The following is a 48964-nucleotide window of genomic DNA, read 5'->3' on the forward strand; positions in this document are numbered from 1 at the left end:
TGCAAAAATATCAACCATAAAATATTGTAATTTAATGTTTAAGTTTCCGTTTCGGACGCGCAAAAGTACAAAAAAACCTTTTAGCCATCAAAATTAGCCGTTTTTTATTCGGCAAGGGTACGCATTTATACTTATTTCCGGATATTTAATATGGAAAAAGGCCGCTTTCGGCGGCCCGGAGAAGAGTTTTGTTTATTTTTTATTTTTTCGAACGGCGGTCTATCGCATCGACGATCACCGCGACGGCACCGTCGCCCGTCACGTTGGTCGCCGTGCCGAAGCTGTCCATGGCGATGTAGGTGGCGATCATCAGCCCCGCAAGCGTCTCGTCGAACCCGAGCATCGACTCGAGCAATCCCAGCGCCGCCATGATCGCACCGCCCGGCACCCCCGGTGCGGCGATCATCGTCACCCCCAGCAGCAGAATGAACCCCGCGAAAGTCCCTGCCGGAATATCCAGCCCGCCCAGCATCGAAACGGCCAATGCACAGGCCACGATCTTCATCATCGACCCCGAAAGGTGGATCGTGGCACAGAGCGGTACGACGAACGACGCCAGCTGGGGGCGCACGCCGAGCCGGAGGGTCTGCGCCAGGGTCACGGGGATGGTGGCGGCCGACGATTGCGTGCCGAGCGCCGTGACATAGGCCGTAAGCATCGTACGGAGCATCCGCAGCGGGTTTTTGCGGGCAACGAGCCCGGCAATGGAGAACTGTGCGAGCAGCAGCACGACGGTCATGAAGAAGATCACCACGATCAGCTTCACGAAGACGCCCAGCACCCCGGCCACCTGCCCGGACTGGGTCATCGAAAGGAAGATTCCGAAGATATAGAAGGGCAGCAGCGGGATGATGACGCCCGCGATCACGCGGTCGATGATCGACTTGAAATCGTCCATCACCCCTTTGAGTTTCACGCTGTGCGTATAGGCCATCCCCAGCCCGAGTACGAAGGCCAGTACCAGCGCCGACATGACACCGAACAGGGGTGGCATCCCAACCGTGAAATAGGGTGCGGGGGCCGTTGCGGCCGCGTCGGGCAGCACGGCTGCGGCGCCTTCGAGCAATGCGGGGAACAGCGCCCGCCCCGTGAGGTAGGTGCCGAAGCCCGAGAAAAGGGTGAAGGCATAGGCCAGCGCCGCCGTGAGGGCCAGCAGGCGCCCGGCGTTGCGTCCCAGGTCGGCGATGCCCGGCGCCACCAGCCCGAGGATGAGCAACGGGATGACGAACGAAAGGAACTGGCCGAAAATATCATTGAACGTAAGGGCGATACGCGTCGCCCACACAGGGAAGAAAAAGCCGCAGCCGACCCCGAGGCCGATGGCCAGCACGACGCGCGGCAGCAATCCGAACCTGAATTTCATAAGGAATGGTTTTTGTAAAGGTAGAAAAATATTTCCGTTTTAGCTATCTTCGGCTTTGCCTCAGACAGGCGGCGCCCCGGCAAAATGCAAGTAAACTTGCTTTTGCCCCCGGCATATACTATCTTTGTGGTATGACTTCATTATTCCATGACATCATCTTCGGCCCGGTACATTCGCGGCGGCTGGGACTCTCGCTGGGGGTCAACCTCCTGCCCACCGAGTCGAAACTCTGCTCGTTCGACTGCATCTACTGCGAATGCGGCTGGAATGCCGAGCATCCCGGCGCGCGGCGCTTCAACACCCGCGAAGACGTCCGCACACAGCTCGCAGCGACGCTGCGGCGCATGGTGGCCGACGGCACCCCGCCCGACGTCATCACCTTCGCCGGCAACGGCGAGCCGACGATGCACCCCGAATTCGAAGCCGTGATCGGCGACACGATCGCCCTGCGCGACGAGCTGTGCCCCTCGGCCAGGGTTTCCGTGCTTTCGAACGCCACGCAGCTCCACCGCGAGGGCGTGCGCCGTGCCCTTCGCAGCGTGGACAACAACATCCTCAAGCTCGATTCGGCCTTCGACGCCACGGCACGCCTGATAAACAATCCCCAGAGCCCGGCCTATTCCGTACGGAGGGTCGTCGATCAGATGAAAGGCTTCGACGGGCACCTGACCGTGCAGACGATGTTCCTGCGCGGGGAGTTCGACGGGCAGCGGGTCGACAACACCACCGAAGAGGAGGTCGCGGCATGGCTGCGCCTGATCGGCGAAATCCGCCCGCGGCAGGTCATGGTCTACTCGCTCGACCGCGACACCCCGTGCCGGACGCTCGAAAAGGTGCCGCGCGAGGAGTTGCGGGCCATCGCCACCCGCGTCGAGGCGCTCGGCATCCCCTGTTCCGTAGCATAAACCGCACCGCACCATGAAACACCTCCTGCTGCTCCTGTCGCTTGCGGCCGGCTGTACGGCCGCCGCACAGAAGCGCCCCGCAACGGGCGGACTGTCCGCTTTACAGGACAGCATCTGGCAGTGGGCGGCAGACAACAAGGCTACCGATCCGGTCGCAAACGCCATCTACGCATCGGCGGTCAACGAACCGGACGGGGTCATAGACGTACACATGATCCGTGCCGACACGGCGATGAAAGCCCGCTTCCGCCGCCGCGTGCACGACAGCCCCCTGATCCGGCTCCACGGGTTCGACCCCGACACGACACCCTATCCGCCCGCACCCGAAGGGGCTGCCCCGCCGGATGGGCTCACGATGGAGGCCGAATACGCATTTTATCCCGCCTGCACCGAACATATCCGGCTCACAATCCGCCACAAAGGCGATTCGACGGTATATTTCGGGAGCGACTACACCGTCTGCCGCTTCCAGCACGGACGGTGGGAAACGCTGCCCGTCGTCAATGCGTGGAACTCACTGCTGACCGGCATCGGGCCAAACAACCTGTCCCGCACCGAAGTACCGCATCCGGCACCGACCGCCGAATACACCTACGGGTTCACAGCCCGGCTCGCACCCCGCATCTACCCGGCCCGGTATGCGCGTTACCGTATCTGCAAACAGGTGTACAAGACCTGTCCATACCGTTCCTACCTGCTCACGACCGAGTTCACGGTGACGCCGTTCGTCCCGTTCACCCGCTTTGCGGAACCGGCGCAGGGGCAGGACATCCAATTTTGATCCACAGCCATGCAAATACTCCTTTCCTGCGCCAAAACGATGGCCGAAAACAAGCCGGCCGAAATCCCCCGAACGACCCTGCCGCGTTACGCCCGCGAGGCCGCGGAGCTGGCACTGCAGCTGGCGACGCTCACCACCGAAGAGCTGGAACGCATGCTGCGCACCAACCGGCAGATCGCCGCGACCAACCGCCGGCGTTACCGGCAGTTCCACGGCGAAGAGGCCCTCCCCGCGCTGCTGGCCTACACGGGCGTCGTATTCAGGCATATCGCCCCGGAGCGATTCACCCCCGGGGATTTCGAATACGCACAGCAGCACCTCAACATCACGTCGTTCCTCTACGGGCTGCTCCGGCCGCTGGACGCAATCCGCCGCTACCGGCTGGAAGGGGACGCCGTATTGCCGGGGCACGACGACCAAACGATGTTCGGGTACTGGCAGGGACGGCTGACGGAGGCCTTCCTCGAAAAAATCCATGCCGACGACGGCATCCTGGTCAACCTCGCCAGCAGCGAGATGAAGCGCCTGTTCGACTGGAAACGCATCCGCCGCGAAGCGCGTATCATCACGCCCGAATTCCGCATCCGTGAAGGCGACCGTCTGAAAACCATCGTGGTCTACACGAAAATGTGCCGCGGAGAGATGACGCGCCACCTCATCAGAAACCGGATTACGGATCCGGAAATGCTCAAAGAATTCGAATGGGAAGGGTTCCGCTTCGACGCCGCGCTCAGCCGGGGCGACGACTGGACGTTCACGATGTAACACGGCCGCAGGAAACCGAAGAAGAACCCTCCGGCTCAGTTTCATTGCCCCTGGTCGACGAACAGGAGCCTGTCCGTCCGGTAACCGCGTCGTTCGGCCAGCCCCCGTTCGAACGGATGGTCGTAGCGGGCGATCTCATACCAGGTGCCCATGTAGCGCGCCAGGTCGAACGACGGCACCGGAGTGCGGTCGGTACGGTCGGCGGCACGGCCGTATACCACGCCGATGACAAGCAGCGCAGCGGCCAATAATACGATCGCGATTTTCACTCCCCAAACGGTTTTTAGGGAGCACGTAACAGATTTTATGCCGCAGCACGGCAAACAGGAGCGGAAACGGCGGTTTTATTCCCCCGCAGCGAGCAGCGCCCGCAGGATACCTTCCTCGTCGTAACCGCAGAGGGCGTAGAGCTGAGCCGGGGTTCCGTGCTCGACCCACTCGTCGCCGATGCCCAGCGAGTGCACGGCCACCTCGCAGCCGCGGGCATTGAAAAATGCCGTGACGGCCTCGCCGACGCCCCCGCGCAGGGAACCGTCCTCGACCGTGACCACATGGCGGAACTTGGCACCGACCTCGGCCAGCAGGGCTTCGTCGAGCGGTTTGACGAAGCGCAGGTCGTAATGCGCCACGCTCACGCCCTTCTCCGCGGCGCGTTCCGCGGCACGGTCGGCAGCGTTGCCGACCGTCCCGACCGTCACCAGCGCCACGTCCGTACCTTCGCGGAGCCTCCGGCCCCGGCCGACGGGCAGCGCTTCGAAGGGAACGCCCCGCCACAGACGTCCCGCACCGTTGCCGCGCGGGTAGCGGATCATGAAGGGATGACCGTATTGCAGACCGGTATACATCATGTTGCGGAGTTCCAGTTCATCCATCGGCGCAGCGATCGTAAGTCCCGGCACGGCACCGAATGCAGCCATGTCGAAGACCCCGTGGTGGGTCACGCCGTCCTCGCCCACGATGCCGCCCCGGTCGAGGCACATCACCACGGGCAGATCCTGAATCGCGACGTCGTGGATCACATTGTCGTAAGCCCGCTGCATGAAAGACGAATAGATGTTGCAGAAAGGCACCATGCCCGCAGCGGCCATCCCCGCCGAGAAGGTCACGGCATGGCCCTCGGCGATACCCACGTCGAAGCAACGCGACGGCATGGCGTGCATGAGCATGTTCATCGAACAACCCGACGGCATGGCAGGCGTGACGCCCACGACCCGCGGGTCGAGCCCGGCCAGTTCGACGAGCGTCTCGCCGAAGACATCCTGGTAACGCGCCGCGGCGCCTGGCGAGGCGATCCGCTCGCCCGTATCGGGATTGAAACGTCCGGGGGCATGCCACGTGGACTGGTCGTGCTCGGCAGGCAGGTAGCCCTTGCCCTTCACGGTCATGACATGCAGCAACTTGGGCCCTTCGATGTCGCGCAATGCCCGAAGCGTGCGCACCAACTCCTTGAGGTTGTGGCCGTCGACGGGGCCGAAATAACGGAAATTGAAGCTCTCGAAGAGGTTGCTCTTGTTCAGCACCCCCTGTTTCACGGCGTTGCCCGCCTTTTGGCAGAGGCGCAGCAGGCGCGGCGTATGCGAAAGGATGCCCCACAACCGCTGCTTGAAACGGTTGTAATGCACCGACGTGGAGATTTTGAGCAGGTAGTTCTTCAATGCGCCGGTGGCCTGGTCGATGGCCATGTTGTTGTCATTGAGGATCACCAGGATATTGGTGCGTTTGCTGGCCCCGGCGTTGTTGAGCCCTTCGAACGCGAGGCCGCCGGTCATCGAACCGTCGCCGATGACGGCCACGACCTGGTGCCTCTCGCCCCGCATCTCGGCAGCCTTGGCCATGCCGAACGCCGCCGAAATCGACACCGAGGCATGCCCGCCCCCGAAAGCGTCGTAGGGGCTCTCGGACATGCGCGGAAAACCGCTGATGCCGCCCAGCAGGCGTTTGGTCTTGAACGCCTCGCGGCGCCCGGTGATAATCTTGTGGGCATAGGTCTGGTGCCCCACGTCCCAGACGATCTTGTCCGCGGGCGTATCGAAAACGTAGTGGAGTGCGGCGGCGAGTTCCACGCAGCCGAGGCTCGACGCCAGGTGCCCGGGATTTACCGAGCACTCGTCGATAATATAGCTGCGCAGCTCGTCGCAGTAGGTACGCAGTTCCTCCGCCGAGAGTTGCTTGAGGTCGCGGGGGGAATTTATTTTTCGGAGTAATTTGTATTCATCCAACGTCATGGCAGCACAAAGATAGCGCAAGGAGCGCGACAAACCAAACTTGTTTGAGTTTGTCCGAACCGCAGCCTATCTGAAACGAGGTTAAAGATAGCACAAGCCGAGCACAATGCCAAATTTATTCGGACATTGCCAAGGCGAAGCCTGTGTTCCGTAAAACAGCTCAGACCGGACATGGCGCCGTTTTTTTCCGGCATAGCCGCCATACCGCCTATTTTCTGTAAAGATAGTCATTCTTGCGTTTTTTTCAATAAAAATTTTTATCTTCGCGTTACGGTAAACCCCATCGTACAATGAAATACAAGCGAATACTACTGAAACTGAGCGGCGAATCGCTGCAAGGTTCGCAGAAATACGGGCTCTCCCCCGAAGTACTCCAGTCCTACGCCGAACAAATCAGGGCGGCTGCGGCCACAGGCGTCCAGATCGGCATCGTCATCGGCGGCGGCAACATTTTCCGCGGCCTCACGGGCGCAAAGAAAGGCTTCGACCGCGTGAAAGGCGACCAGATGGGCATGCTCGCCACGATCATTAACTCGCTGGCCCTGCAATCGGCCCTGGAGGACAACGGCGTGAAGGCCAAAGTCCTGACCTCGATCCGCATGGAGCCCATCGGCGAATACTACTCCAAGGCGCGTGCCATCGAATACCTCGAGGCGGGGTATGTGGTCATCATCGGCGGAGGCACGTCGAACCCCTATTTCACGACCGACTCGGCTTCGGCGCTGCGCGGCATCGAAATCGAGGCGGACGTGATGCTGAAGGGCACCCGCGTGGACGGCGTATACACGGCCGACCCCGAAAAAGACCCTGCGGCCGTCAAATTCGACGAAATAAGCTTCGAAGAGGTGCTCGACCGCCGGCTGAAAGTCATGGATCTCACGGCATTCACGCTCTGCCGCGAGAACGGACTGCAGATCATTGTCTTCGACATGGACACGCCGGGCAACCTCGGCAAGGTGCTTGCCGGGGAGAGGATCGGGACACTTGTAAAAAAATAAGATTATGGCCACAAAAAAGAGCAACAAGCAGCTATGGATCATGCTGGCGCTGATCGCAGTGATCATCGCCGCAATCCTGTTACTGCCCTCGTGCGGCAGCCGCGGCGGCAAAGCCGAGGCGGATACCGAATCGACCACGCTGGTCAAGGCGGGCGACAAAGCCCCCGACTTCACCGTGGAGATGTTCGACGGCACAAAAACCTCCCTCGCAGAACTCAAAGGCAAAGTCGTGTTACTGAACTTTTGGGCCACCTGGTGCCCGCCCTGCCGGCAGGAACTGACCCGCGTGCAGAAGGACATCATCGACCGTTTCGCCGGCCGCAACTTCGTATTCCTGCCCATATCGCGCGGCGAAAAGCGGGAAGACGTGGCGGCGTTCCGCGAAAAGACGGGCTATACGTTCCCGATGGGCCTCGACCCCTCGCAGGCCATTTACGACCGTTATGCCTCGAATTACATCCCGCGGAATTTCCTGATCAGCCCCGATGGTAAAGTCGTGCTGGCAACCGTGGGTTACGACGCCGAAGAGTTCGACGAAATGATCAAAACCATCGAAAAAACACTCGAATAATATGGATACCAAGACGATTCTCAACGATGCCTCCGGCCGTATGCAGAAGGCCATCGACCACCTCGAAGAGGAACTTTTGAACGTGCGCGCGGGAAAAGCGTCGCCCAATGCCCTGAACGGCGTAATGGTCGATTATTTCGGCTCGCAGGTGCCCATATCGGGCGCCGCCAGCGTCACCGTACCCGACGCCAAGACGATCCTGATCCAGCCGTGGGACAAGAACATGCTGCGTGCGATCGAAAAGGCCATCATCGACTCGAACATCGGGCTGACGCCCTCGAACAACGGCGAGCAGATCCGCCTGTCGATCCCGCCCCTGACCGAGGAGCGCCGCAAGGAGTTGGTGAAACAAATCCGCAACGAGGCCGAAACCGCCCGCATCAGCCTGCGCAATGCCCGCCGCGACGCGGTCGAGGCATTCAAGAAAGCCCAGAAAGAAGGTATGCCCGAGGATGAGTCGAAGGACGGCGAAGCACAGGCCCAGAAATTGCTGGAGAAATTCACCAAGACCCTCGACGAGGCGCTCCAGAAAAAGGAGAAGGAGATCATGACGGTATAAATCCGTCCAGCACATAGTTAAAATCCGGCCAGCACAGTATGTTGGCCGGATTTTTTCATATCTTTGTCCGTTGTAACGATCCGCCTATGAAAAACATCCGCTTCGGGCTCTGCATCCCGGCATTCCTGTTCGCGCTGTTTTGCACGCAGCAGGCATCCCCGCAGGGATATGTCAAGCTCAATGTCCCCTATGCCCTGGTGGGCGTGGTGAATCCCGCCGTGGAGTTCGCCATCTCGCCCAAATCGACCTTACAGACCGACATCGTCATCTCGCCGTGGAAGTCGATCAACGAAAAGCACATGCTCTTCGCCATCTTCATGGGCGAATACCGCCGCTATTTCAAGGAGCATAACCGGGGCTGGTACCTGGGGGCAAATATCGGCATGATGGCCTTCGACATGTCGAAACCTTACATCGAAGGGTGGAAACTGAAATTCGAAGACCGTTACTGCAAAGGATACGGCATGATGATCGGCCTGTGCGTGGGTTATGAATACCAGTTCGGGAAACGCTGGCTGCTCGACGCTTTCCTGGGTTGGGCATGGATGGACAGCCATTACAACGGGTACAGTTTCGACGGCCAGGTCGACATGTACCCCCACCGCCCCGTACAACCCGAACACCCCGACCCGTTCAACGGCTCTTCGGAGTGGTATCCCAACAAGATCGGCGTCTCGATCGGGTATCGCATCTTCACGCCCCGCAACAAACAGCGGACAGCGGACGTGCGCTAAACAGCAGTTGCGGACTGCGGCAGGCAGCCATGCACGGAAAGTCCGCAGCTCTGGAACCAAAGGGAGCAGTACTCCCGGAATGCGGGCAACCGGAAACAGCGGCCGGCCCGGGAACCTAAACCCGGGGTAAATTGCAGCGAGCCCTTCCGAGGCACACCCGCAACAAGCCCGCCCGACCAGGCCGCAACCCGGAATCGCGGCAGGCGGCGACCGGAAATCACCGTAAGCAGCCCCGAGCCGCACCGCGGCATACGGAAGCCCCCTCCTATCGCAGCATACGCAATGCCGCAAAATAAAGAACCCCGCACCTTCCGGCGCGGGGTTCTACCATTCAAAACTTTATTCAGAGATTATTTCACTTTCGGGCCGGCGGCTACGAGCTTCTTACCCTCTTCGTTACCCGTGAACTTCACGAAATTCTTCACGAAGCGGTTGGCGAGGTCTTCGGCCTTGACGTCCCAATCCTTGGCGTTCTTGTAGGTATCGCGCGGGTCGAGGATCTTGGGATCTACGCCCGGCAGCTCCGTCGGGATCGTGAAGTCGAAGATAGGCAGCGTCTTGGTCGGAGCCTTGTCGATCGAACCGTCGAGGATGGCGTCGATAATACCGCGCGTATCCTTGATCGAGATACGTTTGCCGGTACCGTTCCAGCCCGTGTTCACCAGGTATGCCTTGGCCCCGGCCTTCTTCATCTTCTTCACCAGCTCCTCACCGTACTTGGTGGGGTGCAGCGAAAGGAATGCCGCGCCGAAGCAAGCCGAGAAAGTCGGAGTCGGCTCGGTGATACCGCGCTCGGTACCCGCCAGCTTGGCGGTGAAGCCCGACAGGAAGTAGTACTTGGTCTGCTCGGAGTTGAGAATCGAAACCGGGGGCAGCACGCCGAATGCGTCGGCCGAAAGGAAGATCACCTTCTTGGCAGCCGGGGCTTTCGATACGGGTTTCACGATATTCTCGATGTGGAAGATCGGGTACGAAACGCGGGTGTTCTCGGTTACCGACTTGTCGGCATAGTCGATCTTGCCCTTCTTGTCTACCGTCACGTTCTCCAGCAGCGCGTTGCGGCGGATGGCGTTCCAGATGTCGGGCTCGTTCTCCTGCGAGAGGTTGATGACCTTGGCGTAGCAGCCACCCTCGAAGTTGAATACGCCGTCGTCGTCCCAGCCGTGCTCGTCGTCGCCGATCAGCTCACGCTTCGGGTCGGTCGAAAGCGTGGTCTTGCCGGTGCCCGACAGGCCGAAGAAGATAGCGGTCTCGCCCTTGGCATTGGTGTTGGCCGAGCAGTGCATCGAAGCCATGCCCTTGAGCGGAAGCAGGTAGTTCATGTAGGAGAACATACCCTTCTTCATCTCGCCGCCGTACCAGGTGTTGAGGATAACCTGCATTTTCTCGGTGAGGTTGAAAACGACGGCCGTCTCGGAGTTCAGGCCGAGTTTCTTATAGTTCTTGACCTTGGCCTTCGAAGCGTTGAGCACCACGAAATCGGGCTCGCCGTATTTCTCCAGTTCGGCGTCGGTCGGACGGATGAACATGTTCTTTACGAAATGGGCCTGCCATGCGACCTCCATGATGAAACGGATCTTGAGGCGCGAATTCTCGTTGGCGCCGCAGAAAGTGTCCACGACATAGAGTTTCTTGCCCGACAACTCCTGGGTAGCGAGTTTCTTCAGCTCCTTCCAGGCAGCCTTCGTAACAGGCTTGTTGTCGTTCTTATATTCATCGGAAGTCCACCAGATCGTATCCTTGGTGGTCTCGTCCATTACGAAGAACTTGTCCTTGGGCGAACGGCCGGTATAAACGCCGGTCATCACGTTCACGGCACCGGTCTCGGTCAGCTGGCCTTTTTCGAAACCGCGGAGCCCCTTCTTGGTCTCCTCGCGGAAAAGTTCGTCGTACGACGGATTGTACACGATCTCGGTCACACCCGTGATCCCATACTTTTTCAAATCCATTTTGTCCATAATAATTGTTATTTTAATAAAACATCAAATCCTTGATTAACCTAACGTCGAAAATCCGCAAGACCGGACTTTAACCGCACAAAGGTAGAAAAACTTTTACACTTGTGAAAAAACTAACAGTGAAAAAAGCAAAAAATATCCATTATTTTTCCCGATGCCTGTATATGATTCATTTATAAGCAGCTATCGTATCCCCCAAAGCCGCAGGAAAACCCGGCTCCATATCCTGCTGCAAACATACGGCCGCAATCCGCACCGGGGCTCCGCAGGATGGAATTCGAGGCGGACGCACAGGCCGCACTTCGGTCGAAATGCCCATCGACGGCGCACGGCACTCCCGCCCGACGGAACGCCGCCCGGACAAAAACAATGACGGGAGAGGGCGCTTCCGGAGCAACCGCATCGAAATCAGGAAACCGGAGGTATTTTCCGTAAATCCGATCCGGCAGCCAGACCCGACGCACGGGCACCGAAAAAAACCGGGGCGGAAAGGGACGACATCCGGGAATTTTTCCTATCTTTGATTAATCAGCCCTTATACAAAACATCGTTATCATTATAATGCGCCCGATAAAAATACGCCACGACAGGATCTGCCTGAAACCGTTTTCGATCGAATGGGTAAACTACCATTGTTTCTCCATCCTGTTAATTATTTCCGGGATATTCTTTTCCTGTTATTTTATCCGCGACCTCATTCAGGGATTTCGGGATCGGTATTGGCTGGCCGCGCTCCTGCTGTTCGGCGCGGGCTTTGCTCTCCATGTGTTACAACGCAGGAAACTGAAGTTCAAGAGTATCCCGCTCTCCGGGCAACCCGACGGACTGAAAGATCAGATCCGGAAACTGCTGTCCGACGAGGGATGGAGGATCGAATACGACAATCAGCGTTATTTGCAGGCCACAAACCGAAAGGGCATCCCCTATCTGGACTGCGACTTGCTGATCTTGAGCTGGAGAAACGATGAAATCCGGTGGGCTCTGGTCTACGATCCGTGGTATAACATCGCAGGGGGAATATTTACGTTCAACAGATACGGACGGAAAACCGTAAAGGCGATAAAGGCGCTCGCCGCCGAACCGGCGGAAACTCCTGCTCCCCGAAAACTCGGATAGGCCATGGCCGGACTCTATTTCCACATACCGTTCTGCAAACGCATCTGCGCCTACTGCGACTTCTACAAGAGCGCCCGGCTGGAGCAGATGGACGGCGTGACAGCCGCCATGCACCGCGAACTGGACGAACGGCAGGATTACCTGCGCGGCGAAGCGGTCACGACCCGCTATTTCGGCGGCGGCACGCCTTCGCTCTACGCACCCGCCGCGCTGAAAGGACTGCTGGATCATGCCGCGCTGCTGTTCGACTGCTCCGGCACCACGGAAACCACCCTCGAGGCCAACCCCGACGACCTGACGGAAAATTACCTCGACGGGCTGCGCGAAGCGGGCATAGACCGGCTGTCGATCGGCATCCAGTCGTTCGACGACGGGTGCCTGAAGCTGATGAACCGCCGCCATACGGCGGCACAGGCCATCGGTGCGGTGCGGGCGGCACAACGCGCCGGGTTCGGGAACATCACCGCCGACCTGATCTTCGGCATTCCCGGCTTCGGCGGGGATTCGCTGAAAAGATCGCTCGACGGAATGCTGTCGCTCGGCGTACAGCACATTTCGGCATACCATTTGACCATCGAACCCGATACGGCCTTCGGCCGCCGTGCGGCACGGGGCGAGTTCCGCGCCGTGGACGAAGAGGTCAGCGAGGAGGAGTTCCTCACGGTGCACGATACGCTTACGGCCGCCGGATTCGAGCATTACGAGGTTTCGAACTATGCCCTGCCGGGATTTCGAGCCCGTCACAACGCCTCCTACTGGCATGGGACGAAATACCTCGGCATCGGGCCCGCAGCCCACTCGTTCGACGGCGAAGAAAGGCACTGGAACGCCAGTTCAGTGGAAAAATACATAGCAGGCGCTCCCGCCGGGAAGGAAGTGCTGACCCGACGCGACCGGTTCAACGAATATGTCATGACGGCGCTCCGGACGGTCGAGGGGATCGATCTGGAAGAGGCCGCGGCACGTTTCGGAGCAAAACGGCTGGCGCGGATGCAGGAAGAGGCAGCACCGTTCCTCCGTTCGGGTACGCTCCGCATAGCCCGGGGGCGGATGGCCCTCCCGCCGGAAAAATTCCTGATTTCGGATGCCGTGATCGGGGCACTTTTCGAAACATAACACGACATGCAACGATGTGAAACAGAAATGTTAAGTTATTATTAAATATTTTTACTAATTAATCGAACAAGGTTGTTTTATATAAATATAAGTATTACCTTTGCAGCGGTTTTCAACCGATTCATCGAGTAAATTACAAACAAGCACGACAAATATGAGTAATGCAAAACTGACTCCCGACTACCTTTTCGAGGTGAGCTGGGAGGTCTGCAATAAGGTCGGCGGCATCCATACCGTCATCTCGACCAAAGCACAGACCGTAACCCGTAAATTCGCCGACCGCTATATCCTCATCGGGCCCGACCTCCAGCACGAGGGGGCGAACCCCGAATTCGAGGAAGACCCCGACATGCTGAAGGCATGGCGCCAGAGCGTATACAGCGACGGCCTCCGGATCCGCGTGGGACACTGGAAGATCAAGGGCAAGCCGACGGTGATCCTGGTGGACTTTACTTCGCTGATCCCCCGCAAAGACGAAATACTCAAGAAACTCTGGGAGACGTACCACGTGGATTCGCTCTCGGGACAGTGGGACTACATCGAGCCCGTGCTCTTCGGCTATGCCGCGGGCATGGTCATCGCCTCGTATGTCGACAACTTCTGTAACGCGACGGACAAGATCGCCGCGCATTTCCACGAGTGGATGACCGCCGCAGGCGGACTCCACCTGCGCAAACACGCCCCCTATGTGGCCACGCTCTTCACGACGCACGCCACGGTCATGGGGCGCTGCATCGCCGGCAACGGCCTGCCGCTCTACAACGACCTGGCGAAATTCAATGCCGACGAACTGGCCCGGCAGTTCAACGTCGTGGCCAAACACTCGATCGAGAAGATGGCCGCCACGTACCACGACGCCTTCCTCACGGTCAGCGACATCACGGCCAACGAATGCAAATACCTGCTGGGGCGTGAACCGGACGGCATCACCCCCAACGGGTTCGAAAACGACTTCGTATGGACGGGCGAGGAGTACGACGCCAAACGTGCCGAAGCCCGCACGGCGATGATCTCGGTAGCCGAAGCCTGCCTCGGGCACAAGTTCCGGAAGGAACCGCTGATCGTCGGCACCAGCGGCCGCTACGAATTCCGCAACAAGGGGCTCGACGTATTCATCGAGTCGCTCAAAAAGCTGGCCGCCTCCGACCGTCTCAAACGCGAAGTCCTGGCCTATGTCACCGTTCCGGCCGCCAACCGCGGCCCGCGTGCGGACTTGCAGGCACACCTGGCCGACCCGGCCAGCCCGATCGACGGCGGACAATACAAGTATTCGACCCATTACCTCGAATACCAGAACAGCGACCCGATCGTGAACGCCCTGAACGGCAGCATCCTCACGACCGACGATTCGAAGGTGAAGGTGATCTTCGTGCCGACCTACCTGAACAAGGCCGACGGCATCTTCAACAAGGATTACTACGAACTGCTCGTCGGTATGGACATCACGGTATTCCCCTCCTACTACGAACCGTGGGGCTATACGCCGCTCGAATCGGTGGCATTCTCGGTGCCGACCATCACCACGACCCTCGCAGGGTTCGGGCTGTGGGTCGACAAGCAGCGCGAGCACCTGGGCGTGGAGGTCATCCGCCGCGACGACTACAACGACAAGGAGGTCGAGGAGAAGATCGCCGACTCGCTGCTGCGCTTCAGCGCGCTGGACGAGAAACATGTCTCCGAGATGCGCGTTTCGGCCTACGAGATATCGGAAACTGCGCTCTGGGAGCACCTTTTCGCCGCCTACGAACAGGCCTACTCCGAGGCTGTCGAAAGTTCGGTGATCCGTACCAACCGCGCCGTGCTCGACGAGAGCAACGCCCGCAACGAACAGATCAATTTCGTACGCCAGCAGCTCTTCGCCGAGAAGCCCAACTGGAACCGCATGATGGTCGACAAGACCCTGCCCAAGCGCCTGCATGCCCTGGAAGAACTTTCGCGCAACCTCTGGTGGTGCTGGAACCCCGGGCCCCGCGACCTGTTCGAAGGCATCGACCCGGCACTCTGGGCCGAATGCGAGCGCAACCCGATCGCTTTCCTCGACAAACTGAGCGTGGAACGCATGAAGGGGCTCGAACGCGACGAGGCCTTCCTCGGGCAGCTCGACGCCGTATATGCGCAGTTCCGCGACTATATGAACGAAAAACCCGACCCGAAGACCCCCACGATTTCGTATTTTTCGATGGAATACGGCCTGCACTCGTCGCTCAAGATCTACTCGGGCGGCCTGGGCATACTCGCGGGAGACTACCTCAAGGAGGCCTCGGACAAGAACGTCCCGATGGCAGCCGTGGGCCTGCTTTACCGGTACGGCTACTTCACGCAGCGCCTTTCGGCACAGGGGGCGCAGGAGGCGACCTACGAGGCACAGAATTTCTATAAACTCCCGATCTCGCCCGTGCGCGACGAAGCCGGCAACTGGCTGACGGTCACCATCGCCTTCCCGGGGCGTACGCTTTCGGCGCGCGTCTGGAAATGCCAGGTCGGCCGCACGGATCTCTACCTGCTCGACACGGATTTCGAGGCCAACCTCGAGGAAGACCGCCAGATCACCCACTACCTCTACGGCGGCGACTGGGAGAACCGCCTCAAGCAGGAAATCCTGCTCGGGATCGGCGGTATCCGCGCACTGCGCGCACTGGGCATCAAGCACGACGTGTTCCACTGCAACGAGGGACATGCCGCGTTCATCGGCATCGAGCGCATCCGCGACCTGGTGAACCACAAGAAGCTCTCCTTCTCGGAGGCGCTGGAGGTGATCCGTTCCTCGTCGCTCTTCACGACGCACACCCCCGTGCCCGCCGGTCACGACGCATTCCCCGAGTCGATGATCCGCCAGTACATGTCGCACTACCCCGACGTGCTGGGCATCACCTGGGAGCAGTACATCAACCTGGGCAAGACCAACCCCAACGACCCCAACGAGAAGTTCTCGATGTCGGTGCTGGCCTGCAACCTCTCGCAGGAGGTCAACGGCGTATCGTGGCTCCACGGCGAAGTGTCGAAGGAGATCCTGGGCAACATGTGGCCGGGTTATTTCAAGAACGAACTCCACATCGGCTATGTCACGAACGGCGTACACTTCCCGACATGGATCGCGACGAACCTGCGCCGCCTCTACGCCCGCTATTTCGCCGACGGCTTCGAGGGGCACGCCTACGACATCCCGGCATGGCAGAAAGTCCACAACATCCCCGACGGGGAGCTGTGGGCCGGGCGCATGCACCTCAAGAACAAGCTCATCAAGCATATCCGCAAGCGTTACAGCGACCCCAGCCAGGTGCGGCTCGACTCGCCGCGCCAGATGTTGCAGGTCATCGAGGGCATCAAGTCCGACGTGCTGACCATCGGTTTCGCACGCCGCTTCGCAACCTATAAGCGCGCCTACCTGCTCTTCACGAACCTCGACCGGCTCTCGGCCATCGTGAACAACAAGGAGCGCCCCGTGCAGTTCATCTTCGCCGGCAAGGCCCACCCCAACGACAAGCCGGGGCAAGACCTCATCAAACGCATCGTCGAAGTGGCCGCCATGCCGCAGTTCGTGGGCAAGATCCTCTTCCTGCAGAACTACGACATGGAGCTGGCACGCCGCATGGTGCAGGGCGTCGACGTATGGCTCAACACCCCGACCCGTCCGCTCGAAGCTTCGGGTACGTCGGGCGAAAAGTGCGTCATGAACGGCGTGCTGCAATTCTCGGTGCTCGACGGATGGTGGGTCGAAGGCTACAAGGAGGGCGCCGGGTGGATGCTGCCCATGGAGCGTACCTTCGCCGACCAGCACTACCAGGACGAACTCGACGCCGAGATGATCTACAACACCATCGAGGAGCAGATCGTCCCGAAATATTACGACCGCGACAGGGACGGCGTACCCCACGCATGGGTGGAGTCGGTCAAGAAATGCGTTGCCGACATCGCATCGAATTTCACGACCAACCGCATGCTAAACGACTACGAGGAACGGTTCTACAACAAGCTCGCGGCACGCAAGCACCGGATCGTCGAGGGCGGCTACAAGCTGGCCCGCGAGATCGCGGCCTGGAAACGCAAGGTCTCGTCGGTATGGGATCAGATCCGCGTGATCGACGTACAGCGCGTAAAAATCGACAACAAGGCGATCTTCGTAGGCGAAAAGTACCATTTCGAAGTGACCGTGGACATCGCCAGCCTGCGTCCCGAGGACATCGGCGTGGAGATGGTCATTGCACAGCAGATCGTTGGCGGGCAGAATGCCAACGTGATGCACACGATCGGGCTCAAGCACACCAAGACCGAAGGCAGCCGCGTTACCTACGCACTGGATTATACGCCCGACGAAGCCGGCACGTTCGACGTGGCGCTGCGTATTTTCCCGGTGAACCCGCACCTGCCCCATCGCATGGATTTTGCATTGGTAAAATGGGCTTAGCCAATTTGGCCCTAATAATGTAAAAAAGATATGAATTTTCGGAAATGCGATTGCCTTTTCGCAAAAATTCAGCTATCTTTATAGAACGAACCGTATTTTTAGAAGGACATGTCAGCACTTACTTTCGACAAAAGCGAATTGGGCAACCTGGAGTATTCGCTCCAGCGCGAGATGCTCTCCACAGACCGTATCGGCGGATATATGAGCACGACTATCGTCTGCTGCAACACCCGCCGCTACCACGGCCTGATGGTAGCGCCCATAGACGACAGCGACAGGACGTATGTCCTGCTCTCGTCGCTCGACGAAACCATCGTCCAGCACGACCAGACATTCAACCTGGCCCTGCACCGCTTCAAGGGGGTATACGAGCCGCGCGGACACAAGTATATCACCGACTTCAAATATACGCCGACCCCCACGATCACCTACCGCGTGGGCGGCGTGATCCTGCGGAAGGAGATGCTGTGGATACACAAGCGCACGCAGCTGATGATCCGCTACACGCTCGTCGAAGCGAATTCGGAAACGCACCTGCGGCTGCGGCCTTTCCTCGCCTTTCGCGACAAACACGCGCTGACGCATGCCAACATGGAGGCCGACGGGCACTCCTACCCGGCAGTCAACGGCGTGAAATGCCGCCTCTACGGGTCGTTCCCGTGGCTCTACCTGCAGACCAGCAAGCCCGGTGCGGAATTCGTGCCCGCGCCCGACTGGTACTACGGATTCGAATACCAGCAGGATCTGGCCCGCGGTTATGACGGTTACGAAGACCTGCTCACGACGGGCTATTTCGAAACGGAACTCAAGAAGGGCGAAAGCATCATCTTCTCGGCCTCGCTCGACGAAATGGGATCGGTCAAGACCATCGAAGAGGTATTCGCCGCATCCATCGCCCGGCGCACGCACAAGATCGACTTCATCAGCTGCCTGGAGCACTCGGCGCGGCAATTCGTCATCCGGCGTCCCGGCGACCGCACCGAAGTGGTGTCGGGATACCCGTGGCACGGGGTTTCGGGCCGCCAGACCTTCGTTTCGCTCCCGGGCATCACGCTCGAACAGGGGCATAAGGAGGATTGTATCGACGCCCTCGACACGCTGGTGCGCGAAATGCGCGACGGCATGTTCACGGGCAACGCCTCGGCGGCCGTCGCAGCAGATGCCCCGCTGTGGTTCTTCTGGACGCTCCAGCAACTCGAACGGGAGGTGGGCGGCAAGCAGATATGGAAAGCCTACGGCCCGGCCATGAAAGATATTCTGGAAAGCTACCGCCGGGGAGTCGGCGGTCGCGTCGCGCTGCATGACAACGGGCTGGTGTGGGCCGCTGCGGACGACGTCCCGATGACATGGATGAACGCCCTGATCGACGGCCGCCCCGTCACTCCGCGCAACGGTTATCAGGTAGAGGTGAACGCATTGTGGTACAACGCCGTATGCTACACGCTCGAGCTGGCCGGCAAACACGGCGACAAAGCCTTCGTCAAGGCCTGGGAGTCGCTCCCGGCACGCACGCAGGCGTCGTTCGTCGAACTGTTCCGCCTGCCGGAAGGTTATCTGGCCGATTTCGTAGGGACGGACGGGCCCGACAAATCGACGCGCCCCAACATGATCGTCGCCTGCGGGCTGGATTACAAGATGCTCGACGAAGAGCTGCAACTGGAGGTGATCCGCACCGTACGCCAGCACCTGCTCATCCCCAAGGGGCTGCGGACACTCTCGCCCCGCAACCTGCTCTACAAAGGTTCGCAGGAAGGAGGTTCGCCCGCAGAGCGCGATTTCGCGGGCAAGAACGGTTCGGCATGGCCGTGGCTGCTGCAATTCTACGTCAAGGCATGTTTCGATATCGACGGGGACGCATTCCTGCCGCAGGCCCGGGAGATACTCGCCAATTTCGACGAAGACATCCAGAGCTACGGTATCGGGTCTATTTGCGAGCTCTACGATGCCGACCCGCCCTATGCATCGCGCGGGGCTATCTCACAGGCGTGGAGCGTCGGGGCCGTGCTCAATATCCACAGCATGATCCGCGAGCGCACGCAGGAGGAGGCCCGGGAAAGCAAAACCGCGAAGGCGGCGAAAAGCACCGCAAGGAAAACCGCGGCAAAGACGGCCGTCGCAAAAGAGGCCGCAGAAAAGAAACCCGCAGCGAAAAAGAGTGCGGAGAAGAAACCGACAGGAAAAAAGCCGGCTGCGACAAAGGCCGCGACAAAAAAGATAAAGGCTGGGAAATAACAAGTTGTGAGGGGAGGAAAATCCTGCCAAGGCGGGATTCCGGGGCGTCCGGACTTGCAACCGCGGCTTGTGGCCGTGAGCCGGGACGTTCCTGTGAGAGGAAAGGTAAAAATTGCAAAACAAGGATATAGTTATGAGAGTTTTAATGTTCGGTTGGGAGTTCCCGCCCCACATCGCGGGTGGTTTGGGAACGGCATGTTACGGGATGACCCGCGGGCTGGCACGCAACGATGTCGACGTAACATTCGTAGTACCCCATGCCTACGGCGACGAGGATCAGCGATTCACGCACGTCCTGAATGCCAGTGACGTGGAAGCGCTTTACGGATCTACGGGAAGCGGCGCGGACGATATTCTCGAGAAGATGTCGTTCATCCACATCGACTCGAACATGGTACCTTACATCTCCCCCGAAGAGTACGAACAGTACCAGGAGCGCTACGTCAAATCCGGACAGAAAGTCTGGTCGACGACCGATGCCTGGAAACAACGCTATACCTTCTCGGGCAAGTACGGCGCCAACCTTATGGAGGAGGTCGCCCGCTATGCCGTAGTCGCGGCGCAGGTGGCCAAAGACCTCGAAGGGCAGTTCGACGTGATCCACGCCCACGACTGGCTCACCTACTACGCCGGCATCGCCGCCAAGCGCGTATCGGGCAAGCCGCTGGTCGTGCATATGCACGCCACGGAATACGACCGCAGCGGCGAGAACGTCAACACGCAGGTCTACGCCATCGAACGTGCAGGCATGCACGCCGCAGACCGGGTGATCGCCGTTTCGAACCTCACGCGCAACATCGTCATCAACCGCTACGGCGTCCCGGCCGACAAGGTTGTGACAGTACACAATGCCGTGCGGTTCGCCGGAGGCCACTGCAAAATGCCCGAACGGGGCGTGGACGACAAGATCGTCACGTTCCTGGGGCGTATCACCTACCAGAAAGGCCCCGACTATTTCGTCGAGGCCGCGGCCAAGGTGCTGAAGAAAGTCCCCAACGTTCGTTTCGTAATGGCCGGCTCGGGCGACATGATGAACCACGTCATCCGCCGCGTGGCGCGGCTGGGCATTGCCGACAGGTTCCACTTCACCGGATTCCTGCGCGGCGAGGATGTACACAAGATGTTCCAGCTGTCGGATGTATACGTCATGCCGTCGGTCTCGGAGCCGTTCGGCATATCGCCCCTCGAGGCAATGCGTTCGAACGTCCCGGTGATCATCTCCAAGCAGAGCGGCGTGGCCGAAGTGCTCGACTATGCCGTGAAGGTCGACTATTGGGATGTCGATGCCCTGGCCGATGCCATTTACGGGCTGATCCAGTACCCGGCGCTTGCGGGGATGTTCGCCTCGAAAGGCCTGGAAGAGGTCACGAACCTGAAATGGAACGATGCCGCAGCCAAAATCAAAACCGTATACGAAGCGGTGATCGAAGAGAATAAAAAACAATAAAATAGCTACCCTATGAAAACCGTCTGCTTATATTTTCAGGTACACCAGCCCTGGCGACTGAAGAAGTACCGCTTCTTCAACATGGGCAAGGATCACAACTATCTGGACGACCTGCTGAACCGCTCCATCATGCAGAAAGTCGCCCGGCAATGCTACCTGCCGATGAACGCCTTGTTGCTGAAGCTCATCCGGGAAAACAAGGGTAAGTTCCGCTGCTCGTTCTCGATCACGGGCATCGCTATCGAACAGTTCCGTGCCTATGCACCCGAAGTCCTCGAATCGTTCAAGGAACTGGCCGCCACGGGCTGCGTGGAATTCCTTGCCGAAACCTACTCCCACTCGTTGGCATCGCTGGCGTCGAAGGAGGATTTCACCGAACAGGTAAAGCTCCACACGGCGCTCATAAAAAAGGAATTCGGGGTGAAACCGACCGCCTTCCGCAATACGGAGCTGATCTACTCCGACGACATCGGCGCCGCCGTGGCCGAAATGGGCTTCCGTACGATGCTGGCTGAAGGCGCCAAACACGTGCTGGGCTGGAAATCGCCCAACTATGTATACGCCAACGCCGTCAACCAGAAGCTGCGCCTGCTGCTGCGCAACTACAAGCTCTCGGACGACATCGCCTTCCGCTTCTCGAACCGCAACTGGGACGAATGGCCGCTGACGGCAGACAAATATGTGAAATGGCTCGCTTCGGACGAGACCCCGGGCGAAGTCATCAACCTCTTCATGGACTACGAAACCTTCGGCGAACACCAGACCGCCGACACGGGAATCTTCGAGTTCATGCGTGCGCTGCCGAAGGCGATCCTCGCCAAGAAAAACGGACTGGAATTCGCGACCGTCACCGAAGCCGCCAAGAAATACCAGCCCGTAGCGGTGCTCCACTGTCCGCACGTGATGTCATGGGCCGATGAGGAGCGCGACGTGACGGCATGGCTCGGCAACGAGTTGCAGAACGAAGCGTTCTCGAAGCTCTACGCCCAGAAGGAGAAGATCGCGGCACTGAAAAGCCCCGACTTCGACTATGTGTGGAGTTTCATGCAGACCTCCGACCATTTCTACTACATGGCTACCAAATGGCTCTCGGACGGTGACGTACACTCCTATTTCAACCCCTACGATTCGGCCTACGACGCTTTCATCAACTACATGAACGTCCTCTCGGATTTCATCATCGAACTGGACAAGGCTGTGGCGGCAAAGGCCGCAAAGGCGAAATAACGGGCAAAAGAAAGATTTACGACACACTACACTACCGAATAGCGAAACAGCCGGGATCCTCGGATCCCGGCTGTTTTTCGTCCATCAGTCTCCAGATGGGCCAAACAACTGCCCGTAAAAAACAGGAATATCCGCCGTTGCATCGGGCAATGGCGGATATTCCATAAGATGCCCGGGCATTCCGTGCCCGCAGCCTTGCGATCGTCAGAAAGCCGCAATCCGCGCAAGAAACGGGAGCCGCACGAGAAACAGGAGCCGTACAAAAACCTCAACCCCACAAAAAAACCGGGCTCCAGGGTAACGAACCCACAGTGCGGATCGAAGAGAACGCAGGGAAACTCCCGGATATAAAAAAAGCGGCAGACCGCGCCTCTTCGGTCTGCCGCAGGCAGGAGTTTTACTTGAAAAGTGGGAGTTGTTGTTACCAAAAAACTTTGGGGATGTGCGACTCCTGCCTTGGGAGTATTTCCGGGTTCCCGGCGCTGCCTCACAGCAGCGCCGGATTCCGCGGGAAAGGGATTCAATAATTATTTTTTGTTCTCGAACGTCAGCGTGATGTTCATCGGGTACTCCTTCTCTGCGTACTGCTTGGTTGCATCCAGCGAATACTTGTAGGTGAAGGTTACCTGAATCTGAGCTGTTACTTTACCGCCCAGCAGGTCGTCGGAAGCAGCAACAGTCATTTCACCGGTGGCCGGATCGAACTTGAAGCGCGAGAAGTCCTCCGTGCCAGATACGACGCTCGAATACGACGCGTCACCGAACTTAACCTCGAAGCCGTATGCACCCGTAGCGAAAGTCGTTACGCCGCTTGCATCAACCAACTCATTACCGAAGATGTCGCGCGGGAGCATATGTTTCGGATTGCCGTAGTTTTTAGCGGCCAGTACCTTCTCGTAAACGTTGACAGTTGCAGCCGTCTTGACAGCTATCGGCGTTGCAAGCTCATTGAAGTTTGTACCCCAGCTTGCGATGTCGATCGGGTTGGTAAGGATAACCTCGAAAGTCTTCGAAGCGATGGGCAGCCCCTCGTAAGTCATCTCAGCAACTACTTCTACGGAATTCAGACCGCAGCCGTTCCAATCCATCGTCCATGCATCCGACGTAACGTTAGTTCCGTTGGTAATCGTCGGTACCGGAGTTACCGTAGGCGTCGTTGCAGCCAGAGAGAACTTCAGACCGATCTTCGAAGCATCGGTACCGTCGGGATAAGCCGCATTGTAGGCATTGGTCAGGGTGATGGTTTCGACCGTGAAGCTGTTGCCGGTCTTGTCTGCCGTACCCATGACTACTACGTTGCCCTCGGCATTGACGCTGGTACCCTTGGCCAGATAGAAGCCCTGATCCTTGTTGATCGTTACACTGCCTTCGATTGCGATCGAGAAGACTGCATCGGCGATCGTGTAGCAAGCGCCCTCAGGTGCCGTGAAGGTATAGGACTCGGCATTGTCGAAGTCCACATAGCTGCGCTGGAAGTCTACGCACAGACGGTCGTAACTAGTCCCTGTCTTACCGATTCCATTGTAACGAACGGCTGCTTCGAGAGCCTGCGTCGTGGCGTTTTTCTGCTCGTTGTTCTTCATTTCGCCGGGGTTGGTGCTCTGACGCATGAAAGCGAGGAATTCACTGGCATCGGCGAAGAAGGTCTGATCTTCGGGCAGCAGTTCGTAAACGGCTTTTTCCGCAAAGTTTTCCTGAGCGATTACCGTCAGTACCTGTGCTCCATAATTGCTGATCTTGGCCTCGGGCATATTCAGCGTGTATTTGAGATCAGAAGGCAGACCCGTGAGGGTGATCTTACCCTTCAGCGTAATCTCCTCGGCCTGACCGAGAGTTACGGTCTTCTCGATATCGAGCGTACCCGAACCACCCTTGTAACCACCAATCCAATAGTCGAAGAACTTGGCGTCGCCATTGGTGTTGATCGTCGGGAGGTTTACAGACTGAATCTGGATGCCCTGGTTAAGCGTTCCGGCTTCGTCGCCGTAGGTGACGATCCATGTGTTGTCGGCTTGAACCGATGCTTTGAACTGATCGTACTGAGCCTTGGTGAGTTTATTAGCTCCGGCAGCATCAAAGACGATGTTCTGGATAAGATAAGCGCCATTCGTCGAGTAAATCGAGTAATTCCATGTAGCGCTGGCATTGAGGTTTTCGATGGCAGGCAGCTGGAAGCGCGTAAGTGTAGTCTTTGCGGTGTAGGCAGCGGCGCCGTTCGTCGCAACGTTCTCCGTCTCGCCGACAGCGTGGATAGCGGTTGTCACCTCATCTACGATCGTTTTGTCTACGTTGGCGGGAACGCCTTCCTGGATCGTGATCTTGACGAGCTGGCTCTTGGCCGCAGCATCCTTCATCGGATCGGCGGGATCGAAAACAACCTTCGTCATACCCGAAGCAACAGTCCAACTGCTGCGGGTGTATACGGGCTTAGCATCAAGCTCGACATCCCAGTTACCCTGCTCGGCAGCCTTATCGAGCGAAATGATCGTATTGCCCATCTTGTAGGCGAACGAGTACTCGCTGAGCATCGTGAGCGGTTCTGTCTGGTTGTAGACCATCTCGTACTCGGCACCGCTAGCGGGGATCTCGACGAGTTTTTTCGCATCGCCTTCGCCCTCTTCTTTGGCCAGAACGATATTGGCGATAGCGTTATAGTCGTCACCTACCGTCGGAATGTAAGCGGTAGTATATTCGATACCGGTATCGACCGAAGTATCCTCATCCTTAGCAACCGACGATTTGCTGGTTACTTTCAGCGCGATAGCATAGGTCTCGGCAGCATCCGAAGGAGCTGCGGCGGGGTAAGTATAATCCGTGCTTACGAACATCGTGATCTTACCGTCAGCGGAGCCGACAACATCGCCTTCGATCTCGAACTTGGGTGCCTCGGCACGCGTAACCTTTTCGGGAACGAACGAGAATACATCCTTCGAAGCATTGTGCTTAGCGGCGAGCTGCGTAGCCAGCGTTTTGGGCGAAACAAGGAAGGTCATCTCGCTCTTGGCGCCCGTCGTCAGACGGATGGTCTCCGAGCCTGCGGTAACAACGATACCGCCGAAGTTGGCGATGCCATCGATGCTCTTGGGAACATAAACCAGCGACTGGATGCGGCCGGCGAGATTCTCGACAGCGCTCCAGAGATTCTTGATCTGCGCATCATAATTTTCGAAACGCTCCTTCAGATCGGCTTCTTTCAGGTAGATGGCCTTACCTTCTGAATCATAGAGCTCGTCGTTGATACCGTCCTGAATCATCGACTCGATAGCCGCCTTCAGGGTTACATTGGCATCGGTCAGCTCTTTGAGGATCGTATCGGTGATGGCCTTACCCATCTCGGCCTTAACCGTCTCGTCGTCGAGGTAGTTAGCCATATAGGTAGCGAAGTTGTCGCCGAGAACCTTCTTGATGGCATCGGTGACAGTGGCCGTCTCCGAAGATACGGAATTGGCAACAGCCGTGAGTATCTGATCGATCTGAGTCGCCGATAACTGATCGGTACCGGTTATGTAACCTTTACCCTCGACGAAGAGCCTCATCTGCTCCTCGGTAACATACTCACCCTTGATCAGAGCCTGCTTGATGATCTCCTGAATTCCGGCTTGCAGTTTACCCATGGTTTCCTCCGAAGCGATCATCGTCTCGAAGATCTTCTCGACATCAGCGGCAGTCAACTGACCCTTGGTCGCCTCATCGATCAGCTTCTGGACTTCATCTTTGGTCTGATATCCCTGAGCCTGAATAAGTTTTAACACCTCATCGCTAGTCAGCCAATCTTTCAGATCCGACTTCTTGGCATAGTCTGCCAGCCTTTTGTCGAGTTCTGTCTGGAGGCCGCTGTTGGTAACGAAAGACGAGAAATCTATCCCATTCAATTTGTCGGTAACAACTTGAAGGGCAGAAGCGTCGGCCTTCAACTCGACTTGACCTTTCAAGTCGTTGATCTGACCTTTCAGGTCGTCGATATCGTCGTCGTAGTCTTTACAACCGACACCGGCTAACAATGTTCCCGTGAGGAACAGTGCAAGAAATTTTCTGAATAAGTTTTTTTTCATAGTAATGAAGAATTGAAATGGAATTGTTTTTTAGTGTTGACGCATTTAGTTTTATCAATAGAGTGACGCTTGCTATTTCTCATTCGCGGAGTCTGCCTTTTTGTGGTATTTCATAGACTTTTCAGACCATCAAACACGTTATTTGTATTAAGTGACGCATTCTTTATAATTAGTTGACGCATTAAATTTTCCAGTTATGACACCATAGTTGCTGGTATCATATATGATACGCATGGTGCAAATATATATATAAAAATTTGCACAACAAAATTTTTATCCAAATTTTTGAAATGGGAGTTGTTTACGAGGAGGAGATATCCTATATCTCTTCCAGGATCAGAGAGTTGAGGAAGGAGCGACGTCTGACGGTACAGGAACTTGCATACCGTTGCGACATGGAAAGATCCAATTTGAGCCGTATCGAAGCGGGACGTACGAACCTTACGGTCAAAACGATGTGTATCATTTGTAATGCGCTGAGTGTGAGCCTGCGCGATGTAATTCGCTAAAAGGGATATACCTATATTTATATATCCCGGCCTTATCGTCCGAAGGGTTCTTTTTTTGGGCATTTTCGGTAATTTATCGTATATTTACGACCGAAACAAAATAAGGTACAGCTATTTGTGAACACTATCGATTTGATCGTCTGCCTCATGCTGGTGTTAGCCGTCTGGAACGGTTGGCGCCAAGGATTTGTCATGCAGGTATGTTCGTTGGCCGGAATCATCGCAGGCATCTGGGTTGCTTCACGTTATGGTGCCGAAGTCGGCGCCTGGCTCAAGCTTGACGAGACGATTTCAGCTGCCGGAGGTTTCGTCGTGGTGCTCCTGGCGGTCGTCCTGCTGGTGGCCATCGCCGGACGGCTGGTACGCAAATTGTGCCACTTCGCCGGGTTCGGGATAGCCGATATCGTACTGGGCATCGCCGTATCCGTTTTGAAATACATGCTGCTGCTGAGCGTCCTGTTTTCGGCGTTCGACACGCTGAACGAGGACTACACCCTGATCGGGGCCCGTACGATCGAGAAATCAAAAAGTTACAAACCCGTCATGCGCCTCTCCGAGCGTATTTTCCCGTTCCTGGAATGGGTCGGCAAACAGGTGCCGCAACAAGCACGGGAGCAGGACGAAGAATAGCCGATGGGAAAACGGTTCACAGGCGTGGTGATACGCGCCACAGGGAGTTGGTACGAGGTGCTGCACGACGGGGAGGCCGTCCGCTGCCGCATCCGCGGGCGCCTGCGTCTGAAAGGCATCCGGTCGACCAACCCGGTGGTGGTGGGCGACGAGGTCACTTGCGAGTCCGACGACGGGGGTGACTACGTCATCTGCGACATCTGTCCCCGCCGCAACTATGTGATCCGTCGGGCTTCGAACCTTTCGAAGGAGTCCCATATCATCGCCGCAAACATCGACCAGGCATTGCTGCTGGCGACATTGCGGGCCCCGGAAACGGCCACGGAGTTCGTAGACCGCTTCCTGGTGACCTGCGAGGCCTACAAGGTGCCCGTAACGATCGCACTTTCGAAAGCCGACCTGCAGGATCCGTCCGCCATGGCGGAATTCCGCGCCGTATACGAAGGTGCCGGATACCGCGTGCTGGAGGTTTCGGCCACGGAAGGTATCGGTGTTGAAGCGGTCTGCGAACTGCTCGAAGGCCGCGTGACGCTGTTGTCGGGGAACTCGGGCGTTGGAAAATCGACGCTCATACATGCCATCGACCCGTCGCTCGACATCCGTACGGGGGAGATCTCCGACAGCCACCATAAAGGGCGTCATACCACGACCTTCTCGACGATGTACCCGCTGGCCGGGGGCGGGGCGGTGATCGACACGCCCGGCATCAAGGGGTTCGGGCTGATCGACATCGACGATGCCGAGCTGTGGCACTATTTTCCGGAGATGATGCGCGTCGCCCCTGAGTGCCGCTTCTACAACTGCACCCACACTCACGAGCCGGGGTGCGCCGTGGTCGAAGCGGTCAGGGAGGGGAAAATCGCCTATGCCCGCTACGAGAGTTACCTGAAAATCCTCGATGATGATGAAAAATACCGCAAATAGGGACACCGCCTGGTATGGCGCACGTACGGCCTGCCTTGCGGAGTTCATGACACCCGAACGCAATGAGGTACTTCGCCGCACGGTCGCCATGCGTACGCGCTACATGACCGTACTGGCGGAAAACATGTTCCACGGACAGAATGCAGCGGCGCTGATCCGCCATTGCGAAGCCTTCGGCCTACAGGAGATGCACACCGTCGAGACACTCTGCAGATTCGATCCCAATCCCGATATCGCCCGCGGCACCGACCAATGGGTTGACGTGCGGCGCCATCCCACTACCGCCGAAGCGCTCGCCGCACTGCGCCGGGACGGGTACCGCATCGTGGCGACGACACCCCACCGCGAGGATGTGACGCCCGAGACTTTCGACGTCACGCGCGGGCCGTTCGCACTGGTCTTCGGCACCGAGCACGCCGGAATATCGGACGAGGTCATCGCCAGGGCCGACGAATTCCTGCGCATCCCGATGTGCGGCATGGTCGAAAGCCTGAATGTTTCGGCATCGGCTGCAATCCTGATCTACATGCTCTCGGAACGGGTACGGCTCACGGTCGGCGACTGGCGCATGGACGAGGCGCGGCAGGCCGAAGTGCTCTACCGCTGGATGATGTCCAGCGTGAAGGACGCCGAGGGAATTCTCGCCCGCAAATTCGGAAACCTACCATGAATACCATCCTCAGAAAACAATTCCTGGCCCATGTCGGCCAAACCTCGCCGTCCCCGATGCTGGTCGAGGTGGCGCGCGCCGAAGGGTCGTTCTTCTATACGCCCGAAGGAAAACGCTATTACGACCTGGTCGCCGGAGTATCGGTGAGCAACGTCGGGCACTGCAACCCGGCCGTGGTGAAGGCCGTGCAGGAACAGGCCGCGCGTTACATGCACGTCATGGTCTACGGCGAGCTGGTCGAAACGCCGCAGGTGGAGTATGCCGCAAAGGTGGCGTCGCTGCTTTCGGGCGGGTTGTCGAGTCTCTATTTCGTCAATTCGGGCGCCGAAGCGGTCGAAGGGGCGCTCAAGCTGGCCAAACGCTATACCGGACGCACGGAGCTGGTCTCCATGCGGCGTGCCTACCACGGGTCGACCCACGGGTCGATGAGCATGATGGGGGCTCCCGAAGGCGAGGAGTGGAAAGGAGCTTTCCGGCCCCTGCTGCCCGACGTGCAGGCAATCGAATTCAACGATTTCGGGGAGTTAGAGCGCATCACGCGCCGCACGGCATGCGTCCTTGCAGAACCCGTGCAGGGCGAAGCGGGCGTCCGCCCGCCTGTCCCGGGCTATCTGGAGGCGCTGCGGCGCCGTTGCGACGAAGTCGGGGCACTGCTCGTATTCGACGAGATACAGACCGGCATGGGGCGCACGGGAGCACTGTTCGCCATGCTCAAATACGGCGTTACACCCGACATCGTGTGCCTGGCCAAGGCATTCGGGGGCGGCATGCCGCTGGGGGCGTTCGTCTCGAGGCCGGAGATTATGCAAACCCTGCAGGAGAATCCCGTGCTGGGGCATATCACCACCTTCGGCGGACATCCGGTATGCTGCGCAGCCGGGCTCGCGGCATTGAATTACCTGCTTGACAACAAGGTCGTCGAAGGGGTCGAGGCGAAGGGCACACTCTACGCACAACTGCTCGGCAACCATCCCGCCGTGCGTGAAATCCGCCGCAGCGGACTGTTGCTGGCGGTCGAATTGGGCGAACCGCAGAAACTCTACCGCATCATGGAACTGTTCAAGCAGGCGGGGATCCTGAGCGACTGGTTTCTGTTCTGTGACACGGCGTTCCGCATCTCGCCGCCGCTGACGATCTCGGAGGAGGAGATCCGCGGAAGCGCGGCACTGATCCTCAAATGTCTCGACGAATTGGGGTAGGCCGGGCGGCCAAACGAAAAAGAGGGTCGGAAACCCTCTTTTTTCGTATTACGCCGGAATCTCCCGGCCGCGATTACCCGCAATTAGACATATGAGGCAACGATTCGACGACGGCGCATGCCGGCCGTAATTTTCCGCATCGCCGTGCCTGCTCCGGCTGCGGAGTCAATGGTTTCCTATTCTTCGGCCAATGACTTGAGCAGGGCGATCTCCTCCGGCCAGCGCTGCTCGTCGGGGGTTTCAAGGATCAGCGGAATGCCGTCGAAACGCGCGTCCTGCATGATATAGCGGAAACATTCCATGCCGATCATCCCCTCGCCCAGCGGCGTGTGGCGGTCGACATGGCTGCCCAGGATTTTCATGGCGTCGTTCAGGTGCATGCCTTTCAGGTATTCGAACCCGACCACGCGTTCCAGCTCCGCAAAGGTTTTGTCGCAGGCCTCCGCCGTCCGCAGGTCGTATCCGGCGGCAAAGGCATGGCAGGTGTCGATGCAGACCCCCACGCGCGATTTGTCTTCGACCCGCTCGATCAGGTAGGCCAGGTGTTCGAAGGCAAACCCGAGGTTCGAACCCTGTCCGGCCGTGTTTTCGATCACGGCCGTCACGCCGCGGGTCTTGTCCAGCGCGATATTGATCGACTCGGCGATCAGGTCGAGCGACCGTTCGGGCGAAATCTTTTGCAGGTGGCTGCCGGGGTGGAAGTTCAGCCGGTCGAGCCCCAGCGCTTCGCAGCGCTGCATCTCGTCGAGGAAGGCTGCGCGCGACTTCTCCAGAGCCTCCCGTTCGGGATGCCCGAGGTTAATCAGGTACGAGTCGTGGGGCAGGATCTGCGCGGGTGTATACCCGTATTGGTCGCAGGCCGTGCGGAAGGCGTCGATCTGCGCTGCGGTGAGCGGCGCGGCCACCCACTGGCGCTGGTTCTTCGTGAAAAGGGCGAAGCCCGTGGCCCCGATCCCGTGTGCATTGGCGGGCGCGTTTTCCACACCTCCCGCAGCACTTACGTGTGCTCCGATATATTTCATATGATTGTCTCTGTATTAACTTAAGACAAAGTTAAGGATTTTGTAAATAATTTCATAAATTTGCATATTGAATTTGCAATTATAATCGCTTCACTATGAAATATTTTTACCTGCTTTTCGGGCTCATTCCCGCCCTTTTGGCCGGCAACCCCGCGTTCGCACAAATATCCATCGACGAAGTCGATGCCAAAGAGGACAAAGTGACCTTCCAGGACAAACTGAAATCCACCTCCGTCGATGTGGACTATTTCAGCCTGGCCCGTTACAAGGCCGAGCGCGCCGCAATCCGCAAGGAGCGCAACTACCTCGAATTCAGCGGAGGCATACAGGGTTCACTCACGTCGTACAACGACCCGTGGATCTCGGTCTCGGGCGGTGACAACTCCATTGCCCTGACGGCGGTTTTCGGGCTGCGCCACCTCTTCACGAAGAACCTCTTCACGCTCGAAACCAAGTTCAATGCCAAGCTCGGCTACAACCGCATGAAGGTCGAAACGACCCAGAAAGATGACGAAGGCAACGAATACACCGACAGCGAGGGTATCTGGTTCAAAAACCAGGACGAATTCGTGATTTCCGTCGCCCCGTCGTTCAAGATGTCCGACAACTGGTCGTACGGTTCGATCTTGAATTTCCGCAGCCAGTTCGTCAACGGGTACAAATCGCGTACGGAACAAAAGGAGGAGCACCTCAAGAGCAAATTCATGACCCCGGGCTACCTTGACATCTCACTCGGTATCACCTATAAAAGCCCCAAGGCCAAATTCCCGATCGTGGTCAACATCTCGCCAATCGCCCTGAATGCCACCTTTGCGGAGAACGAACTGATCCGCAAAACGAACGGATTCAACTACGGTATCGAAGACCCCGACAAGACGTCCAAATACGAAGGCGGTTCGTCGATCCAGATCGACTTCGACCGCACGTTCGGCAAGACTGGGTTCCTGCGCTACCGCACGACGCTCTACTCCTTCTACGGCTGGATCACCGACATCGGCCAGAAAAACAAGATCAGCGACTATTCCGAATACCGGATTGCTTATGACGACTGGGTAGAGAAAGGCAGCGACATCAAGACCAAGCCCCGCCTGCCGATCCACCCGATCGTGCGCTGGGAAAATACGATCGACATCAAGGCAACAAAATACCTCTCCACGTCGTTAAGTTTCCAGCTCTACTACAACCGGGCGCAGAACCTCGACGTGCAGACCCGCACACTGCTGAGCGTCGGCCTGACGTATACGTTCAAGAACAAGGAAAAACCGCAAAAATAGTCCGGCCGCCGGTCGGCGTATGACACGCAAATGTATAAGAACTCGAAATACACCGTCCTCTTCCCGCTGCTGCTGGCAGCGGGTGTTGTGTTGGGGCTGCTGCTGGGGCAGTACATGGGCCGCAACAGCACCACTTCGGAGATCAAGGGCATGCTCCGCCAGATGGCGCTGCCCACCAACAAACTCACCTATACGCTTTCGCTCATCGAGAACCAGTATGTCGATTCGGTAGCGATGGATTCGCTCGCCGAGCACGTCATCCCGCTGCTGGTCAAGGAGCTCGATCCCCACTCGGTCTATATTCCGGCATCGGAGATGCAGGAGATCAACGAACCGCTCGAAGGCGAATTCGACGGCATCGGCGTAGTCTTCAACATGGCGACCGACACGGTGATCGTGCTGAACGTCATCCCGCAGGGCCCGAGCGACAAGGTCGGGGTCAAGGCCGGCGACCGCATCATCGAGATCAACGACACGCTGGTCGCGGGGCAGAAACTCCCGCAGCGCGACGTGGTGAGGAAACTGCGCGGCCCGCGCGGCACGACCGTACACCTCGGGCTGGGACGCCAGGGTATCACCGACCTGGTGGGCGTCGACGTCGTTCGCGACAAGATTCCGATCAAAAGCGTAGAATCGGCGTTCTGCCTTGCCGACGGCATCGGTTACATCAAGCTGGGACAGTTCGCACGGACGACCTTCGACGAGATGCAGGCATCGCTGGACACGTTGCGTGCGCAGGGCGCCACCAAACTTATCTTCGACCTGAGGGGCAACTCGGGCGGCTACCTCGACCAGGCCATCATGGTCGCCAACGAATTCCTGCACAAAGACCAGCTGATCGTTTACACGGAAGACCGCCAGCACAAACAGCTGCGCGAATACGCCGACGGCACGGGCGCCGCGCAGGATATGGACGTAGTGGTGCTGATCGACGAGGGCAGCGCGTCGTCGAGCGAGATCCTCGCCGGGGCATTGCAGGATAACGACCGTGGTACGATTGTTGGACGCCGTTCGTTCGGCAAGGGACTCGTCCAGCGTCAGATCCCATACAGCGACGGATCGGCATTGCGGCTTACTACGGCGCGTTACTACACGCCTACGGGCCGTTCGATCCAGAAACCCTATACGATCGGCGACGACGAAAGTTACGAAGAGGACATCTGGAACCGGTATAAGAACAACGAGTTCTTCTCGGCCGACAGCATCCACTTCGCGGATTCGCTCAAACGGGTGACTCCGGGCGGGAAGGTGGTCTACGGCGGCGGGGGTATCATGCCCGACGTCTTCGTGCCGGCCGATACGACCGACGTAACGAAATATTTTGTCGAGGTGGCGGGGCGCAACATCCTCTACCGCTACACGATCGAATATGCCGACCGTCACCGCGAAGCCCTGAACAAGGTCAGGACGATCCCCGAACTCCAGGCGTTGCTGGGCAGCGACAAGGGCCTCGTGGAGGATTTCATCCGCTATGCAGCACACAAGGGCGTCGCTCCCGATTACCGGGACATCGCCCGCTCGCGCAAGCTGATCGAAGCCCAGCTGAGGGCTTATATCGGCCGCAACACGGCGCTGGAGGACAACGGCTTCTACGCCAACATCTATCCCGTCGACAACGTGGTGGTGCGTGCCATCGGGATATTAAACGATACACAGAAAAATGATTAAAAAACTCATCGGTATTATCGTGGCCGTGGCGGTGATCGTCATCGTCGTCATTGCGGCTATCCGGCGCGACAATTTCCAGTCGATGTTATTGCGCGACGAGATCGAAAACCAAACCTTCCCGGGGCCAGTCGACACCGACCAGCCGGCGGCACCCGTAGCGGGTGAAATCGAAGAGACGGATTCGGTAACCATCGAGGTGGTCGATTCGATTCGGTAATACCTGTCCGGAAAGCATACGGGAAATACCTCCCGAGGGAGGGCTTTCGTAAATAACCGATTCCTGACACCGGATAATATCTGCTGGAAAATATTTATTTTCCCGGGGAAAACGGATCGAAATCACTTCGGATCGGGATTCACATAACAGGCAGCAGCCCCTGCAGGGGCTGCTGCCTGCCGTATACCTGAAATCCTTCAAAGAGTCCGGACTGCCGCACCCCGTATCTTTCCCGGCACGCACATGCAGTATCGGGCGGTTTCCCGCATTTATTAGGTAGTCCGTCCCTTTCGGCCGCGACTGCGAGTTCTGCACATATCCCGGCCGCGGGCAGCCAAAGTACATCCTCCGTTTGCATGAATAATCCGGGCTGCACCGACGGCCGGGGATATTGTTCCTCGGGGGGGGGCCATCGGGAATGCCTCGCAGATGTCGGCAAGCCGTGTGCAGAGGAATTTGAACAACCTCATCCCGTACAGTCGAAAGCGTATAGCATGATTTTCCCCGTCGTATCGCTCACTCATTCGTCAAAAAAATACAGCAGCCCTGCGGGACTGCTGTATACGGCCTGGGCTCTTCCGAAGATCAGAAATATTTGATCTCCCTGCCCTCGATCGCCGAAAGGATATTGTTTGCGGCGGACGATGCACCGATGCGGAACAGGTCGGTCGTAAGCCACTCCTTACCGAGAATCTCCTCAACGATGGTATAGTAAAGTGCGCCGTCTTCGGCCGTGCGGACACCGCCGGCAGCCTTGAATCCGACCTTGCGGCCGGTCTTCGCATAGTAATCGCGGATGGCCTGGCACATGACGACCGCCGCCTCGGGAGTCGCTGCGACGTCGATCTTGCCCGTCGAGGTCTTCACGAAATCGGCACCTGCGAACATCGACAGCAACGATGCCTTGCGGATCAGGTCGGGGGTTTTCAACGCCCCGGACTCGATGATGACTTTCAGTACGATGTCGCCGTCCATCTCGGAACGGATCACCTCGACCTCGTTCGCCGCCTCATCGTATTCGCCCGTAAGCATACGCCCCACATTGAGCACGATGTCGATTTCATCGGCGCCGTTTTCCACGGCCATCGCCACTTCGAGGGCCTTCACTTCGAGGAAGGTCTGGGCTGCAGGAAACCCGCCGCCCACGCTCGTAATGCGCATCGGAGTGCCATCGACAGCCAGCCCCACGGTCTCGACGAATGCCGGGTAGATACAGATCGAAGCGACATTGGGGATATGGGGATATTTCTGGTAGAACTCGGCAGCCTTGCGGGCAAACTCCGTGACCGAAGTCACCGAGTCGTTGCACGACAGGGTCGTGAGGTCGATAGCCGAGTAGCACATTTTGTACACGTCGGTATTGTGGTTGCGTTTCGCGGCTTCGCGGATGCGGGCGACCTCCTGGTCTACCTGGGCTTCGCTCCACGCGGGAGCATATTCGTTCAGATGGTTGGCGTATTCCATAATAATCGCTGTTTTTACAAAATTAGGAAAAAATATTCATACGCGCGGTTCCCGTCCGTAAATTTTTCCCGTCATACCGGCTATCCTGCAAAAAAAGAGCCTGAACCACCGGGTTCAGGCTCTTTTTATCGGTTGACGGCTATTATTTGTTCAGCGCCTTCAGGTTGATGTCGTTGGCAGCCTTCTGAGCCAGTTTCGGGTTCTTCGAAACGGCGCTCTTCAGCTGGGCCTCTGCGGTCTTCAGGTCACCCTCCTTGGCAGCGATAACTGCACGCAGGTAGTCGGCGTCGGCCGAGTTGTCCTTGGAGATGGCCTGCTTGGCGGCAGAAAGGTTGTTGCTCATCACCTGAGCCACGGCCTCGTTGTAACCGTCGAGGTTCTGGGCAGCAGCCTTGTAGTCGCCTTCGGCAGCAGCGATAGCAGCCTTGGCCTGTGCATCGGCAGCCTTGGCATACTTCTTAGCCTCGGCGGTGTTGCCGTTGGCCAGGTTGCCCAGGATGAGGTTCTTGGTGATTTCGCTCGACGAATCCATCTTAGCAGCCTTCTCGAACGATTTGAGCGCAGCAGCCTTGTCGCCTGCCTTGGCCTGTGCGATACCCAGGTTGTTGTAAACGCGGGCGTCGTTGTATTTCTTCGAAGCGGTGGTCAGGATAGCAACCTGCTCCTCGGCACCGTTAGCCAGCGTCTCGGCAGCATAGAGGTACTCCTCTACGGTCAGCTCCTGGCCGTTGCGGAACGCAGCCATGATCTCGGCGTCGGTCTTGCCCTGGATGTCGGTGCTGTTCACGATCTGCGAGCGACGCAGTTCGGGAAGAACCTCCTCTTTCAGTTCGTTGAATACCGAAGACATGTTCTTGATTTCACTCTCACGCTCTGCGGGCGAGTTGTAGAGGCTCAGCACCTGGAGAATGAGGTTCTTGTCCTTGATGTTCGACTTCTCGACCAGTTCCTTGAAACCGTCCCAGTCCTCACCGTAAGCGGCAGCGTCGATGTCCAGGCCCGAATCCTTCAGCAGCTTGGCAACGACTTTCTTACCGGACTCGCTGCGCGACTTCGACAGTTTGTCGTTGAATTTCACGGGGCCATCGGGCGAAGCATAACCCTTCACGGCGATGTTCTGCGTAGCACGGTCGTTCTGCAGTTTGGCATCTACGTCAGCCTTGAACGCGTCGAGGTTGGCTTTCTTCTCGTTCTTCTTGGTTACGACCGAAGAGTTGATCGCATAGAGCAGATCGGTCTTGTCGACGACGGTGGTCACCTTCTTGTAGTTGTTGGCCATCGGAGCCATCAGGTCGGAGTATTTCAGATCCTTCTGGAGCGTGTTCAGTCCGTAAGCTACGGTCAGGCCGAATTCCTTGGCCAGAGCGGCCTTGGCAGCCTCGTCGTTACCGGCCAGCACGGCAGCCTGCTCCTTGGTCGGGATGGCGCCGGTGTTCAGGTTCACGAGCGTGAATTCCTTGCACTTGCCGCCCGGGCACTTGATCTCGGCGCGGAGCTGCAGGGCGCACTTGTCCATACGGGGATCGTAGGGGAACTCTACGTGCTGCGTGAAATTGCCTCCGTTCTTCTTGTCGATGACCGTGTAGTTCTCGTCGACTTTCGAACCCTGGAGATATTTGGCGGCACCGGCAACCTCGCCACCGTCGAATACGATCACGGGAGTTACTTTGATAACGGCTTTCGCGTTGAAATACTTAACCGGGAACGTAACATTGATGTCAGCGGCAACGATACCGTTGTTCAGCGTCAGAATCTCGGGGGTAACCGTCAGGTTGATGTCATCCCGGTTCTTGGCCATCTTCTTGAAGCAATTACAGCTCGAGAATACCAGTGCGGCAGCTACGAGCACAACGCTCAATTTCATTAGATTTTTCATAATCGGTTAATTTAATGTGTTTATTTTAAATGTTTGCCTTTTTATCTGTCTTTCGGCCCTGTTCGTACAGAATTCGCGGTATTGCATCTTCCAACTCCCCAGCCAGAACAACGCAAATATAGAAAACTCTTGGTAATTGTGCAATATTTCAGGCGGAATTTCAGTACTTTTCCGCCCGAAAATATCACATTAGCAGTCGTTTTACTCTTCTTTGCGTTCAGGACGTCCGTGGCGTTCGTGGCGTTCGCCGCGCTCGGGACGCTCGCCACGCGGACGACGCTCCCGCTCCACATAACCCTCGGGCTTGGGCAGCAGCACCTTGCGCGACAATTTGAGCTTGTTGGTCTTCGGATCCATACCGATCAGCTTCACGTCGATCTCATCGCCCTCTTTCAGGCCGGTCTCCTCCATGGTCTCGAAGCGCTTGTAGTCGATTTCCGAGATGTGGAGCAGGGCGTCCTTGCCGGGCATGATCTCGACGAACGCACCGAAGGTGACGATCGAACGGATCTTGCCGTGGTACGTCTCGCCGATCTCCGGGATCGCAACGATGGCCTTGATGCGGTTCAGCGCGCCGTCGAGTGCGGTCTTGTCCTGGCCGAAGATGTCCACGATACCCTTATTATCGACCTCGGTGATCGTGATGGTCGTACCCGTGGTCTTCTGGATGTCCTGGATGACCTTGCCGCCGGGGCCGATCACGGCACCAATCATATCCTGCGGGATAGTGATCTGTACGATGCGCGGTACGAAAGGCTTGTAGTCCTCGCGCGGTTCGGCGATGCACTCGGTGATCTTGTCGAGGATGTGCAGGCGTCCCTTGCGGGCCTGCTCCAGCGCTGCGGCCAGCACCTCGTACGAGAGGCCGTCGACCTTGATATCCATCTGCGTGGCGGTGATACCGTCCTTGGTACCCGTCACCTTGAAGTCCATGTCGCCCAGGTGGTCTTCGTCGCCCAGGATGTCCGACAGCACGGCCCACTTGCCGCTCTGCGAATCGGAAATCAGCCCCATGGCGATACCCGAGACGGGCTTTTTGAGTTTCACACCGGCGTCCATCAGGGCCAGCGTGCCGGCGCAGACGGTAGCCATCGACGACGAACCGTTCGACTCGAGGATGTCCGATACGATACGCACGGCGTAGGGGTTCTCCTCACCCAGCGGAACCATCGGTTTCAGGGCACGCCATGCCAGGTGGCCGTGGCCGATCTCGCGGCGGCTCAGGCCGCGTGCGGCCTTGGCCTCGCCCGTCGAGAAGGGCGGGAAGTTATAGTGCAGCACGAACTGCTCGGTACCCTGTACCAGCACTTCGTCCTTGACTTTTTCGTCGAGTTTCGTACCGAGCGTAACGCTGGTCAGCGACTGCGTTTCACCGCGCGTGAAGATCGCCGAGCCGTGGGCTGCGGGCAGGTAGCCCACCTCGCACCAGATCGGACGGATCTCATCGGTCTTGCGGCCGTCGAGGCGCTTGCCCTCGTCGAGGATCATGTTGCGCATGGCCTTTTTCTGCACGTCGTCGTGGAAATATTTGTGGATCAGCGGGGCTTTCTCCGCCAGTTCCTCCTCGCTGTAACGCGCTGCGAACTCGGCCTCGAGGGCGTTGAACTTTTCCTCGCGCTCGTGCTTCATCGTGCCGCTCGTGGCGATGGCGTAAGCCTTGTCGTAAAGCTCGCTGATAATCGTCTGGCGCAGCTGTTCGTCGTTGACCTCATGGCAGTAGGTGCGTTTCACGTCCTTGCCCAGTTCTTTCGCGAGTTCGATCTGTACGGCGCAGTGCTTCTTGATCTCCTCGTGTGCGAACTTGATGGCCCCGAGCATCACCTCCTCGGAAACCTCCTTCATCTCGCCTTCGACCATCAGGATGTTGTCGATCGTACCGCCGACCATGATGTCGAGGTCGACCTTGCCCATCTCCGAATAGTTGGGGTTGATGACGTAGTTGCCGTCGATGCGTGCCACGCGAACCTCCGAAATGGGGCCGCCGAAGGGTATGTCCGAAACGGCGAGGGCGGCCGAAGCGGCCAGGCCCGCCAGGGCGTCGGGCTGGATATCCTTATCCGCCGAGATGAGGTTCACCGTTACGTAAACCTCGGCGTGGTAATCTGCGGGGAACAGGGGGCGGAGGGCTCGGTCGATCAGGCGCGCGACGAGCACTTCGCTGTCGTTGGCTTTGCCTTCGCGCTTCATGAAGCCTCCGGGGTAACGTCCGCAGGCGGCGTACTTCTCTTTGTATTCCACCTGAAGGGGCATGAAATCGGTGTCGGGTTTTGCGTCCTTGGCGGCCACCACGGTACCCAGGAGCATCGTGTCTCCCATCTTGACTACCACGGAGCCGTCGGCCTGCTTGGCCAGTTTGCCCGTTTCGACCTCGATCTGGCGTCCGTCGGCCAGCGTGATGATCTTGCGGACTGCGTTGTACAGCTTCTTTTCTTCCATAAAAATCTAAACCTATAATGTTTTTCGAATCGTTGTCCTTTACGAAAATGAAGGCAACCCCTCGTTGGGAATTGCCCTCATTTCTCCCTCGCGGATTATCGGCGGAGGTTGAGCGTCTTGACGATGGCGCGGTAGCGCTCGATGTCGACCTCTTTCAGATACTCCAGCAACGCGCGGCGCTTACCGACCAGGCGCAGCAGTGCGCGCTGGGTTCCGAAGTCGTGTTTGTTGCTCTTGAGGTGTTCTGTAAGGTGGCTGATACGGTACGAAAACAACGCGATCTGGCTCTCGGGCGAACCCGTGTCGGTGTTAGACTTGCCGTACTGGCCGAAAAGCTCCTGCTTTTTCTCTGCTGTTAAATAAGCCATTTTTGAAAGTTTATTTAAATTCCACTCTACGACGCATCCCCCTTACCGTGGATAACGCCAGAGCGTCCGGCAAAGTTACGAAATAATTGACAATTAAGCATGGCAAATGAAAAATTATTTACCTTTTTTACACGGATTTATCGCCTTAAACTCCGGAAAATACTATTTTTGCGGCAAAACAAGTCTACGTTATGGTAAAGACGCTTATTTTCGCACTCCTCGCGACGATGTGCGCAACCTTCCTGTGGGGCTGCGGCGGCAAGGTTTCCTATACGACCGTCGACGGGACGATGCTCGGCACGACGCTGCACGTGGTGGCCGACGTGCAGGGCACTTCGCCGCAGGAGCTCTACGCCGCCGTCATGGCGCTCGACCGGGAGGCCAAGGCCTCGATGTCGATCTTCGACCCGGCGTCGCTGCTGAGCCGCCTGAACCGCAACCAGACCGACAGCGTCGACCGCCATATCGCCTTCAACCTCCGCCTGGCCGACAGCATCAGCTCGCTGAGCGACGGCCGTTACGACGTGACCGTCAAACCGCTCGTCGAGGCGTGGGGCTTCGCCGGGAAAGAGGCGCAGGAGAACCCGAACGTCGATTCGATCCTTGCGTTCGTGGGCCGTCAAAAGGTGCGCATCGAAAACGGCCGCCTGATAAAGGACGATCCCCGTGTGCAGCTGGATTTCAATTCGATCGCCAAAGGATATACCGTCGACCTGCTCGCGCAGCTCGTCGAGTCGTTCGGTGCCCGGAACTACATCGTCGACATCGGCGGCGAAGTCCGCTGCAAGGGCGTCAACCGGCAGGGGGATCCGTGGCGCATCGGCATCGAGACCCCGTTCGACGGCAACATGTCGAACGGCGAATACCTCCAGCGGCGTATCGGGATGACCGAAGGCGGCCTGGCCACCTCGGGCAATTACCGCCGTTTCTACCTCGATGCCAAAGGCAACAAGATCGCCCACACGATCGACCCCCGCACGGGGCGCAGCGCCGTTTCGCGCCTGCTGTCGGTGACGGTCGCGGCTCCGACCTGCGCCGAGGCCGACGCTCTGGGAACCATGTTCCTGGCGATGGGGGCCGACGATGCGCTGGCCGCGGCGAAGTCCATGCCCCGGATGAAGGTCTATTTCATCCTCGCCGACGGCGCGGATGGCTATGAAGAGTATGTTTCGCCCGCCATGAAGGCGGCAATCATGCAATAACCGATTTATGAAAAGCGCAGTTTTCCTCTACAACACCCAATCCGGCAAGTGCAAGATCGGCCACTGTACCGATAGCATCTGCACCGTATTCCGGGCTTACGGCTACGAGATTACCCCGCAGCCGATCGACTTCGAAGCCAATCCCTTCGACGGCAACGAGCAGATCAGCCTGATGGTCGTGGCCGGCGGCGACGGCACGGTCAACTATGTGGTCAACTCCATGAAAAGCAAGGGGCTGGATATCCCCTTGGGGGTAATCCCCGCAGGTACGGCCAACGATTTCGCCGGGGCGCTCGGCATGTCGCACAAACCGCTCGAAGCAGCAAGGCAGATTGCCTCGGGCGCCATCGACCGGGTGGATTGCGGCTGTGTGAACGGCCTCTACTTCGTCAATATTTTCAGCTTCGGCATCTTTACCACCACCTCGCAGCGTACGCCCGACGAACGCAAGCACAAAATCGGCAAGTTGGCCTATATCATCGAAGGGGTCAAGGAGTTCCCGGCGATGCACGCCGTGCCGCTCCAGGTCGTGGCCGACGGCGAGGCGTTCGATTTCAATTCGCTCATGGTGCTGGTTTTCAACGGCGAAACCGCCGGGGGATTCCGCCTTGCGCGCCGGTCGTCGATCAAGGACGGCCTGTTCGACTGCCTGATGCTCGAAAAGAAGAATTTCCTGCGTTCGACGCTGGCCATGGGGCGTTACCTGCTGGGCGGAAACCCCAAGATCGTCCGCCACCTGCGGGTTCGGGCGCTGGACATCGTCTCGACACTCAACGAACCTACGGACGTCGACGGCCAGAAGGGTGCCGAATTTCCGCTGCATATCGAGTGTATCGCCGGCGGCCTGCGTGTGATGTGCCCCCGCGAGGAGGGGAAATAAAGGCGGGACAAAATCCGGCCGCGGACATTGCGTTTCCTTTGTTTTTTGCACGAGATATTGCATTTGCGTATGAAAAATGTTACATTTGTCCGAAATACCACGACGATATGGCGGATACTATCAAAACGGCAAGGGCGATAAGGGAGAGCGGAAGGGAGAACTTGCGTAAGGTTTCGATCTCCCGTATCAAAAAGGAGATGAACGATGTGTTCTATCTCTCCGACGACCTGGTAATCACAACGCTTTCTGCACAGAACAATACGACGGCCGAGTACCCGGCTTCGATCGACGGTTTTTCGGCCATCATCATGATGACAGGCGAGGCGACCGTGTCGATCGACATGCAGAATTACAGTGTCAAACCCAATACGATCGTCTTTTTCAATCCCGACAGCATCATCCGCACGGTGAAATGTTCGGCGAACGCCGCAGCCTATTTCCTCGCCTTCTCCAAATCGTTCGTCAACGAAATCCAGATCGACCTTTCTACCTCGCTGCCGGTCTACATGCGCTTCGGGAAAGCCCCCGTGCTGGAAGTCGCGCCGCAGGACGTGGATGAGATACGCCAGTTGTTCCAACTGATCAAAACCATGCTGCGCAGCGACAAGGAGCGTTACCGCCACGAGATCATCCGCACGCTCTTTACCACGGCGTTCTACATCATCACCGAGATTAACCAGCGCGAGCAGCCCGGCGGAATCAAACAGGGGCGCTGCGAAGTACTTTTCGACGAATTCATGTCCCTTTTACAACAGTACAACAAGCGGGAACGCAACGTGAGTTTCTATGCCAAACAGTTGAATATCACGCCTAAATACCTTTCATCGGTCGTCAAGGAAGTCAGCGGGAAAACTGCTGCGCGCTGGATCGACGAGTCGGTGATCCTCGAGGCCAAAGCGTTGCTGAAATACTCGGGAATGAGTATCCAGGAAATCGCTTACCACCTCAATTTCTCGACCCAGTCGTTCTTCGGCAAATACTTCAAGCAGCATACCGGCACAAGCCCCTCACGCTACAAGCGCAAAGGCTGATCGGCATGCGCGGCCACAGGATGAATCCCTCTCCCGGAGAGGGATTTTTCTTGTGCCTTTTCCCGACGGGGAATAAGGTCGGATTTATTATTGCATATCAATCGCATAGGACATATGTTGCCGGGGCAACGGGGCTTTTTCCGCCCCTTAATTTGTAAACCATAGCGTAAACCGGAAAAAAGATGAAAATTGCAAAAGCTACCATTACCGCGCTCCTTTACACCTCCAAGACCCTTGCCAACGGCGAACACCCCGTCATGATCCGGGTCTGTTACAACGGCAAACGTAAATACAAGAGTACGGGGCTCTCCTGTCCCGCAAAACTCTGGAATACGGCGAAACAGGAAGTACGCGGACGCCATCCCCTTTCGATGAATATGAACGCCCTTATCGAATCGGAATTGATGTGCCTGAAAAACAAGGTGCTGGATTACGAACGCCAGGGCATGGCCTATTCGGTACAGAGCCTGCTCGAGGCTTCGGGGCGGAAACCGCCGTCGCGCAAAACGCTGGACGACCTGTTCGAAGAACGCATCGCCTATTTCAGGGACACCATGCAGAAACACAATACGGCGGCCGGCTACCAGACGCTGCGGCATATTATCGGACGGTATTCCCAGAACCGGACGGTCGAGCTGTTCGACGTGGACAAGGCCTGGCTGCAGGATTTCGAACAGCACCTCCATACGCGCTACGCCGACACGAGCATAAAACGCTTCTTCAGCGCATTCAAGGCGCTGATGAATTACGCCTGCCAAAGCGGCCAGCTGGCCATAAGCCCGTTCCACGGGTTCCGCCTCAGCCGGAGGCTCGATGTCAGGACGGCCAAACGGGCGCTGGAAACCGGGGAACTGGAGGCGATCGTACGTTACTACCTCGACACCTATTATTATAAGACGAACCCGAAGCCCGATGTAAAAACGATGCAACGACGCTACTGGCGCAGCCGGGTGTACGGGGCGGACGGCACCGTCAGGCAGGCCGCGATCGACGCCGAACAGTTTTCGCTCGCGCTGTTTATCTGCTCCTATATTTTCCAGGGGCTTGCCCTGGTCGACCTCGCCCGGCTGAAGTGGAAGGATATGGTCTGCATCGAAATTCCTGACAAGGAGAAATACGACCGGGATCGTACGACATACGGCCTGCGATATGCCGAGGTGCACAAGGCCACAGCCACGTTCTACGAAATCAACCTCGTCCGTGCCAAGACGCAACACCCGACACGGGTGCTGGTCGAACGGTCGGTGGCATGGCCCTACATGGTGCCGTTCTTAGGGCCGGGAAAGGCGCGGGGCAACGATTTCGTCTTTCCGATTTACTTCGACGAAGACCCTGTGCATCAGTTCGAGCGGATCACCTATGCGAACAACGTGATAAACCAAAGCCTGCAACGGGTTGCCAAACGCATCGGCCTCACGCGGAAAGTCACCTTCTACGCGGCACGCCATACCTATGCGTCCAGGCTCTACCATGCCGACGTTCCCCTGCCCCTGATCGCTCAGAACATGGGACGCAATCCCGCGGAGATCGAGACCTACCTCAAGGAGTTCGACACCGACAAGATTATCAGCGCCAACAAACGCATCTGGCAAATCCCCCGGACAGAACCGCTCGAAACGAATACCGGCGGATTGTAAACCGTCCTGTCAACCGGCTATTTCTTATTGTCATTAACAGACTGATAAACAAGGTCAAAATAATTATCCGCACTGTTCCTCACGGGAACATTGTTAGCCGGTGTCGGTTGTAAAGACTACGACGACGACATCAAGGAAATCAACAACAAAATCGAAGGCCTCGAGACGGGCAAGCTTGCCTCGCTTGAGGAACAACTCAACTCCCTAAAGGTTACAATCAGTACGCTGGAGCAGGCCGACAAGGATCTTCAGCAAAAAATCAACGAACAGGAAAAGGCCATTTCTTCCGCCACAGGTGATATCGAGCAGCTTGAAAAAGAACTCGAAAAAGCAGTTAAAGCCCATGAAAGCTTGCAAACCAATATTGATAATCTGAAGAAATATTGCGACGGGGCTTTCCTCAAGACAGCAGATGCTGCCAAAACCTATGCGACAATCGCCAGTGTTGCAGATGCCGTAGCTCTTGCAAAGAACTTGAAAGTCTACAACACCGATGCAGCCATCAAGAAGGCCATCGACGATGCTGTAGCTGCTGCTGTAAATGCAAACGGAGCAGCTTTCCAGGCAGCTTTCGACACGCGTTTCACATCGGCACTCGATGCAGCGCTTTCGTCCGAAGCTGGTAAGGAAGGCAAGATCTACCAGGCTATCACGACTGCCATTTCGCAATACGATGGTAAAATGCACCAGTGCCTGACCGACGCCTTGGCAGAAAACGGTGTTATAACCAATGCTATTGCCGATGCCATTGCCGATGCGAAAACAGATTTGACGGCAGAGTTGCAAAAATGGGTATCGGGACGTCTGACCAGTGTAACGCTGATTCCCGATCTGTATGAAAACGGCATTGAGACGATCGAAGTCAACTCGTTACGCTACAAGAAAATGAAGGTCAATACCTCTACGGAAACGGCCGCTGTTACTCCTGCTACCGAAAAGTATTGGTATATTTCCGAAAAAGCTACACCCGTTCGCTACCACGTTTCGCCTTCGGTCGTTACCAACAGCGATATCGAGACTCCTTCGTTCGTGTTCGAACAGGCTGTTTCGCGTTCCGCCGTCGGCAGCACGCTCCTGTCCGTCGTTTCCAACACATGGTCGACCGAGGCCGGCAGTGCATGGAACATCAAGAGCAACGAACTGACAGTCAACACACGTCGTGTTGCCGGTTATGGTCTTGTAAAGCCTGCTCCCGAAAATAATATCTATACGGCAGCATTGAAGGTGCCTATCGCGGAGAAATGGCTGGAAGACGATGCCGACGATACGTTCATTTATTCCGACTATACGAAACTGAGCGAATATATCTATGATGTTAAGATCGCAGCCCTGCGCGATGACGGGGAAGGAATTGCCAAGTACAGCGATACGGACAGCAAACATTATCATTTCTACGAGACGTATAAGAAGGCAACAGATTTGGTGGCATCGAAGCCGGCTGCGACTTGCGATTACGACGAAACGATCGACCTGCTGACCCTGGTTACCGGTTGTGCAACCAATGCAGAGGGAGCTAAGGCCCGTGAAATCAATAAGGCAGCTCTTGCTGTTGCGGGTTTGGAATTCCGTTTCGCAGTGCCGACAGTCCCGTTCAAACGCGGCGAAAACGAGGCCGACAACCAGAAGTACATCAAACTGAACGGCTCGGTTGCAACCCCCGTTACCCCGGAAGGAACCGAGAATAACCAGGCAGCCATCGGTAAAACCCCCGTTGTACGCGTCGAATTGTGGGATGCAAAACGCAATGAGATCGTAGACGTAAAATGGCTCCAGCTCAAATGGACACAAAAGACCTTCAGCTTCCCGATCGACAAGATCTATACGAAACTGGGTTGCAGCTATACCTATAAGTTCCTTTGGGATGATATGAACAAGCATATCCTCGAGAAGATGGGCGAGAGCGGCATGTCGCAGGCCGATTTCGTGAATACTTATAAAGTCGCAGGTATCAGCACGACCGACAAATGGACGGAGCGCAACAATAATACCGGTTTAGGCAAGGTCGTTACGGACAAGACCTCCGACGATTACAAGAACGGCAATTACGAAATGTGGTATGGACTCGATGCCAATGCCGCAGAGTCGACACCCGCGTTCGAATGGCACCTGACGGCCGACCAGATCGGTAAGATTATCGACCTGGACGGGAAGTTGCTCAGCAAGTACAAGGACGGTAAGGATATGTTCGTTACGATCAATCTGGTACGCAAGGACGGCAACGTAGACGGCGGTCTGACGATCACCTTCGGTGTAAACTTCACCGTCGAGCTGAAGGCTACGGTTACGAAGAATACCGCATGGTGGCACTCCGACTACGCAGGCAACGCGAACAAGAGTGTCAAGGTCACGCCGATCCACATTAACACGGCCAACCCGGAATACCGCAACGGAACTGTCGATAAGTTGGTTAACTATGAGTTCGACCTGGCAAGCGCATTTACCGACAAGAAGCCGCTCGCCAATATGAACAACTGCGCCGTATGGGATATTCAGTTCTCCAAAACGCAGCCAGTTACGGACTTCAAGGTTAACTTTAACCCTGCAACCGCCGAACCCCAGGTAGAGCACAACAACGACGATTACGGCTATGTGCTGCAATCGAAGACCCTCAGCGGTAATGCTTCGAGAATCCAGTTCAACGGCTCTCAGACGCAGAATGCATGGTTCGGTATAGACAACGGCAAGTCGGTCGCATCCGAGATATCCGTATTCGTGGGTGAAAATGCAGCCGGCTATGCACTGCTCGGCCAGCGTGCGAACGCGAAGATTTGGGGCTCAATCAACCCGAAGAACATCTATCTGGTCGAAACGTTCGAACTTTCCTACGTTGCCCCGCTCAAGTTCGTGAACGACCTGGGTGTCGTAGAGCTTCCCTATGCAGCTGAAGGACAGACTATCGATTGCGCAGAGGCTATTTCGATCCGAGACTTCCAGAACTACCTCGTAGCTGCAAAAGCCCCGGTAGCAGCGCAAGGTGAGGATGAATATGCTCCCGAACGCTACAAGTACTACGATGTCAAGACCGCTCAATGGAACTTTGCCGAAGCAGTTGTCAATCAGGCTGTCGACGCGCAGGGCAATATTTCGGCTGTCAGCATCGAGGGTATCACTGCCGACAACTACGCAACCGAGGTTGCCAAGAGAAAGCTTTATAGCGCCAACTCGTTCTTCAAGATGCCTTCGGGTCAGAACTGCTTTGAGACGAATGCCCAGGATGCTACGAAACTCGATTTCCACAGCCTGCTTGGCAACGACCTCGGCAAAGAGGTATCGGTACTGATTCCCGTATCGGTTCAGCACAAGTACGGCGTCGCCAAGACCCTCGTTCAGGTCAAGGTCAAACCGGTTGTTCTTGACTAAGACATCTTTCCCGCGGAATCCGGCGCTGCTGTGAGGCAGCGCCGGGAACCCGGAAACATACCCCAAAGCAGGAGTCGCACATCCCCAAAGTTTTTTTGGTAACAACAACTCCCACTTTTCAAGTAAAACTCCTGCCTGCGGCA

At 57.3% G+C, this 48964-nt stretch carries 36 protein-coding genes and 1 pseudogene (1 of these 37 cut by a window edge); 26 read left to right on the forward strand and 11 right to left on the reverse strand.

All coding sequences use genetic code 11. The features are described 5' to 3' along the window. Both DW189_RS09245 and DW189_RS09250 read right to left on the reverse strand, forming a co-directional pair. Positions 1-18: the 5' portion of an aminotransferase class I/II-fold pyridoxal phosphate-dependent enzyme gene (locus tag DW189_RS09245; protein WP_117507718.1), read on the reverse strand. The gene continues 1254 nt to the left of window position 1, outside the view; 18 of the gene's 1272 nt are visible here — the first part of the coding sequence; its start codon is at positions 16-18; its stop codon lies beyond the left edge, outside the window. Positions 19-199: 181 nt separating this feature from the next. Further along, complete coding sequence (locus tag DW189_RS09250; protein WP_117507719.1) at positions 200-1363, reverse strand: dicarboxylate/amino acid:cation symporter; 1164 nt, start codon at positions 1361-1363, stop codon at positions 200-202. A gap of 131 nt (positions 1364-1494) precedes the next feature. On the opposite strand from DW189_RS09250, the gene DW189_RS09255 reads away from it, so the two are divergent. Genes DW189_RS09255 through DW189_RS09265 form a run of 3 tightly spaced genes read left to right on the forward strand, consistent with a single transcriptional unit; the run spans position 1495 to position 3814 of the window. Then, positions 1495-2268: a radical SAM protein gene (locus DW189_RS09255; protein WP_117507721.1), complete on the forward strand. Its 774-nt coding sequence runs from the start codon at positions 1495-1497 to the stop codon at positions 2266-2268. Positions 2269-2281: 13 nt separating this feature from the next. Next, positions 2282-3049, forward strand: coding sequence for an immunoglobulin-like domain-containing protein (locus tag DW189_RS09260; protein WP_022333943.1), 768 nt, complete (start codon positions 2282-2284; stop codon positions 3047-3049). 9 nt (positions 3050-3058) lie between these two features. Next, positions 3059-3814 carry a YaaA family protein gene (locus DW189_RS09265; protein WP_117507723.1) on the forward strand — a complete coding sequence of 252 codons (756 nt, stop codon included), beginning with the start codon at positions 3059-3061 and terminating at the stop codon, positions 3812-3814. A gap of 92 nt (positions 3815-3906) precedes the next feature. Here the strand turns inward: DW189_RS09265 and DW189_RS14625 are convergent. Further along, positions 3907-3987: pseudogene (locus tag DW189_RS14625) on the reverse strand (lipocalin family protein); the annotation flags it as partial. A 171-nt stretch (positions 3988-4158) separates the two neighbouring features. After that, a complete protein-coding gene (gene dxs, locus DW189_RS09275) occupies positions 4159-6039 on the reverse strand; it encodes a 1-deoxy-D-xylulose-5-phosphate synthase (RefSeq protein WP_117507915.1) in 1881 nt (626 codons plus the stop codon). Positions 6040-6329: 290 nt separating this feature from the next. On the opposite strand from dxs, the gene pyrH reads away from it, so the two are divergent. The 4 genes from pyrH (at position 6330) to DW189_RS09295 (ending at position 8901) form a co-directional block, all read left to right on the forward strand. Continuing rightward, on the forward strand, positions 6330-7037 hold the full coding sequence (pyrH, locus tag DW189_RS09280) for a UMP kinase (protein WP_018696252.1): 708 nt from the start codon (positions 6330-6332) through the stop codon (positions 7035-7037). A 4-nt stretch (positions 7038-7041) separates the two neighbouring features. Continuing rightward, a complete protein-coding gene (locus DW189_RS09285; RefSeq protein WP_117507725.1) occupies positions 7042-7608 on the forward strand; it encodes a peroxiredoxin family protein in 567 nt (188 codons plus the stop codon). A 1-nt stretch (position 7609) separates the two neighbouring features. After that, the gene (frr, locus tag DW189_RS09290; protein WP_022333948.1) at positions 7610-8167 is read left to right on the forward strand and encodes a ribosome recycling factor; all 558 of its coding nucleotides are present in this window, start codon (positions 7610-7612) and stop codon (positions 8165-8167) included. Positions 8168-8253: 86 nt separating this feature from the next. After that, positions 8254-8901, forward strand: coding sequence for a DUF3575 domain-containing protein (locus tag DW189_RS09295; RefSeq protein WP_032135473.1), 648 nt, complete (start codon positions 8254-8256; stop codon positions 8899-8901). A gap of 350 nt (positions 8902-9251) precedes the next feature. Here the strand turns inward: DW189_RS09295 and pckA are convergent, their stop codons facing one another. Next, positions 9252-10859 carry a phosphoenolpyruvate carboxykinase (ATP) gene (pckA, locus tag DW189_RS09300; protein ID WP_117507727.1) on the reverse strand — a complete coding sequence of 536 codons (1608 nt, stop codon included), beginning with the start codon at positions 10857-10859 and terminating at the stop codon, positions 9252-9254. Positions 10860-11420: 561 nt separating this feature from the next. Between pckA and DW189_RS09305 the strand changes: the two genes are divergently transcribed. The 6 genes from DW189_RS09305 to DW189_RS09330 all read left to right on the forward strand — a co-directional run bounded on the left by DW189_RS09305 (position 11421) and on the right by DW189_RS09330 (position 22402). Continuing rightward, positions 11421-11975: a hypothetical protein gene (locus DW189_RS09305; RefSeq protein ID WP_022333951.1), complete on the forward strand. Its 555-nt coding sequence runs from the start codon at positions 11421-11423 to the stop codon at positions 11973-11975. A gap of 3 nt (positions 11976-11978) precedes the next feature. Then, entirely contained in the window at positions 11979-13091 is a 1113-nt protein-coding gene (gene hemW, locus DW189_RS09310) for a radical SAM family heme chaperone HemW (protein WP_022333952.1), read from the forward strand. A gap of 154 nt (positions 13092-13245) precedes the next feature. After that, positions 13246-17496 (forward strand): alpha-glucan family phosphorylase, encoded by a 4251-nt coding sequence (gene glgP / locus DW189_RS09315; protein WP_117507729.1) that lies wholly within the window; start codon positions 13246-13248, stop codon positions 17494-17496. 108 nt (positions 17497-17604) lie between these two features. Next, positions 17605-19728 (forward strand): glycogen debranching enzyme N-terminal domain-containing protein, encoded by a 2124-nt coding sequence (locus DW189_RS09320; RefSeq protein WP_117507731.1) that lies wholly within the window; start codon positions 17605-17607, stop codon positions 19726-19728. A 133-nt stretch (positions 19729-19861) separates the two neighbouring features. After that, positions 19862-21175, forward strand: coding sequence for a glycosyltransferase family 4 protein (locus DW189_RS09325; protein WP_317127633.1), 1314 nt, complete (start codon positions 19862-19864; stop codon positions 21173-21175). A gap of 12 nt (positions 21176-21187) precedes the next feature. After that, positions 21188-22402: a glycoside hydrolase family 57 protein gene (locus DW189_RS09330; RefSeq protein ID WP_117507732.1), complete on the forward strand. Its 1215-nt coding sequence runs from the start codon at positions 21188-21190 to the stop codon at positions 22400-22402. 527 nt (positions 22403-22929) lie between these two features. Here DW189_RS09330 and DW189_RS14445 read toward each other — a convergent pair. Further along, positions 22930-26154, reverse strand: coding sequence for a hypothetical protein (locus tag DW189_RS14445; RefSeq protein ID WP_181969300.1), 3225 nt, complete (start codon positions 26152-26154; stop codon positions 22930-22932). Positions 26155-26744: 590 nt separating this feature from the next. Between DW189_RS14445 and DW189_RS09340 the strand changes: the two genes are divergently transcribed. The 5 genes from DW189_RS09340 (at position 26745) to DW189_RS09360 (ending at position 30386) form a co-directional block, all read left to right on the forward strand. After that, positions 26745-26963, forward strand: coding sequence for a helix-turn-helix domain-containing protein (locus tag DW189_RS09340; protein WP_022332585.1), 219 nt, complete (start codon positions 26745-26747; stop codon positions 26961-26963). Between the two features lie 117 nt (positions 26964-27080). Next, complete coding sequence (locus DW189_RS09345) at positions 27081-27593, forward strand: CvpA family protein (protein WP_117507734.1); 513 nt, start codon at positions 27081-27083, stop codon at positions 27591-27593. 3 nt (positions 27594-27596) lie between these two features. Beyond that, positions 27597-28517 carry a ribosome small subunit-dependent GTPase A gene (gene rsgA, locus DW189_RS09350; RefSeq protein ID WP_117507736.1) on the forward strand — a complete coding sequence of 307 codons (921 nt, stop codon included), beginning with the start codon at positions 27597-27599 and terminating at the stop codon, positions 28515-28517. Then, the gene (locus DW189_RS09355; protein WP_117507738.1) at positions 28498-29187 is read left to right on the forward strand and encodes a TrmH family RNA methyltransferase; all 690 of its coding nucleotides are present in this window, start codon (positions 28498-28500) and stop codon (positions 29185-29187) included. Before rsgA ends, DW189_RS09355 begins: the two co-directional genes overlap by 20 nt. Further along, positions 29184-30386 carry an aspartate aminotransferase family protein gene (locus tag DW189_RS09360; protein ID WP_117507740.1) on the forward strand — a complete coding sequence of 401 codons (1203 nt, stop codon included), beginning with the start codon at positions 29184-29186 and terminating at the stop codon, positions 30384-30386. Before DW189_RS09355 ends, DW189_RS09360 begins: the two co-directional genes overlap by 4 nt. 176 nt (positions 30387-30562) lie before the next feature. On the opposite strand, the gene nfo is transcribed toward DW189_RS09360, so the two are convergent. Then, complete coding sequence (nfo, locus tag DW189_RS09365; RefSeq protein ID WP_022332590.1) at positions 30563-31408, reverse strand: deoxyribonuclease IV; 846 nt, start codon at positions 31406-31408, stop codon at positions 30563-30565. Between the two features lie 95 nt (positions 31409-31503). On the opposite strand from nfo, the gene DW189_RS09370 reads away from it, so the two are divergent. From DW189_RS09370 to DW189_RS09380, 3 genes are read left to right on the forward strand one after another with little or no spacing between them, the layout of a single operon-like run. Continuing rightward, a complete protein-coding gene (locus DW189_RS09370; RefSeq protein WP_055202258.1) occupies positions 31504-32682 on the forward strand; it encodes a DUF3078 domain-containing protein in 1179 nt (392 codons plus the stop codon). A gap of 30 nt (positions 32683-32712) precedes the next feature. Further along, on the forward strand, positions 32713-34350 hold the full coding sequence (locus DW189_RS09375; RefSeq protein WP_117507742.1) for a S41 family peptidase: 1638 nt from the start codon (positions 32713-32715) through the stop codon (positions 34348-34350). After that, the gene (locus DW189_RS09380; RefSeq protein WP_117507744.1) at positions 34343-34567 is read left to right on the forward strand and encodes a hypothetical protein; all 225 of its coding nucleotides are present in this window, start codon (positions 34343-34345) and stop codon (positions 34565-34567) included. Before DW189_RS09375 ends, DW189_RS09380 begins: the two co-directional genes overlap by 8 nt. 585 nt (positions 34568-35152) lie before the next feature. Here the strand turns inward: DW189_RS09380 and deoC are convergent. The 4 genes from deoC to rpsO form a co-directional block, all read right to left on the reverse strand. Further along, entirely contained in the window at positions 35153-36031 is an 879-nt protein-coding gene (gene deoC / locus DW189_RS09390) for a deoxyribose-phosphate aldolase (protein WP_022332593.1), read from the reverse strand. A gap of 142 nt (positions 36032-36173) precedes the next feature. Next, positions 36174-37895 (reverse strand): tetratricopeptide repeat protein, encoded by a 1722-nt coding sequence (locus DW189_RS09395; protein WP_022332594.1) that lies wholly within the window; start codon positions 37893-37895, stop codon positions 36174-36176. Between the two features lie 213 nt (positions 37896-38108). Further along, positions 38109-40343, reverse strand: a complete 2235-nt coding sequence (gene pnp, locus DW189_RS09400; RefSeq protein ID WP_117507748.1) for a polyribonucleotide nucleotidyltransferase — start codon at positions 40341-40343, stop codon at positions 38109-38111. Positions 40344-40438: 95 nt separating this feature from the next. Then, positions 40439-40711 (reverse strand): 30S ribosomal protein S15, encoded by a 273-nt coding sequence (gene rpsO / locus DW189_RS09405; RefSeq protein WP_018696268.1) that lies wholly within the window; start codon positions 40709-40711, stop codon positions 40439-40441. Positions 40712-40902: 191 nt separating this feature from the next. Between rpsO and DW189_RS09410 the strand changes: the two genes are divergently transcribed. From DW189_RS09410 to DW189_RS09430, 5 genes are all read left to right on the forward strand, one after another. Further along, entirely contained in the window at positions 40903-41913 is a 1011-nt protein-coding gene (locus DW189_RS09410) for an FAD:protein FMN transferase (RefSeq protein WP_022332338.1), read from the forward strand. Between the two features lie 7 nt (positions 41914-41920). Continuing rightward, entirely contained in the window at positions 41921-42793 is an 873-nt protein-coding gene (locus tag DW189_RS09415; protein WP_117507750.1) for a YegS/Rv2252/BmrU family lipid kinase, read from the forward strand. Positions 42794-42900: 107 nt separating this feature from the next. Beyond that, on the forward strand, positions 42901-43824 hold the full coding sequence (locus DW189_RS09420) for a helix-turn-helix domain-containing protein (RefSeq protein WP_022332336.1): 924 nt from the start codon (positions 42901-42903) through the stop codon (positions 43822-43824). Positions 43825-44006: 182 nt separating this feature from the next. Continuing rightward, entirely contained in the window at positions 44007-45461 is a 1455-nt protein-coding gene (locus DW189_RS09425) for a site-specific integrase (RefSeq protein ID WP_117507752.1), read from the forward strand. Between the two features lie 474 nt (positions 45462-45935). Beyond that, the gene (locus tag DW189_RS09430) at positions 45936-48821 is read left to right on the forward strand and encodes a hypothetical protein (RefSeq protein ID WP_147326494.1); all 2886 of its coding nucleotides are present in this window, start codon (positions 45936-45938) and stop codon (positions 48819-48821) included. Positions 48822-48964 lie beyond the last annotated feature (143 nt).

The organism is Alistipes sp. AM16-43, from assembly GCF_003435745.1.
GTDB classification, from domain to species: domain Bacteria; phylum Bacteroidota; class Bacteroidia; order Bacteroidales; family Rikenellaceae; genus Alistipes; species Alistipes onderdonkii.

What these genes read in the sequence shown, in the direction of transcription:
- DW189_RS09250 (WP_117507719.1), bottom strand. Translation starts at nt 1,363, where the DNA reads ATGAAATTCAGGTTCGGATTGCTGCCGCGCGTCGTGCTGGCCATCGGC.
- DW189_RS09255 (WP_117507721.1), top strand. Translation starts at nt 1,495, where the DNA reads ATGACTTCATTATTCCATGACATCATCTTCGGCCCGGTACATTCGCGG.
- DW189_RS09260 (WP_022333943.1), top strand. Translation starts at nt 2,282, where the DNA reads ATGAAACACCTCCTGCTGCTCCTGTCGCTTGCGGCCGGCTGTACGGCC.
- DW189_RS09265 (WP_117507723.1), top strand. Translation starts at nt 3,059, where the DNA reads ATGCAAATACTCCTTTCCTGCGCCAAAACGATGGCCGAAAACAAGCCG.
- dxs (WP_117507915.1), bottom strand. Translation starts at nt 6,039, where the DNA reads ATGACGTTGGATGAATACAAATTACTCCGAAAAATAAATTCCCCCCGC.
- pyrH (WP_018696252.1), top strand. Translation starts at nt 6,330, where the DNA reads ATGAAATACAAGCGAATACTACTGAAACTGAGCGGCGAATCGCTGCAA.
- DW189_RS09285 (WP_117507725.1), top strand. Translation starts at nt 7,042, where the DNA reads ATGGCCACAAAAAAGAGCAACAAGCAGCTATGGATCATGCTGGCGCTG.
- frr (WP_022333948.1), top strand. Translation starts at nt 7,610, where the DNA reads ATGGATACCAAGACGATTCTCAACGATGCCTCCGGCCGTATGCAGAAG.
- DW189_RS09295 (WP_032135473.1), top strand. Translation starts at nt 8,254, where the DNA reads ATGAAAAACATCCGCTTCGGGCTCTGCATCCCGGCATTCCTGTTCGCG.
- pckA (WP_117507727.1), bottom strand. Translation starts at nt 10,859, where the DNA reads ATGGACAAAATGGATTTGAAAAAGTATGGGATCACGGGTGTGACCGAG.
- DW189_RS09305 (WP_022333951.1), top strand. Translation starts at nt 11,421, where the DNA reads ATGCGCCCGATAAAAATACGCCACGACAGGATCTGCCTGAAACCGTTT.
- hemW (WP_022333952.1), top strand. Translation starts at nt 11,979, where the DNA reads ATGGCCGGACTCTATTTCCACATACCGTTCTGCAAACGCATCTGCGCC.
- glgP (WP_117507729.1), top strand. Translation starts at nt 13,246, where the DNA reads ATGAGTAATGCAAAACTGACTCCCGACTACCTTTTCGAGGTGAGCTGG.
- DW189_RS09320 (WP_117507731.1), top strand. Translation starts at nt 17,605, where the DNA reads ATGTCAGCACTTACTTTCGACAAAAGCGAATTGGGCAACCTGGAGTAT.
- DW189_RS09325 (WP_317127633.1), top strand. Translation starts at nt 19,862, where the DNA reads ATGAGAGTTTTAATGTTCGGTTGGGAGTTCCCGCCCCACATCGCGGGT.
- DW189_RS09330 (WP_117507732.1), top strand. Translation starts at nt 21,188, where the DNA reads ATGAAAACCGTCTGCTTATATTTTCAGGTACACCAGCCCTGGCGACTG.
- DW189_RS09340 (WP_022332585.1), top strand. Translation starts at nt 26,745, where the DNA reads ATGGGAGTTGTTTACGAGGAGGAGATATCCTATATCTCTTCCAGGATC.
- rsgA (WP_117507736.1), top strand. Translation starts at nt 27,597, where the DNA reads ATGGGAAAACGGTTCACAGGCGTGGTGATACGCGCCACAGGGAGTTGG.
- DW189_RS09355 (WP_117507738.1), top strand. Translation starts at nt 28,498, where the DNA reads ATGAAAAATACCGCAAATAGGGACACCGCCTGGTATGGCGCACGTACG.
- DW189_RS09360 (WP_117507740.1), top strand. Translation starts at nt 29,184, where the DNA reads ATGAATACCATCCTCAGAAAACAATTCCTGGCCCATGTCGGCCAAACC.
- nfo (WP_022332590.1), bottom strand. Translation starts at nt 31,408, where the DNA reads ATGAAATATATCGGAGCACACGTAAGTGCTGCGGGAGGTGTGGAAAAC.
- DW189_RS09370 (WP_055202258.1), top strand. Translation starts at nt 31,504, where the DNA reads ATGAAATATTTTTACCTGCTTTTCGGGCTCATTCCCGCCCTTTTGGCC.
- DW189_RS09375 (WP_117507742.1), top strand. Translation starts at nt 32,713, where the DNA reads ATGTATAAGAACTCGAAATACACCGTCCTCTTCCCGCTGCTGCTGGCA.
- DW189_RS09380 (WP_117507744.1), top strand. Translation starts at nt 34,343, where the DNA reads ATGATTAAAAAACTCATCGGTATTATCGTGGCCGTGGCGGTGATCGTC.
- deoC (WP_022332593.1), bottom strand. Translation starts at nt 36,031, where the DNA reads ATGGAATACGCCAACCATCTGAACGAATATGCTCCCGCGTGGAGCGAA.
- DW189_RS09395 (WP_022332594.1), bottom strand. Translation starts at nt 37,895, where the DNA reads ATGAAATTGAGCGTTGTGCTCGTAGCTGCCGCACTGGTATTCTCGAGC.
- pnp (WP_117507748.1), bottom strand. Translation starts at nt 40,343, where the DNA reads ATGGAAGAAAAGAAGCTGTACAACGCAGTCCGCAAGATCATCACGCTG.
- rpsO (WP_018696268.1), bottom strand. Translation starts at nt 40,711, where the DNA reads ATGGCTTATTTAACAGCAGAGAAAAAGCAGGAGCTTTTCGGCCAGTAC.
- DW189_RS09410 (WP_022332338.1), top strand. Translation starts at nt 40,903, where the DNA reads ATGGTAAAGACGCTTATTTTCGCACTCCTCGCGACGATGTGCGCAACC.
- DW189_RS09415 (WP_117507750.1), top strand. Translation starts at nt 41,921, where the DNA reads ATGAAAAGCGCAGTTTTCCTCTACAACACCCAATCCGGCAAGTGCAAG.
- DW189_RS09420 (WP_022332336.1), top strand. Translation starts at nt 42,901, where the DNA reads ATGGCGGATACTATCAAAACGGCAAGGGCGATAAGGGAGAGCGGAAGG.
- DW189_RS09425 (WP_117507752.1), top strand. Translation starts at nt 44,007, where the DNA reads ATGAAAATTGCAAAAGCTACCATTACCGCGCTCCTTTACACCTCCAAG.